General features: G+C 73.1%; 55 protein-coding genes, 1 pseudogene and 1 riboswitch (1 of these 57 only partly in view). Of the genes and pseudogenes, 27 read left to right on the top strand and 29 right to left on the bottom strand.

Features of this window, described 5'->3' with window-relative positions; genetic code table 11:
• The 5 genes from ACYVKX_RS03625 to ACYVKX_RS03605 form a co-directional block, all read right to left on the bottom strand.
• A protein-coding gene (locus tag ACYVKX_RS03625; protein ID WP_460829211.1) for a cell division FtsX domain-containing protein crosses the window boundary here: on the bottom strand, window positions 1-1,476 show its 5' portion. 711 nt of this gene lie to the left of the window's left edge; 1,476 of the gene's 2,187 nt are visible here — the first part of the coding sequence; its start codon is at window positions 1,474-1,476; the stop codon falls past the left edge of the window.
• Window positions 1,463-2,176 carry an ABC transporter ATP-binding protein gene (locus ACYVKX_RS03620; protein ID WP_460829210.1) on the bottom strand — a complete coding sequence of 238 codons (714 nt, stop codon included), beginning with the start codon at window positions 2,174-2,176 and terminating at the stop codon, window positions 1,463-1,465. The genes ACYVKX_RS03625 and ACYVKX_RS03620 overlap by 14 nt, the downstream gene beginning before the upstream one ends.
• Complete coding sequence (locus ACYVKX_RS03615; RefSeq protein WP_460829209.1) at window positions 2,176-2,595, bottom strand: hypothetical protein; 420 nt, start codon at window positions 2,593-2,595, stop codon at window positions 2,176-2,178. The genes ACYVKX_RS03620 and ACYVKX_RS03615 overlap by 1 nt, the downstream gene beginning before the upstream one ends.
• 308 nt (window positions 2,596-2,903) lie before the next feature.
• Window positions 2,904-3,182: an Lrp/AsnC family transcriptional regulator gene (locus ACYVKX_RS03610; protein WP_460829207.1), complete on the bottom strand. Its 279-nt coding sequence runs from the start codon at window positions 3,180-3,182 to the stop codon at window positions 2,904-2,906.
• Window positions 3,179-4,957 carry a DEDD exonuclease domain-containing protein gene (locus ACYVKX_RS03605; protein WP_460829206.1) on the bottom strand — a complete coding sequence of 593 codons (1,779 nt, stop codon included), beginning with the start codon at window positions 4,955-4,957 and terminating at the stop codon, window positions 3,179-3,181. Before ACYVKX_RS03605 ends, ACYVKX_RS03610 begins: the two co-directional genes overlap by 4 nt.
• A 187-nt stretch (window positions 4,958-5,144) precedes the next feature.
• Between ACYVKX_RS03605 and ACYVKX_RS03600 the strand changes: the two genes are divergently transcribed.
• The 9 genes from ACYVKX_RS03600 to ACYVKX_RS03560 all read left to right on the top strand — a co-directional run bounded on the left by ACYVKX_RS03600 (window position 5,145) and on the right by ACYVKX_RS03560 (window position 14,541).
• Entirely contained in the window at window positions 5,145-6,380 is a 1,236-nt protein-coding gene (locus ACYVKX_RS03600) for an NYN domain-containing protein (RefSeq protein WP_460829205.1), read from the top strand.
• 57 nt (window positions 6,381-6,437) lie between these two features.
• Entirely contained in the window at window positions 6,438-7,358 is a 921-nt protein-coding gene (locus ACYVKX_RS03595; protein ID WP_460829203.1) for a glycosyltransferase family 2 protein, read from the top strand.
• Window positions 7,355-8,929, top strand: coding sequence for a hypothetical protein (locus ACYVKX_RS03590; RefSeq protein WP_460829202.1), 1,575 nt, complete (start codon window positions 7,355-7,357; stop codon window positions 8,927-8,929). Before ACYVKX_RS03595 ends, ACYVKX_RS03590 begins: the two co-directional genes overlap by 4 nt.
• Entirely contained in the window at window positions 8,926-9,648 is a 723-nt protein-coding gene (locus ACYVKX_RS03585; RefSeq protein WP_460829201.1) for a class I SAM-dependent methyltransferase, read from the top strand. The genes ACYVKX_RS03590 and ACYVKX_RS03585 overlap by 4 nt, the downstream gene beginning before the upstream one ends.
• The gene (locus ACYVKX_RS03580) at window positions 9,645-10,550 is read left to right on the top strand and encodes a hypothetical protein (RefSeq protein ID WP_460829200.1); all 906 of its coding nucleotides are present in this window, start codon (window positions 9,645-9,647) and stop codon (window positions 10,548-10,550) included. The genes ACYVKX_RS03585 and ACYVKX_RS03580 overlap by 4 nt, the downstream gene beginning before the upstream one ends.
• 1 nt (window position 10,551) lies before the next feature.
• Window positions 10,552-10,758, top strand: coding sequence for a hypothetical protein (locus ACYVKX_RS03575; protein WP_460829199.1), 207 nt, complete (start codon window positions 10,552-10,554; stop codon window positions 10,756-10,758).
• A 112-nt stretch (window positions 10,759-10,870) separates the two neighbouring features.
• Window positions 10,871-11,042, top strand: a riboswitch (cyclic di-AMP (ydaO/yuaA leader).
• A complete protein-coding gene (locus ACYVKX_RS03570; protein ID WP_460829198.1) occupies window positions 11,034-12,035 on the top strand; it encodes a C40 family peptidase in 1,002 nt (333 codons plus the stop codon). Its footprint overlaps the riboswitch before it by 9 nt.
• A complete protein-coding gene (locus ACYVKX_RS03565) occupies window positions 12,032-13,276 on the top strand; it encodes a gluzincin family metallopeptidase (protein WP_460829197.1) in 1,245 nt (414 codons plus the stop codon). The genes ACYVKX_RS03570 and ACYVKX_RS03565 overlap by 4 nt, the downstream gene beginning before the upstream one ends.
• Window positions 13,273-14,541, top strand: a complete 1,269-nt coding sequence (locus ACYVKX_RS03560; protein ID WP_460829196.1) for a M48 family metallopeptidase — start codon at window positions 13,273-13,275, stop codon at window positions 14,539-14,541. The genes ACYVKX_RS03565 and ACYVKX_RS03560 overlap by 4 nt, the downstream gene beginning before the upstream one ends.
• 99 nt (window positions 14,542-14,640) lie before the next feature.
• Here the strand turns inward: ACYVKX_RS03560 and ACYVKX_RS03555 are convergent, their stop codons facing one another.
• The 7 genes from ACYVKX_RS03555 to ACYVKX_RS03525 all read right to left on the bottom strand — a co-directional run bounded on the left by ACYVKX_RS03555 (window position 14,641) and on the right by ACYVKX_RS03525 (window position 21,991).
• Entirely contained in the window at window positions 14,641-14,847 is a 207-nt protein-coding gene (locus tag ACYVKX_RS03555; RefSeq protein ID WP_460829195.1) for a Flp family type IVb pilin, read from the bottom strand.
• A 122-nt stretch (window positions 14,848-14,969) separates the two neighbouring features.
• Complete coding sequence (locus ACYVKX_RS03550; RefSeq protein ID WP_460829193.1) at window positions 14,970-15,884, bottom strand: type II secretion system F family protein; 915 nt, start codon at window positions 15,882-15,884, stop codon at window positions 14,970-14,972.
• 1 nt (window position 15,885) lies between these two features.
• Window positions 15,886-16,836 carry a type II secretion system F family protein gene (locus tag ACYVKX_RS03545; protein WP_460829192.1) on the bottom strand — a complete coding sequence of 317 codons (951 nt, stop codon included), beginning with the start codon at window positions 16,834-16,836 and terminating at the stop codon, window positions 15,886-15,888.
• Window positions 16,833-18,128 (bottom strand): CpaF family protein, encoded by a 1,296-nt coding sequence (locus ACYVKX_RS03540; protein ID WP_460829191.1) that lies wholly within the window; start codon window positions 18,126-18,128, stop codon window positions 16,833-16,835. The genes ACYVKX_RS03545 and ACYVKX_RS03540 overlap by 4 nt, the downstream gene beginning before the upstream one ends.
• A 4-nt stretch (window positions 18,129-18,132) precedes the next feature.
• Complete coding sequence (locus tag ACYVKX_RS03535) at window positions 18,133-19,296, bottom strand: AAA family ATPase (protein ID WP_460829190.1); 1,164 nt, start codon at window positions 19,294-19,296, stop codon at window positions 18,133-18,135.
• 6 nt (window positions 19,297-19,302) lie between these two features.
• Window positions 19,303-20,052 (bottom strand): Flp pilus assembly protein CpaB, encoded by a 750-nt coding sequence (cpaB, locus tag ACYVKX_RS03530; RefSeq protein ID WP_460829189.1) that lies wholly within the window; start codon window positions 20,050-20,052, stop codon window positions 19,303-19,305.
• Window positions 20,053-20,203: 151 nt separating this feature from the next.
• A complete protein-coding gene (locus tag ACYVKX_RS03525) occupies window positions 20,204-21,991 on the bottom strand; it encodes an AMP-dependent synthetase/ligase (RefSeq protein WP_460829188.1) in 1,788 nt (595 codons plus the stop codon).
• 96 nt (window positions 21,992-22,087) lie between these two features.
• Between ACYVKX_RS03525 and ACYVKX_RS03520 the strand changes: the two genes are divergently transcribed.
• From ACYVKX_RS03520 to ACYVKX_RS03505, 4 genes are read left to right on the top strand one after another with little or no spacing between them, the layout of a single operon-like run.
• Window positions 22,088-22,525, top strand: a complete 438-nt coding sequence (locus ACYVKX_RS03520) for an SRPBCC family protein (RefSeq protein ID WP_460829187.1) — start codon at window positions 22,088-22,090, stop codon at window positions 22,523-22,525.
• Window positions 22,522-23,715 carry an ArsA family ATPase gene (locus tag ACYVKX_RS03515; RefSeq protein WP_460829242.1) on the top strand — a complete coding sequence of 398 codons (1,194 nt, stop codon included), beginning with the start codon at window positions 22,522-22,524 and terminating at the stop codon, window positions 23,713-23,715. The genes ACYVKX_RS03520 and ACYVKX_RS03515 overlap by 4 nt, the downstream gene beginning before the upstream one ends.
• A gap of 1 nt (window position 23,716) precedes the next feature.
• Window positions 23,717-24,058: a hypothetical protein gene (locus ACYVKX_RS03510; protein WP_460829185.1), complete on the top strand. Its 342-nt coding sequence runs from the start codon at window positions 23,717-23,719 to the stop codon at window positions 24,056-24,058.
• A complete protein-coding gene (locus ACYVKX_RS03505; protein ID WP_460829183.1) occupies window positions 24,055-24,996 on the top strand; it encodes an ROK family glucokinase in 942 nt (313 codons plus the stop codon). The genes ACYVKX_RS03510 and ACYVKX_RS03505 overlap by 4 nt, the downstream gene beginning before the upstream one ends.
• A gap of 59 nt (window positions 24,997-25,055) precedes the next feature.
• Here the strand turns inward: ACYVKX_RS03505 and ACYVKX_RS03500 are convergent, their stop codons facing one another.
• The gene (locus ACYVKX_RS03500; RefSeq protein ID WP_460829182.1) at window positions 25,056-25,349 is read right to left on the bottom strand and encodes a type II toxin-antitoxin system TacA family antitoxin; all 294 of its coding nucleotides are present in this window, start codon (window positions 25,347-25,349) and stop codon (window positions 25,056-25,058) included.
• Between the two features lie 110 nt (window positions 25,350-25,459).
• Here ACYVKX_RS03500 and ACYVKX_RS03495 point away from each other — a divergent pair, with 110 nt between their 5' ends.
• On the top strand, window positions 25,460-26,095 hold the full coding sequence (locus tag ACYVKX_RS03495) for a GNAT family N-acetyltransferase (RefSeq protein ID WP_460829181.1): 636 nt from the start codon (window positions 25,460-25,462) through the stop codon (window positions 26,093-26,095).
• Window positions 26,096-26,103: 8 nt separating this feature from the next.
• On the opposite strand, the gene ACYVKX_RS03490 is transcribed toward ACYVKX_RS03495, so the two are convergent.
• Complete coding sequence (locus ACYVKX_RS03490) at window positions 26,104-27,348, bottom strand: HNH endonuclease (protein WP_460829180.1); 1,245 nt, start codon at window positions 27,346-27,348, stop codon at window positions 26,104-26,106.
• A 421-nt stretch (window positions 27,349-27,769) separates the two neighbouring features.
• Between ACYVKX_RS03490 and ACYVKX_RS03485 the strand changes: the two genes are divergently transcribed.
• Window positions 27,770-28,735: an ROK family protein gene (locus ACYVKX_RS03485; RefSeq protein WP_460829179.1), complete on the top strand. Its 966-nt coding sequence runs from the start codon at window positions 27,770-27,772 to the stop codon at window positions 28,733-28,735.
• On the opposite strand, the gene ACYVKX_RS03480 is transcribed toward ACYVKX_RS03485, so the two are convergent.
• The 3 genes from ACYVKX_RS03480 to ACYVKX_RS03470 form a co-directional block, all read right to left on the bottom strand.
• The gene (locus ACYVKX_RS03480; RefSeq protein ID WP_460829178.1) at window positions 28,668-29,912 is read right to left on the bottom strand and encodes an ornithine cyclodeaminase, nickel-pincer nucleotide-dependent; all 1,245 of its coding nucleotides are present in this window, start codon (window positions 29,910-29,912) and stop codon (window positions 28,668-28,670) included. The genes ACYVKX_RS03485 and ACYVKX_RS03480 overlap by 68 nt on opposite strands.
• 177 nt (window positions 29,913-30,089) lie before the next feature.
• Window positions 30,090-30,518, bottom strand: coding sequence for a hypothetical protein (locus ACYVKX_RS03475; RefSeq protein ID WP_460829177.1), 429 nt, complete (start codon window positions 30,516-30,518; stop codon window positions 30,090-30,092).
• A gap of 35 nt (window positions 30,519-30,553) precedes the next feature.
• A complete protein-coding gene (locus tag ACYVKX_RS03470) occupies window positions 30,554-31,327 on the bottom strand; it encodes an alpha/beta hydrolase (protein WP_460829176.1) in 774 nt (257 codons plus the stop codon).
• A 36-nt stretch (window positions 31,328-31,363) separates the two neighbouring features.
• On the opposite strand from ACYVKX_RS03470, the gene ACYVKX_RS03465 reads away from it, so the two are divergent.
• From ACYVKX_RS03465 to ACYVKX_RS03455, 3 genes are all read left to right on the top strand, one after another.
• Window positions 31,364-32,071 (top strand): lysophospholipid acyltransferase family protein, encoded by a 708-nt coding sequence (locus tag ACYVKX_RS03465; RefSeq protein ID WP_460829174.1) that lies wholly within the window; start codon window positions 31,364-31,366, stop codon window positions 32,069-32,071.
• An 85-nt stretch (window positions 32,072-32,156) separates the two neighbouring features.
• Window positions 32,157-32,648, top strand: coding sequence for a flavin reductase family protein (locus ACYVKX_RS03460; RefSeq protein WP_460829173.1), 492 nt, complete (start codon window positions 32,157-32,159; stop codon window positions 32,646-32,648).
• Window positions 32,645-33,535, top strand: a complete 891-nt coding sequence (locus tag ACYVKX_RS03455; RefSeq protein WP_460829172.1) for a hypothetical protein — start codon at window positions 32,645-32,647, stop codon at window positions 33,533-33,535. Before ACYVKX_RS03460 ends, ACYVKX_RS03455 begins: the two co-directional genes overlap by 4 nt.
• On the opposite strand, the gene glpK is transcribed toward ACYVKX_RS03455, so the two are convergent.
• The gene (glpK, locus tag ACYVKX_RS03450; protein ID WP_460829171.1) at window positions 33,532-35,001 is read right to left on the bottom strand and encodes a glycerol kinase GlpK; all 1,470 of its coding nucleotides are present in this window, start codon (window positions 34,999-35,001) and stop codon (window positions 33,532-33,534) included. The genes ACYVKX_RS03455 and glpK overlap by 4 nt on opposite strands.
• Window positions 34,998-35,819: a DUF1028 domain-containing protein gene (locus ACYVKX_RS03445; protein ID WP_460829170.1), complete on the bottom strand. Its 822-nt coding sequence runs from the start codon at window positions 35,817-35,819 to the stop codon at window positions 34,998-35,000. Before ACYVKX_RS03445 ends, glpK begins: the two co-directional genes overlap by 4 nt.
• 61 nt (window positions 35,820-35,880) lie before the next feature.
• Between ACYVKX_RS03445 and ACYVKX_RS03440 the strand changes: the two genes are divergently transcribed.
• The 4 genes from ACYVKX_RS03440 (at window position 35,881) to ACYVKX_RS03425 (ending at window position 41,110) form a co-directional block, all read left to right on the top strand.
• Window positions 35,881-37,203, top strand: a complete 1,323-nt coding sequence (locus tag ACYVKX_RS03440; protein WP_460829169.1) for an MFS transporter — start codon at window positions 35,881-35,883, stop codon at window positions 37,201-37,203.
• Window positions 37,158-38,186: a 6-phosphofructokinase gene (locus tag ACYVKX_RS03435; RefSeq protein ID WP_460829168.1), complete on the top strand. Its 1,029-nt coding sequence runs from the start codon at window positions 37,158-37,160 to the stop codon at window positions 38,184-38,186. Before ACYVKX_RS03440 ends, ACYVKX_RS03435 begins: the two co-directional genes overlap by 46 nt.
• A 72-nt stretch (window positions 38,187-38,258) precedes the next feature.
• Window positions 38,259-39,707, top strand: a complete 1,449-nt coding sequence (locus ACYVKX_RS03430; RefSeq protein ID WP_460829167.1) for an APC family permease — start codon at window positions 38,259-38,261, stop codon at window positions 39,705-39,707.
• A gap of 59 nt (window positions 39,708-39,766) precedes the next feature.
• Window positions 39,767-41,110: a class II 3-deoxy-7-phosphoheptulonate synthase gene (locus tag ACYVKX_RS03425; protein WP_460829166.1), complete on the top strand. Its 1,344-nt coding sequence runs from the start codon at window positions 39,767-39,769 to the stop codon at window positions 41,108-41,110.
• Between the two features lie 40 nt (window positions 41,111-41,150).
• On the opposite strand, the gene ACYVKX_RS03420 is transcribed toward ACYVKX_RS03425, so the two are convergent.
• Together ACYVKX_RS03420 and ACYVKX_RS03415 are read right to left on the bottom strand one after the other, a co-directional pair.
• The gene (locus ACYVKX_RS03420; RefSeq protein WP_460829164.1) at window positions 41,151-41,582 is read right to left on the bottom strand and encodes a type II toxin-antitoxin system VapC family toxin; all 432 of its coding nucleotides are present in this window, start codon (window positions 41,580-41,582) and stop codon (window positions 41,151-41,153) included.
• A complete protein-coding gene (locus ACYVKX_RS03415) occupies window positions 41,579-41,800 on the bottom strand; it encodes a hypothetical protein (RefSeq protein WP_460829163.1) in 222 nt (73 codons plus the stop codon). Before ACYVKX_RS03415 ends, ACYVKX_RS03420 begins: the two co-directional genes overlap by 4 nt.
• A 110-nt stretch (window positions 41,801-41,910) precedes the next feature.
• On the opposite strand from ACYVKX_RS03415, the gene ACYVKX_RS03410 reads away from it, so the two are divergent.
• A complete protein-coding gene (locus ACYVKX_RS03410; RefSeq protein ID WP_460829162.1) occupies window positions 41,911-42,906 on the top strand; it encodes a threonine aldolase family protein in 996 nt (331 codons plus the stop codon).
• Here ACYVKX_RS03410 and ACYVKX_RS03405 read toward each other — a convergent pair whose 3' ends face one another.
• From ACYVKX_RS03405 to ACYVKX_RS03395, 3 genes are all read right to left on the bottom strand, one after another.
• Window positions 42,907-45,003: an acyltransferase family protein gene (locus ACYVKX_RS03405; protein ID WP_460829161.1), complete on the bottom strand. Its 2,097-nt coding sequence runs from the start codon at window positions 45,001-45,003 to the stop codon at window positions 42,907-42,909. It lies immediately after the preceding gene.
• A gap of 48 nt (window positions 45,004-45,051) precedes the next feature.
• The gene (gene aroF / locus ACYVKX_RS03400; RefSeq protein WP_460829160.1) at window positions 45,052-46,176 is read right to left on the bottom strand and encodes a 3-deoxy-7-phosphoheptulonate synthase; all 1,125 of its coding nucleotides are present in this window, start codon (window positions 46,174-46,176) and stop codon (window positions 45,052-45,054) included.
• Between the two features lie 207 nt (window positions 46,177-46,383).
• Window positions 46,384-47,139, bottom strand: coding sequence for an IclR family transcriptional regulator (locus ACYVKX_RS03395; RefSeq protein ID WP_460829159.1), 756 nt, complete (start codon window positions 47,137-47,139; stop codon window positions 46,384-46,386).
• A gap of 69 nt (window positions 47,140-47,208) precedes the next feature.
• Between ACYVKX_RS03395 and ACYVKX_RS03390 the strand changes: the two genes are divergently transcribed.
• Genes ACYVKX_RS03390 through dmpG form a run of 3 tightly spaced genes read left to right on the top strand, consistent with a single transcriptional unit; the run spans window position 47,209 to window position 50,035 of the window.
• Window positions 47,209-48,072, top strand: a complete 864-nt coding sequence (locus ACYVKX_RS03390; protein WP_460829158.1) for a 2-keto-4-pentenoate hydratase — start codon at window positions 47,209-47,211, stop codon at window positions 48,070-48,072.
• Window positions 48,069-49,013, top strand: a complete 945-nt coding sequence (locus ACYVKX_RS03385; RefSeq protein ID WP_460829157.1) for an acetaldehyde dehydrogenase (acetylating) — start codon at window positions 48,069-48,071, stop codon at window positions 49,011-49,013. Before ACYVKX_RS03390 ends, ACYVKX_RS03385 begins: the two co-directional genes overlap by 4 nt.
• The gene (gene dmpG, locus ACYVKX_RS03380; RefSeq protein WP_460829156.1) at window positions 49,010-50,035 is read left to right on the top strand and encodes a 4-hydroxy-2-oxovalerate aldolase; all 1,026 of its coding nucleotides are present in this window, start codon (window positions 49,010-49,012) and stop codon (window positions 50,033-50,035) included. Before ACYVKX_RS03385 ends, dmpG begins: the two co-directional genes overlap by 4 nt.
• Before the next feature lie 9 nt (window positions 50,036-50,044).
• Here dmpG and ACYVKX_RS03375 read toward each other — a convergent pair whose 3' ends face one another.
• The 4 genes and pseudogenes from ACYVKX_RS03375 to pknB form a co-directional block, all read right to left on the bottom strand.
• Window positions 50,045-50,923 (bottom strand): DMT family transporter, encoded by an 879-nt coding sequence (locus tag ACYVKX_RS03375; RefSeq protein ID WP_460829155.1) that lies wholly within the window; start codon window positions 50,921-50,923, stop codon window positions 50,045-50,047.
• Window positions 50,920-51,783 carry a deoxyribonuclease IV gene (locus tag ACYVKX_RS03370; RefSeq protein WP_460829154.1) on the bottom strand — a complete coding sequence of 288 codons (864 nt, stop codon included), beginning with the start codon at window positions 51,781-51,783 and terminating at the stop codon, window positions 50,920-50,922. Before ACYVKX_RS03370 ends, ACYVKX_RS03375 begins: the two co-directional genes overlap by 4 nt.
• A 34-nt stretch (window positions 51,784-51,817) precedes the next feature.
• Window positions 51,818-52,201: a PASTA domain-containing protein gene (locus ACYVKX_RS03365; RefSeq protein WP_460829241.1), complete on the bottom strand. Its 384-nt coding sequence runs from the start codon at window positions 52,199-52,201 to the stop codon at window positions 51,818-51,820.
• Window positions 52,193-53,701 (bottom strand): annotated as a pseudogene (pknB, locus tag ACYVKX_RS03360) (Stk1 family PASTA domain-containing Ser/Thr kinase); the annotation flags it as partial. The pseudogene pknB and the gene ACYVKX_RS03365, both read right to left, overlap by 9 nt.
• A gap of 199 nt (window positions 53,702-53,900) precedes the next feature.
• Between pknB and ACYVKX_RS03355 the strand changes: the two are divergent.
• Entirely contained in the window at window positions 53,901-54,272 is a 372-nt protein-coding gene (locus ACYVKX_RS03355; protein ID WP_460829153.1) for an Rv2175c family DNA-binding protein, read from the top strand.
• 117 nt (window positions 54,273-54,389) lie between these two features.
• Here ACYVKX_RS03355 and ACYVKX_RS03350 read toward each other — a convergent pair whose 3' ends face one another.
• On the bottom strand, window positions 54,390-55,460 hold the full coding sequence (locus ACYVKX_RS03350; RefSeq protein ID WP_460829152.1) for a polyprenyl synthetase family protein: 1,071 nt from the start codon (window positions 55,458-55,460) through the stop codon (window positions 54,390-54,392).
• Between the last annotated feature and the right edge of the window lie 118 nt (window positions 55,461-55,578).

Raw genomic sequence — 55,578 nt, 5'->3', positions numbered from 1 at the left:
GAGGACTCGCGCAAGTTGGTCGCATTCAGCCACGATCAAGGTCTTGCGGTCCTGGGTGACCTGCAGGACCCGAGTGGCGCCATCGACCTCGAGCGCTGATCGCAGTTGTCGGCCGGCGAGGCCTTGCAGACTGTAGCGGTCACCCTGCGGGTAGTTGGGAGAGATCGCCGCGAGGTCGGCGAGTGCACCGGCTCCGACCAGGCCGGAGATGCCGATGATCACGACGCCGAGGACGGAGGCGGCGATCGAGTCGCGGCGCCATGCCAGGCGCCGGGCCGCCACGAAGCCGGCGGCGGTCTGCCGACTGTCTCGGCGCCGCAGTCGCCGGCTGGTCATCTCGAGTATGAGCGGCAGTCCGGCAATCGCTCCGGCGACCGCGAGCAGCCCGCCGCCGAAGAAGTAGGCGATCGACCACGCGGGTGGCACTTGCGCACCGAGGAAGACGTCACTGATGACGATGCCCGCGAGGCCGGCGACCCCGGTAACAAGCGGTACGGCGGTCCATCGCCGAACAGGCCGAGGTCCGCCCGCGCGCGCGACCCATGGAGTACGGAGGTCCTGCCGAGTCATGCGCCAGGCGTCGCCGCCGACCGCAGTCGAAAGCGCGAGCCAGGCGACGGTGACCACGGGAAGGCTGACCAGCGTCTGAGGTGCGAACCAGGCCAGGCCCAGCGCTGTGGACTCGTGCATGATCGCCACTGTGACCGCGGACGCGATCGTGCCGAAGGCCGTGCCGATGCTTGCGGAGAGCGCTGCGTCGACGGTGGATGCCAGGGCGAGCGAGGATGCGGGCGCGCCCACGAGATGCAGGGCAGCGAGTGAGCGCTGACGCGAAAGCGCCGACATCCTGCCGGTAGCGCGGGCGAGAATCAGTGCTGGCAGTCCCATGAGGACGACGACCAGCGCGAGCAGTGGCCAGCGCGGGACCCCAGCGCGGCTGACCGCCACGACATCGGACCCCCACCCGGAGGCACCTCGCCAGTGCGGGCCCGAGTTGGCACCGGTGTAGACGAAGTACTGGTCGGGAGATTGAAGACCGTCGTCGGTGATCGTGCCGACGACGGTGCCGGGGACGCGAGCAGCAATCGTAGGATCGCGCTCCATCGCGTCCTGTACGGCGGGCGACACATACGTCTCGCCGTACGCGACGAAAGTCGGAACGCCGGGCGGGGACGGCAGACGATTACCGCCTGCGCCATCCATGAAGACGGTCGTCCACACGTCTCCGCGGTACGGGGTGTCAGTCTGCAGAACTCTGAAGAGGCTTGCGCCCGCGGCCGGTGCGGGCTGTTGCGCGCGTCCTCTCTCGATCCGGTCGTCATTGGCCTGCCAGAGAGTGGCGCCGAGAACCGCCACCCAGATCGCGACGGCGGCAGCCAGGATCCGGCGAGACCTCAGCGGACGGTTCTCGCGCTCCGGCTTGCTGAACCATCGCCAGCCCAGCGCGACGCCTACCCGGCGGTCATGTGAGTTCATGCCGCATTCCGTCACGCAACTGCACCGTCTCGTCGAGTCGGCTCGCAACATCGACATCATGCGTGACGACGATCAACGTCGAACCGGACTGACGGCTGACGTCGAGGAGTAGCGAGAGCACGACTTCACCGTTGTCGCGGTCCAGCGCGCCGGTCGGCTCGTCCGCGAAGATCACCGCCGGCCGGTGAACGACGGCACGGGCGATCGCCGCGCGCTGACGCTCCCCACCCGATACCTGCGAGGGAAGTTGGTCGGCCACATGCGCGATCTGCAGCCGACCCAGGATGGCCTCGATCGCGTCGTCCGGCTCGGGCTGACCAAGAAGGCGGGTGGGCAGGCCGATGTTCTCTGCAATGGTCAACTCGGGTAGGAGTTCAGCGAACTGGAAGACCATGCCGAAGTGCTGCAGACGAACACGGGCGCGGGCATCCTGGTCGAGTTCGCTCAGCGCGGTATCGCCGATCCGAACAAGCCCCTTGGCGGGTGTCAGGATGCCCGCGAGCAGTTGCAGCAGTGTGCTCTTGCCAGAGCCGCTCGGTCCCGCGATCGCGGTGTGTGATCCGGACACGAAGGTGAGATCGAGCGGCCCCAGCGCGGAGCGTGCGGCACCGAATGCGAACTCGACGCCGCACGCTTCGAGGTCGCCGCGGATCTGGCTCGAGGCAGTGATCGTTGAGCTAGAAGGGCGGCGGGCAAACATCAGGCGGGGTACTTCCAATCCGATTCGACGCAGATATTCGGGATGACGCCCGAACGGTGCCGACAGACCTGGATCTTGCCTTGACCCGGCGGGTCGGCACCCCACACCTTCTGCGCGATCGGCTTCGCCGGCGCATCGGCGCCGTCATGGTTCTCAGCCGATGCCCCGCCGCCCCAGTCATAGCCGTCAACCTTGCCCCGGGTGTACACCCAGTCACCGTCAGCCTTGAGGTCCTTCAGGTTGCCGTAGTAGTTGAAGCCGGGGAACTGAGGTCCGTTGGGCCACCTGTCGAACTGCCAGCTGCCGGCGCGTAGCTCTGCTGAGCTGTCGCTGTTGGTGAGTGGTCGAGCGAAGTTCCCGGAGTTTCCTCCTGACGCCACGGCCGGGGCGGCGAACGCAAGCACCGCGAGGACCAGCATCGCTATTTTTTAGCCGTCTTCATTGAGCTCTCCGTTCTGAGCTCCTGCGACACCCGATATGTCACAGGTGACTAAACGCTGAATCGGGCGATCGAACCTGTCAAGGCCAGGGGCCACGGATTCTCCACGCACCGCGGTTGTCGGGGGGACGCACGGACGCGGACTGCTGGTGTCGCGGCCCGGGCGACGCTGGACCGCTGGGTCGCGGCGTCCGCCTAACGACGCGACCAGCAATCGGGCCCGACTCGACGGGCAACGAGGCCCAACTCGACGGGCAACGAGGCCCAACTCGACGGGGAACGAGGCCCTCAGTCGAGCCCGAGGGAGAACGCCGACTCGAGGTCGTGGCGGGAGTAGGCGCGGAACGCGATGTGGGTCTCGGTCGCGGTCACGCCCGGGACCTTGTTGAGCCGGTCGGCCACCACGGCGGCGACGTCGTCGTGGTCGCGGACCCGGACCAGCGCGATCAGGTCGATCTGGCCGGTCACGGAGTAGACCTCGCTGACGCCCTCGAGGGCGGCGATGCCCTCGGCGACCTCGGGGATCCGGGCGACGTCGGCCTTGACGAACACGATGGCGGTGATCACGGGCCGACCCTATCGCTGAACGGGACCAGGGACTTCCGCGACTGGTCGACCGCGTCGTGGACGGCGAGGTGGCGGGTGGCGCCGGCGACCGGGCAGGTCCACTCGCCGTCGACGTCGACCAGGCGGACGCCGGGGGACTCCAGCCAGCGCAGCACCTTCTCGGTCTCCTCGGCGGTGGCCGCCGGCGTCGGGCCGGGCGCGGGGGCGACGGTCTCGGCGGAGAGCCGCAGCGTGGCGACGTAGTCGCGGGCGTCGGCGCCGGGCGGGATCACGCCGGCCGCGGCGAGCCGGCCGAAGCGGACGACGTGCACCGCCCAGCGGTGGTCGTCCTCGCGCCGCGCGGCGACCACCTCGGGGCAGCGGGTGAGCGCGGACAGGCGCTGGGTGCGGGCCGCGGCGCGCACGAACGCGGCCAGCCGGTCGCGGTGGACGCCGGCCTCCTCGAACCGCTCGTCGGCGGCGAGCGAGGCCATCCGGTCGTTGATCGCGTCGACCACCTCGTCGGGGCGGCGCAGCAGCGAGTCGCGCAGCCGGCGCACCACGGCGGCGTACGTCGGGTCGTCGACGCTGCCGTCGCACGGCGACAGGCACCGGCCCATCTCGGCGAGGACGCAGGCGGACCGCGAGGGCGCCCGGGGCAGCCGCCCCGAGCACTGCCGGACGGGGAAGGTGTCGTGGAGGGCGGCCAGGCACTTCTCGGCCGTCCTCCTCGAGGAGAACGGGCCGAGGTAGTCGGCGTCGTCGTCGAGCACCCGGCGCACCAGCGACAGCCGCGGCCACGGCTCCCGGGTGAGCTTGACGAAGTGGACCCGCTCGGGGAACCGGGAGCGGCGGTTGTAGCGCGGCTCGTGCTCGGCGATCAGCCGCAGCTCGCGGACCTCGGCCTCCAGCGCGGTCGCGCACTCGATGCCGTCGACGCAGGCGGCGATGCCGACCATCTCGCCCATCCGGGAGCGGGTCTCGGAGGCGGTGAAGTAGGAGCGCACCCGGGTGCGCAGGTCGCGGGAGGTGCCGACGTAGAGGACGCGGGCGCGGTCGTCGCGGAAGAGGTAGACGCCCGGCGCGTGGGGGAGCCCCTCGGCGAGGTGGCGCTTCCGGCGCTGCGCGGTGGTGACCCGCGAGGAGAACGTCTGCAGCTCCTCGAGCGTGTGCACGCCGAGCCCGCCGAGGCGCTCCAGCATCGCGTGCAGGACGTGGACCGTGGCGCGGGCGTCCTCGAGCGCACGGTGGTTGGGCGTGACGGGGGAGCCGAACGCCCTGGCCAGCGAGGAGAGCTTGCAGTTGGGCGCGTCGTCGCGGGTGACCACCCGGCGGGCGAGCCTCGCGGTGTCGAGCACCTCGAACCGCGGCCACGGCCGGCCCTGCCGCTCGGCGAAGTGCCTGAGGAAGCCGACGTCGAACGGCGCGTTGTGGGCGACCAGCACGCTGCCGGTCGCGAACTCGAGGAACGACGGGAGCGCCGACTCGATCGGGGGCGCGGTCGCGACCATCGAGTTGGTGATGCCGGTGAGCACGGCGATGAACGCGGGGATCTCGGTGTGCGGGTTGACCAGCGTCTGGAACTCCCCGAGCACCTCGCCGCCGCGCACCTTCACCGCGCCGATCTCGGTGATCATCGCGCCGCCCTCGGCCGAGCCGCCGGTGGTCTCCAGGTCGACGACGCAGAAGGTGAGGTCGCGCAGCGGGCGGCCCAACTCGTCGAAGCTGCGCTGTGACTCCCACCGGGACTCCCACCGGGACTCCCACCGGGAGGTCGCACCCTGGACGCTGCTCATGCGCGTACTCGCTTCGCTCCGTGCGCGCATGAGGCACAAGACGCGCTGCACCGAATGATTCGCTCGCTGCGCTCGCTCATGCGACCGACGCTAGATCGCCCCACCGACATCGCCCGGGACGACGCGCGGACTACGCTCGGCTCACCGGAGAGGCCCGTGGGAGAGGGCCCGCGGGAGAGGAGGCCGGATGGCGAGCACGCCCACCCTGGCCGAGCTCCCCGAGCCGGTCCGCACGCGCATCGTCGCGCTCACGGCCGACGTGCTGCCCGACGTACCCAAGCTCCCTCCGGCGGTACGGCGAGTGGCGGACTTCGCCCCCGCACGCCGGGCGCGGCTCGGGGCGAGCGCCATCGTCGAGGCGCTGTCCGACGAGGAGCTGCGCGAGCGCGTCGGCACCCAGGTCGCGGCCCGGGCGGCGCCCGACCCGCCCGACCCGAGCGACCCGGCCGCCGACGCCGCGCTGCGCTGGCTGACCCGGCCCGAGGGCTGGGAGGCGGGGTTCGCCGACGCCGTCCGCCGGGTCGAGGAGCGGCCGACGGCCGGCGGCCGCGCCGAGCGCGAGACCGAGCGGCTGCGGTCGCGGCTGACCGACGCCGAGCGGGCGGTCCGCGAGCTGCGCGCCGCCCACAAGGCCCAGCTCGACGAGGTCAAGGCCGACAACGCCGCGCTGCGGCGCAGGCTCGGGGACACCCGGACCGCGGAGAAGCAGGCCAAGGCGGCCGCCGAGGCATCATCCGCCGCCGAGCGCGCGGCCGGCGAGCGCGCCACGGGGCTGGAGCGGGAGAACAAGCGGCTGCGCGGCCGGGTCGAGCGGCTCGAGGAGGAGGCCCGCGAGGGTCGCCGCGGCGCCCGGACCGAGCGCGACGAGGCCACGCTGCGGGCGCGGATCCTGCTGGAGACCGTGATCGACGCGGCCGGCGGCCTGCGCCGCGAGCTCGCGCTGCCGCAGGTGAGCGGGGCGCCCGGCGACCGGGTCGAGGCCGACGTCGCCGGCGCCGGTCAGCGGGTGCCGAGCCAGGCGGCGCTGGAGCAGTACCTCGCGATGCCGCGCGCCCGGCTCATCGTCGACGGCTACAACGTCAGCAAGGCCGCCTGGCCGGCCTCCCCGCTGGAGGCGCAGCGGACCCGGCTGACGGGCTCGCTGGCCCCGCTGGTCGCCCGCACCGGCGCGGAGACGACGGTCGTCTTCGACGCCGCCGACACCGACCACCGGCCGCCGGTGAACGCCCCACGCGGCGTGCGGGTGCTCTTCAGCCCCCGCGGCGTGATCGCCGACGACGTGATCCGCGACCTGGTCGCGGCCGAGCCCGAGGGACGCGTGGTCGTGGTGGTCACCGGCGACCGGGCGGTCGCCGGCGACGTGACCCGCGACGGCGCCCGCGTCGTGGCCCCCGAGGCGCTCCTCGACCTCCTCTCGCGTTAGGCAACACGCCACGCGAGGCACCCGGGCCGTTCACCCGCCGTGGACACGCTGAGGGCCATGCTCTGGGTCGTCATCCCCGCCCTCGACGAGGCCGAGAACCTCCGGGTGCTGCTGCCCCGCGTCCTGTCCGAGGTGGCCGTCTTCGACCCGATGGGGCGGGTGCTCGTGGTGGACGACGGCTCCACGGACGGCACCGGCAAGGTCGTGGTCGAGCTGATGGCGGCGTACGAGGCGCTCGAGCTCGAGACGCTGCGCCACAACCTCGGCAAGGCGCCGGCGCTGCAGCGCGGGTTCGGCCGCGCGCTGGACGGCGGCGCGAGCACCATCGTGATGATGGACGCCGACGGGCAGGACGACCCCGCCGAGCTCGGCCGGCTGCTCGCGCGGATCGAGGACGGCGCCGACCTGGTGACCGGGGCGCGGCTGGTGCGCAACGACCGGTTCGTGAAGCGCTCGACCTCGCGGGTCTACAACCGCGCCACCGGCCTGCTCTCCGGCGCGCCGGGCCGGGACTTCAACTCCGGCTACAAGGCGATGCGCGCCGCCGTCGCCGAGGACGTCTCGCCGATGCTGTACGGCGAGATGCACCGCTATCTGACCGTGATCGCGCACGGCATGGGCCACCGCGTCGCCGAGGTGCCGGTGCAGCACCACGCCCGGATGAGCGGCTCCAGCAAGTACGGGCTGGCGCGGTTCTGGCGCGGCTTCTCCGACCTGCTGACCGTGCGGTTCCTGCTGTCCTACGAGAACCGGCCCTCGCACCTGTTCGGCGCGGTCGGCATGGCGTCGTTCGTGCTCGGCCTGCTCACGCTCGGCTACCTCACCGTCGCGAAGGCGGCCGGCCAGCCGATCGGCGACCGGCCGCTGCTGCTGGCCGGGGTGCTGATGGTGCTGGTCGGCCTGCAGCTCACGCTGTTCGGCCTGCTCGCCGAGATGGTCGTGCACGCCCGCAACCGCGGCCTGGGCCGGCGCACGTGACCCGAGCGCCCCGACCGCACCGCGCGCTGCTGGCGGTGGCGGCCCTCGTCCTCGCGGCCGCGCTGGTCATGCTGTTCGCCGGCGGCTGGCGCACCGGGGTGTCGTGGGACGAGCCGTACCACGTGCTGCGGATGCGCAACTACCTCGGCTCGTCGGGGTGGTACCTCCTCGACCAGGACCTCCTCGGCGACGCGCCCGCGCCGTCGGAGGCGCAGGCGTACGTCTACGCCCCGGTCACGATGGTGCTGCTGCAGGCGTGGTCCGGGCTGTGGGGGATCGACCCCTGGGGGGTGGTGTCGACCACCGCGCAGGCGTACGCCGTCCGGCACCTCGGCCTCGCGGTCATCTCGCTCGCCGCGCTGGCGGGCGTGGCCGCGCTGGCCCGGCTGGCGCTGCGCCGCTGGTCCTGGGGCCTGGTCGCCGCGGCCGCCCTGGCCGCGATGCCGGCGTGGACGGGGCACGCGATGTTCAACCTCAAGGACGTCCCGGTCGCGGTCGGCTACACCCTGGTGACGCTCGGCCTCGCGGTGCTGGCGACCACCGAGCGCCGGCGGCTGCTGGCGGCGGGCTCGGCGACCGCGGCGGCCGGGGTGCTGCTCGCGGCCGGCACCCGCCCGGGCATCTGGCCCGGCCTCGCGCTGGCGCTCGCCGCGGCCGTCGTCCTGATGACGCGCACCGACGTCGTGGCCCGCCTGCTCGCGATGGTCGCGGCGGTGGTCGTCGGGGTCGGGGCGCTGGCGCTGGTCTACCCGGCGCTGTTCGGGTCGCCGTTCGACGCGCTCACCGGCTCCGTGCTCGAGTCGTCGAGGTTCGGCGGGGGCAGCGTCGGCCGGGGCTACGTGCCCGCCTACCTGGTGGCCGAGGTCCCCACCCTCCTGCTGCTGCTCGGCGGCCTGGGTGCGGTCGTCGCCGTACGCCGCCTGCGCGAGCAGCCGGTGCTCGCGCTGGTGCTGCTCCAGGCGTTCGCCCTGCCGCTGCTGGCGATCGCGCGCGGGTCGAACCTCTACAACGGCCTGCGGCAACTACTGTTCGCCTACCCGGCGCTCGCGGTGCTCGCCACGATCGGCATCGCCGCGCTCGCGACCCGGCGGTGGCTCTGGCCGGCCGGCGCGGTCGCGCTGGTGGCGCCGATGGTCGTGCAGGTGCAGCTCTTCCCCTACAACTACGCCTACGCCAGCCTCCCGGCGGCGATCCTCGCGCCGAGCGTGGGGGAGCGGCGGCCGGAGTACCAGCTGCCCACCGACTACTGGCGCACCAGCGTCCGCGAGCTCGCGCCCGAGGTGCCCGAGGGCGGGTTCGTGCTCTGCCAGCCGTACCTCGTCGACGGCGCGTTCGTGCGCCGGGGCAACGACGGCGGCAACGACTGCAGCACCGACGTGATCGGGCCGCTCGCGCCGTACGACTCCCGGCGCAGCGGCACCTGGGACGCCGCGCCGACGCAGTGGCTCGCGATCGTCAGCGGCGGGGACCGGATCGGCGACAACTGCACACGGCTGGCCGACGTCACCCGGCCGATGTACTGGCGCACGATGACGATGTCCTACGTCGCGCGGTGCGAGGGTGCGTCGTGAGGCGCCTCTACGTCGCGGCCCTGCGGGCGGTCCGGTCGCTGCTCGGGGCGACCGGGCTGCTCGGTCTCCTCGACCGCGCGGCCGCCCGCCGGCGCGGGGCGCTGTGGGTGCGGTCCTGGCTCGCCATCCACGACCTCGACGACATGCTGCGGCTGGACGTGCCGTGGTGGACCTTCGCGGCCGCCGACGAGGTCGACGCGTTCCTCCGCGACCGGCCGGACGCGCGCGTGCTCGAGTGGGGCTCGGGCGCCTCGACCGTCTGGCTCTCGCGGCGCGCCGGCGCCGTCGTGAGCGTCGAGCACGACCCGCGCTGGGCCGCCCGCACGGCCCGCGCGCTCGCCGCCCGCGCCGCCGACAACGTCGAGCTGCGAGTGGTCGAGCCGACCCGGCTGATGTCGCCGGGCGGCGTACCGTCGGCGAAGCCGGGGTTCGCGGGCCTCGACTTCGAGCGGTACGCCGACGCGGTCGACGCCGTCCCCGGCGACCTCGACCTCGTGGTGATCGACGGCCGCGCGCGCGAGGCCTGTCTGGTGCGCGCGATCGACCGGCTGGCCGACGGCGGGCTGATCGTCTTCGACAACGTCGACCGGGAGCGCTACCGCGACGCGATCGGGGCGCTCGGGAACCGCCTCACGGTGGAGTGGACCCGCGGGATCACGCCGGCGCTGCCCTACCCGACCCGCACGGCACTGATCAGGCTGCACCGGGCGGCGTCGTGAGGCGGCGGCTCGACGTCCTGCGCTGGGCGTTCCTGGCGCTGGTGCTGGGCTTCGCCTGGTGGGGGCTGCGCGACCAGGGCGACGAGCTGCTCGCCGTCGTGCGTGACACCTCGCCGCTCGGCCTGGCGGTGGCCGCGGCGCTGGTGATCGCCGGGCTGCTCGTGACCAGCGTGGCCTGGCTGCGGCTGCTCGCCGGCTACGGCCACCGGATGCCGCCGGGGGAGGGCCGCGCGGTCTTCTTCGTCGGCCAGCTCGGCAAGTACATCCCCGGGTCGGTCTGGTCGATGGGCGCCCACGCAGAGCTCGCGCGCGGCTTCGACGTGCCGATGCGGGCGACCGTCGGCACCTCGCTGATGTTCCTGTGGCTCAACCTCGCGACGTCCGGGCTGGTCGCCGGGTCGTTCGCGCTCAGCGGCGCCTGGGATCCGCCCGTGCCGACCTGGCTGGTCGTGGCCGGGCTCGCCGGCTGCGCGGCGGGGCTGACGCCCGCGGCGGTGAACCGGGTCGGGCGGCTCCGGCTGTCGTGGGCCGGCGTCGGCGTCCTCGTCGTGCTCATGGCGGTCACCTGGGCCTGCTACGCCGGCGCGGTGCTCGCGATCGCCCCCGAGCCGTCCGTGGCGCTCTTCCCGGTCGCGGCCGGAGCCTTCACGACGGCGTACGCCGTGGGCGTGCTCGTCGTCCTCGCGCCGGCCGGCGTCGGCGCCCGCGAGGTCACCCTGATCGCGCTGCTCGCGCCGGTGACCGGCGTGACGACCGCGACCGCGCTGGCGCTGCTGACCCGGGCGCTGCACACCGGCGGCGACCTGCTGCTGGCGCTCGGCGCCTGGGTGGTCGCCCGGGCGACACGCCGCGGGAGCGCGCTGCCGCAGCCGACTGTCGGTGGTCGCTGGGAGCGTTCCTGACATGACGACGAGAATCGACTGCGACACCTGCACGGTGCGGGGTCTCCACTGCCACGACTGCGTGGTGACGGTGCTGCTGGGCCCGCCTCCCGAGCTCAGCCTCGACGACGAGGGCGCCCGCGCGCTCGGCGTCCTCGCCGCGGGCGGCCTGGTGCCGCCGCTGCGGCTGGTCCGGCCCGTCGACGGGCCGCACGTCGAGTCGGCCTGACCCGTCCAACGTAAATTCCGGCCGGGCTCCGGGGGAGGGGTTGGCGGCCGTGGACGCGCCCCGTTAACGTGTCCAACTCAGGTGGCCGTGACCGTGGATCACTCGGGTCCGCGCGGCCATCGCGCTGAGTCCCGGGTCGGTCCGCCGGCCCGGGAGCCGGGGAACCAACCGGTGGCCGCCATGACGGGGCCACCACCGGGGTGAATCCTCCGCACCCGCGGAGGTAGGGCAAATGTCGTGCCCGAACCCGTCAGCTCACCCGGTAGGCGTACGACGTGCAAGGAGAGCGCCACCCCGTGCTGAAGGGCCGCCAGCGACTCATCACCCTGCTGTGCCTGGGCGCCCTGGTCGCCACCGTGGGCCTCCTGCCCTCGACGGCGAGCGCCAAGCCGGACATCGACGACGTCCAGGCCCGGGTGGACCGGCTCTACCGCCAGGCCGAGCAGGCCCAGGAGCGCTACAACGACGCCCAGCTCGAGCTGACCTCGCTCCGGCGCGACCTCGACCTCCTCGAGGCCGACCAGGGCCGCCAGGACCGGCGCCTGGCCGCCGTCCGCCGGCAGGTCCAGGACGCGGTCGTGCGCCAGTACCAGGGCCAGACCATGGCCGCCGTCGGCCGGGTCGTCGTCTCCGAGGACCCCCAGGGGTTCTTGTCGTCGCTGTCGACCATGTCGGCGTTCAACGACATGCAGGACCAGCTCTTCGAGGACTACGCCACCGAGCTGAAGTCGCTCGACATCCGCAGCGACGCCACCGCGCGGCGCGCCGCCCAGGTGGCCGCGATCGAGAAGCGGCTCGCCGCCGAGAAGAAGGTCGTCGACGACAAGCTCGCCGAGGCGCAGGCGCTGCTCGGCCAGCTCGAGGCCGAGGAGCGCGAGGCACTGCTCTCCCGCGACACGGTCCGGACGCCGTCCGACGTGCCGGCCTCCGGCCGCGCCGCGGCCGCCATCCGGTACGCCATGGCGCAGATCGGCGACGCCTACGTGTACGGCGCCGCCGGCCCGGACGCCTTCGACTGCTCGGGCCTGACGATGATGGCCTGGGCGCAGGCGGGCGTGTCGCTGCCGCACTCCTCGGCCGCGCAGTACGACACCGGCACCCGGATCGCCTTCGGCGACCTCCAGCCCGGCGACCTGGTCTTCTACTACAGCCCGATCAGCCACGTCGCGCTCTACATCGGCAACGGCATGATCGCCAACGCCGCCAACCCCAGCGACGGCGTGCTCGTCCAGAGCGTCAACTCGATGCCCTACACCGGAGCCGTCCGGCCCGGGTGACCGTGTCGGACCCCAGCAGCCGCGCGCAGGCCGGTCGCCCCCGCTGGTGGGCGACCGGCCTTTCGCTGTGCCTGCTGGTCGCGGCCGGGCTGGTCGCGTGGTCGCTGGTCGACGACGACCCGTACGTCGCGCCGGCCCCGACCGCCCCGACCAGCACGGAGATCCCGCCGGCGCTCGCGGCCGCGGCGCTCCAGGACCTGGAGGACGCGGTCGGCGCCGGCGACCAGGACGCGGCCCGGGCGCTCGCGCCGACCGGCGACCGGGCCGCCGCCGACCGGCTCGCCGGCATCGTCGCGAACGCCGAGGCCGCCGGCGTCGCGGACTTCACGCTGCGCTTCGTCGACGCCGAGGGAGGCAGCGGCGCCGCCGACGCGACCTGGCGGTTCGCCGGCTTCGACCGCGCTCCGGCGTACGCCGAGGTGAGCGTCGGACTCGCGGACGAGGGCGACCGGGTCGCGATCACCGGCTTCGGCGGCGGCGACCGGGTCTCGCCGCTGTGGCTGTCCGGGCCGCTGGAGGTGCGCCGCACCGCGGACGCGCTGGTGCTGGTCGACGGCACCGCCGAGGAGGCGGACGCGTACGCCTCTCGGGCGGCCGCCGCCGTACCGGTGGTGCGGGCGGTGCTCCCGGGCTGGCGGCGGGGCCTGGTCGTCGAGGTGCCGGCCTCGGTCCGGGCGCTCGACCGGGCGCTCGACTCGGACGCGGGCACCTACGACCAGATCGCGGCCGTGACGACGACCGCGGACGGGCAGCTCGGCCCCGACGCGCCGGTGCACGTCTTCGTGAACCCCGACGTCTACGGCGGCCTGAAGGACACCGGGGCCCAGGTGGTGATGGGCCACGAGGCCACCCACGTCGCGACCGGCGCCTTCACCAGCGAGGTGCCGCTGTGGCTGCTCGAGGGCTTCGCCGACTACGTGGCGCTGCGCGACGTGGACCTGCCGGTGGCACGCTCCGCCTCGCAGATCATCGCCGAGGTGCGCCGCGACGGCCCGCCGGAGGCGCTGCCGCGCGGGCCCGAGTTCGGCACCCGGACCGCCGACCTGGGCGCGACCTACGAGAGCGCCTGGCTCGCTGCCCGGCTGCTCGCCGAGGTCGGCGGGCAGGACGGGCTGGTGCGGCTCTACCGCGCCGTCGACGGCGGCGCGCCGCTCGGCCGGGCGCTGGAGTCGACGCTCGGGCTGTCGATGGCGGCCTTCACCGCGCGGTGGCGGGGCCTCCTGCAAGACTTGGCCGGGTGAGCGCGCCTTCCGACCGTCGTACGGCGCTGGTGACCCTGGCGGTCGGCGGGATCGCGTTCGCGGCGCTCGCGCTGTGGCTGGTGCCGTGGAGCCCGGTCCCGGGCGGTACGCCGGACCCGGTCGCCGCGTCGTCGGTCTTCACCCCCGAGGAGATCGCGCGCGGCGAGGACTACGCCCGGCTCGCGCGGGTGTGGAGCTGGAGCGGGCTCGCCGTGTCGCTGCTCGTCGGTTGCGTGCTCGGGTTCAGCCGGTGGGGGCGCCGGCTGGTCGGCCGGCTGCCCGGCTGGTGGTGGCTGCGCGTGGTGCTCGCGGTCGCCGCCGTGGAGCTGATCGGCCGGGTCGCGACGCTGCCGTTCGGCGTACTGCTGCGGCGGCACGCGCTCGCGAACGGCCTCACCACGCAGGCCTGGTCGGGGTTCGCGGTCGACGTGGCGAAGAGCCTGCTGCTGACGGTCGTCGCGACCTCCCTGCTGCTGGTGGTCCTCGTCGGCTGCGCCCGGCGCTGGCCGCGGGCCTGGCCGGCGGTGGCGGGCGGCCTGCTCGGCGCGCTGGTGCTGGCCGGCTCGTTCGTCTACCCGGTCGTGGTCGAGCCGATCTTCAACGACTTCCGCTCGCTGCCCGACGGCGAGCTGCGGACCGCGGTCCTCGCGCTCGCCGACCGGGAGGGCGTGCCGATCGACGACGTGCTGGTGGCCGACGCCTCGCGGCGGACCACGACCCTCAACGCCTACGTGTCCGGCTTCGGCGGCACCCGGCGGGTGGTGCTCTACGACAACCTGGTCGACGGCGTGCCGCGCGAGGAGACGCTCTCGGTGGTCGCCCACGAACTCGGCCACGCTCGGCACGACGACGTGCTGGCCGGCTCGCTGCTCGGCGCGGCCGGCGCGGTGCTCGGGGTCGGCCTGCTGGCGCTGCTCGTGGGCCAGTCCCGGTCCGGCCAGTCCCGGTCCGGCCTGTCCCGGTCCGGCCAGTCCCGGTCCGGCCGGATGCGCGAGCCCGAGGTGGTGCCGCTCGTCCTCGCCCTGGTCGCGATCGGCTCGCTGCTCGCGGCGCCGGTCCAGAACGGCGTCAGCCGCCGGATCGAGACCCGCGCCGACGTCGACGCGCTGGAGGCCACCGCCGACCCGGCGGCGTTCGTCGCCGTGCAGCGCCAGCTCGCGCTGCGCTCGCTGGCCGACCCCGACCCGCCCGCGCTCTCCCAGCTCTGGTTCGGCTCGCACCCTCCCGCGCTCACCCGGATCGCGATCGCGCGGCAGGTGGGGTAGGGGCCGCCCGCCGCGGGGATTGCCCGAGAAGTACCGGGAAGGCCGAGGGCCGCTGACCCTGTGGTCCGCGGCCCTCGGCGTGCTGTCGGTTCCAGCCGGCTAGGGTGTCGGTGTCGTCGGAGGAACGTTGATGTTCGTGCTCGTGGTCTCGAACAGATTGAAGATGCCTTGACCGACGAGCACCACGGCAGCGATCACGGCGACTGCGATGCCGGCGACCAAGAGGCCGTACTCGACGGCGCTCGCACCGCGTTCGTCCATCTTCGATCGACGAGCGTCGATGAGGATCATCAGGTACTGCAGCATGGGGCGATCTCCCTCCACCTTGTTCGCGAGGTCCCACCCGAGGCCCTCGTCCCTCGCCAAGCACGGTTCCCCGCTGTGACCGGCCTCACTCGCTGGTCCGGACCACTTCGCGGCCCCGCATGTCAGAACGTGTCCATGATCGTGAGCGCGGCCGGCCCGAGGACGACCACGAACAGGCACGGCAGGATGCAGAAGACCAGCGGCACCGTGATCTTGACCGGGACCTTCTGGGCGCGCTCCTCCGCGTGCTGGCGCCGCTTCACCCGGATCTCGTGGGACTGCACCCGCAGCACCTGCGCGATCGGGATGCCGAGGCCGTCGGCCTGCACCATCGCGCCGACGAAGGAGCGCAGCTCCGTGACGTTGGACCGCTCCGCGAGCCCGCGCAGCGCCTCGGCGCGGCTCCGGCCGAGCTGCATCTCCCGCAGCATCCGGGCCAGCTCGTCGGCGAGCGGCCCCTCGGTGCGGTGGGCGACCTGCTGGACGGCGGCGTCGAAGCCGAGCCCCGCCTCCACGCTGAGCGTCAGCACGTCGAGGGCGTCGGGGAGCGCGCGGCGTACCTGCTCGGACCGGTCGTAGGCGCGCTGGTAGAGACACAGCCCGGGCGCGTGGTAGCCGCCGACGCCGCCGGCGACCACGAGCACCACGAGCACCGGCAGGGAGGCGCCGAAGGCCAGTGCGAGCAGCGCGGCCAGGCCGATCCCGGCGAGCGCGCCGAGCACGGTCGCGGTGAGCACGCGGTCGACGGTCCATCCGGTGGGGTTGCCGGCCAGGTCGAGCCGGTGCCGGATCCGCTCGGGCGCGTCCGAGCCGGCCAGCAGGCGGCCGAGCCGGCCGACATGCTGCCGCAGCGGCACCAGCACCCGGGTGCGGAACGGCGGGGCGGCGTCCTCGACCAGCAGCCGCGGCGATGCGGACGCGGCCTCGACGAGGGCCAGCGACCGGGCGACGCCGCGGCGGTCCGGCTCCTCGGCCAGCGCGAGCGAGAGCAGCACGATCGCCACCGCGACCAGGAGGACGCCGAGGACGAGGACCATCTCAGACCTCCACCTTGACCAGGCGGCTCATCCAGAACACGCCGACGCCCAGCCACAGCGTGCCCGCGGCCAGCAGGACGAGGCCGCGCGGGTCGGTGAACAGCGGCATCACGTAGTCGGGGTTGGCGACCAGGAGGTAGACCAGGAACAGCACCGGCAGACAGCCCAGCACCCACGCGGAGAGCCGGCCCTCGGCGGTCAGGGCGGAGACCTGGCGGCGGAGGTACTCCCGCTCGCGCACGGTCGCCGCCACGGTGTCGAGCAGCTCGGCGAGGTTGCCGCCGACCTCGCGCTGGATCCGGATCGCCATCACCGTCCAGCGCAGGTCGTCGCTGTCGAACCGCTCGGCGACGCCCTCCAGCGCGTCCTCCAGGGGTACGCCGAGCCGCGTCTCGACCAGCGCCCTCCGGAACTCGCCCGCCACCGGCTCGGCGCCCTCGCGCGTCACCGCCTCGGCCGCCTGCGCCAGCGACAGCCCGGCCGCCAGCGAGCCCGACATCAGCTGGAGGGTGTCCGGGATCGCGGCCGCGAACGCCCTCGCCCGGCGGCCCCGCCGGAGGCCGAGGTAGAGCCACGGGCCGAGCCCGCCGAGCAACAGGAACAGCACGAACGGCGCCACCGAGCCGCCGCCGAGCAGCAGCCCGGCCAGGCCCGCCGCCGTGAGCGCGCCGGCGTGGACGAGCACCCACTCGGCCGGGCGCAGCCGGCTCCCGGCGCCCTCCAGCCGGAGCCGGATCGTCTCCTCCAGACCGCGGTTGCGGACGAGCATCCGGTCGGCGGCGCCGGTCGCGCGCTCGACGGTGCCCTGGTGCTCCCGGGCGGGGGCGGCGACCGGTCCGGCGTACGCCGCGATCCGGTCCTCGGGCGCGCGGGCGGCCGGCACGAGCAGCACGAGCACGGCCAGCAGGCCGAGGCCGATGGCCGCGGCGCCGAGCAGCAGCTGCCAGCTCACCGGGGCCCCGGGGCGAACAGGGCGGGGTCGACCTCGACGCCGGCGTACTCGAGCTTCTCGAGCAGCTTCGGCCGCAGCCCGGTGGCGACCAGCCGGTCGGTCGCGCGGTCGTGCAGGAACAGGTCCTGGAGGGTGACCACGTCGCCCTCCATCCGCTCGACCTCGGTGACGTGCGTGACCCGGCGCGAGCCGTCCTTGAAGCGGGTCTGGTGCACGACCAGGTCGAGCGCGGAGGCCACCTGCTCGCGGATCGCGCGGATCGGCAGGTCCATGCCGGCCATCAGCACCATCGTCTCGACGCGGGCCAGGGTGTCGCGGGGGCCGTTGGAGTGCACCGTGCAGATCGAGCCGTCGTGGCCGGTGTTCATCGCCTGGAGCATGTCCAGCGCCGAGGCGTCGCGGACCTCGCCGACGACGATCCGGTCGGGCCGCATCCGCAGCGCGTTGCGGACCAGGTCGCGGGTGCTGATCGCGCCGCGCCCCTCGATGTTGGGCGGGCGCGACTCGAGCCGGACCACGTGCTCCTGGGCGAGCTGGAGCTCGGCGGCGTCCTCGATCGTGACGATCCGCTCGTCCTCGGGGATGAAGGAGGACAGCACGTTGAGCGTGGTGGTCTTCCCGGCGCCGGTGCCGCCCGACACGATCACGTTGAGCCGGCCGCGCACGCTCGCGGAGAGGAACGCCGCCGCGTCGGCCGTGAGGGTGCCGTTGGCGAGCAGGTCGTCGACCGTCAGCGCCTCGGCGGTGAACTTGCGGATGGTGAGCGCCGACCCGTCGACCGCGAGCGGCGGGATGACGGCGTTGACCCGGCTGCCGTCGGGGAGGCGGGCGTCGACCATCGGGCTGGACTCGTCGACCCGGCGGCCGATCCGCGACACGATCTTGTCGATCACCCGCCGCAGGTGCGACTCGTCCACGAAGTGCGCCATGGTCGGCTCCAGCCGGCCGTCGCGTTCGATCCAGACCGACTGCGCGCCGTTGACCATCACCTCCGAGATCGTGGGGTCGCGCAGGAACGGCTCGATCGGGCCGTAGCCGAGGATGTCGTCGGTGATCTCCTGGGTGACCCGGGCGCGGTCGCTGTTGGAGAGCGGCCGGTCCTGCCCGGCGAGGACGTCGGTCAGCACGGCCCGGACCCGCCGCTCGAGCTCGGCGTGGTCCATGTCGGCGTCGTAGAGCTGCGGGCCGAGCTCGCCGAGCAGCTCGGCGTGCACGGTGCCCCTGATCTCCTCGATCCGGTCGGGCTCCGGCGCGGAGTCGCGGGCGGCGACGAGGCGCTCGGTGAGGCTCACTGGGTCACCTCCGGATCCGGAAGCGGCGCGGCGTCGCGGTCTCGGGTGCCGCCTCGGCGGGGTGGCCGGCCAGCTGAGCGGCGAGGCCGCGGATCGCGGCGCTCGAGGGGTGGTCCGGCCGGCCGGACACGATCGGGGTGCCGGCGTTCGTCGCCGCCGCGATGTCGACCGACGTCGCCACCTGGGCCGCGACCGACATGCCGAGGATCGACTCGACCTTGGCCGGCCCGATGCCGACCGCCTCGTCGGCGCGGTTGAGCAGCAGGTGCCGGTGGCCGCGGGCGATGCCGAGCACCTCGAGGGTCTCCAGCGCGACGCGGACGTTCTTCAGCGTGGGTACGTCGAGGGTCGCGACCACCACGCACTCGTCGGTCTCGTCCAGGGCGGCGAGCGTGGGCTCGTCGAAGGCCGGGGCGGTGTCGACCACGACGAACTCGAACGTCTCCCGCAGCATCGCGAGCAGCCTCGACACCAGCGCCGGGGTGATCCGCTCCCGGACGTCGGGCTGGGGCGGCGCCGGCAGCACCATCAGCCCGTCCTCGTGCCGGGTGAGCAGCGAGTCGATGAGCGAGGAGTCCAGGGTGTCCTCGGAGCCGATCGCGTGCTCGATCGAGTGCGTGGGGAACAGCTGCAGCGTGATCGCGACGTCGCCGAACGCGAGGTCGAGGTCGACCAGGCAGACCCGCCGGGCGCCGCGCCCGGCGAGCGCCAGCGCGAGGTTGACCGCCATCGTGGTCTTGCCGACCCCGCCCTTGGGGGAGAAGACCGTCACCACCCGGCCGCCCGGGGGAGTCGACGGCGCGGCCGAGCCGCGCAGGGCGACGTACAGCTGGTGCGCCCGAGCGGAGGCGGCCGCCACCGCGTCCAGGTCGGTGTGCGGGACGACGTCGCGGGCGCCGGCCTTGATCGCGCGGGTGAGCAGCGCGGCGTCGATGGCGTCGCGGGCGAGGACCACGCTGACCGTCGGCCGCCCGACACGGAGCTCCTCGCACACCGCGAGGGCCTCGTCGAGGGGCAGTCCCGGGCCGAGCAGCACGAGGAACTCCTCGGTGTGCTCGCCCAGCCAGGAGCGCAGCCGGGCGGTGCCGTCGACGCCGTGGGCGCCGTCGGGGACGGCGGTGAGCAGCTCGGCGAGGTCGGCGGCGTCCGGTTCGACGACGACAGGCATGTCAGCTCACCGGAAGAGGTTCTCGGACGTGACGCCCGGGCCGGGCGCGACGTCGCTGTCGCCGTTGAGGAGTGCGAAGGCCAGCTCGCCCGTCGAGGCGGCGTAGAGCACCTTCTGGGCGTCGCGCTGGCCGACCGCGATCGTGAGCAGGGTGGGCGCGAGCCGCTCGGGCGTCGCCTCGTCGCCGCCCTCCTTCGCCGCGCTCGCCACCGGCGCGGTCGAGCCGACGCCCAGGACCGTCACGCGCGGGAGCAGCAGCCGGGTGAACGGCTGCTCGCTCCCCGCCGCGGTGCTGTTGAGCGCGGTGCCGTTGAGGAAGACCGCGACCTCGCTGCCCGGCTGGAGGAAGCCGGAGACCCGCGCGGCGTCGGTGAGGTTGACCGACACGGCCATCTTCCCGGGCGGGATCGGCAGCGTCGCCTGGGCGTCGCCCACCGCCCCGAACTTCGGGGCGATCAGCTGCTCGCCCGGATAGATCGGCACCAGCGCGACCTGGCCCCCGATCTCGTCGAGGCTGCGGACGGCGCCGGCCAGCAGGTCGCCGCGCGCCACCGTCGAGGAGGCGATCTTGCCGGCCGCCTGCGCGGCCGCGACGGTCTCGCCCGGCGCCAGCCGCTCGGATGCGACCAGCACCGGCACGCCGCCGAAGCGCGCCTCGGCGCGCTCGTCCGCGCCGCGCGCGTAGACCAGCACCAGCGCCACCCCGAGCACGGCCACCAGCGCCGCGCCCAGGATCAGCAGCCTGCGTCGCTCCATCCCGATACCCCTCCCCACCGGGCCACGTGCGTCCGAAAACCCCGGTCCGACGCACTGTAGGAGCGCGGCGCGGCGCGTGGAATGCCGGAGCAGACCGGTGGTTGGAACCGGTTCTAGATGGGTAGGCGGCCACCTTCGGAGCGGCGCGGGTTCAGAGGTAGAGCGCCTCGACCTCGTCGCGGAGCTCGCGCATCACCACGGTGCGCTTGAGCTTCAGGCTCGGGGTGAGCTGGCCGCCCTCTTCGGTCCACTCGCCCGACAGCACGGTGAACTTCCGGATCGACTCCGCCTTCGAGACCGCCTTGTTCGCCTCGTCGACGGCCTCCTGTACGGCGGCGAGCAGATCGGGGTCGTCGAGCAGGTCGGTGATCGCGCCGGTCTTGCCGTGCTGCTCGGCCCACAGTGGGAACGACTCGCGGTCGATGGTGATGAGCGCGCCGATGAACGGCCGCCCGTCGCCGACGACCAGGCACTGGTCCACGAGGAGCGAGGCGCGGACCCGGTCCTCGAGCACCGCCGGCGCGACGTTCTTGCCGCCGGCCGTCACGATGATCTCCTTCTTGCGGCCGGTGATCTTGACGAAGCCCTCGTCGTCGACCTCGCCGAGGTCGCCGGTGTGGAGCCAGCCGTCGCGCTCGAGCGCCTCGGCGGTCGCCTCGTCGTTGCGCCAGTAGCCCGCGAAGACCTGGCCGCCGCGGAAGAGCAGCTCGCCGTCGTCGGCGACCCGCACCGCGGTGCCCGGCAGGGGCTGGCCGACGGTGCCGACCTTGATCGCGTCCGGCCGGTTCGCGGTCAGCGCGGCCGTCGTCTCGGTGAGGCCGTAGCCCTCGAGCACGACCAGCCCGATGCCGCGGTAGAAGTGGCCGAGCCGCTCGCCGAGCGGGGCGCCGCCGGAGACGGCGTAGATGCAGCTCCCCCCGAGCGCGCCGCGCAGCCTGCCGTAGACGAGCCGGTCGAAGACCGCGTGCTTCGCACGGACCGGCAGCGGGATCCTCCCGCGCTCCATGCCGCGGGAGTAGGCGATCGCGGTCTCCGCGGCCGCGTCGAAGATCTTCCCGCGGCCGTCCGCGGTCGCGCGCTGGGAGGCGGTGTTGAACACCTTCTCGAAGACCCGCGGCACGGCCAGGATGAACGTCGGCTTGAACTCGGCGAGGTCCGGCAGCAGCTGCTTGACGTCGGCGGTGTGACCCATCCGGGTCCGCGACTTCACGCAGCCGACCTGGATGATCCGGGCGAAGACGTGCGCCAGCGGCAGGAACAGCAGCGTCGAGCCGTCGTCCTCGTGGAAGAGCCGCTCGAGCTCGTCGACGGCCACGCCCAGCTCGAACATGAAGTTGCCGTGGGTGAGCATGCAGCCCTTGGGCCGGCCGGTCGTGCCGGAGGTGTAGATCAGCGTGGCGAGGTCGAGCGGCGTGGCCGCCGTACGCCGCTTCTCGAGCTCCTCGTCGGAGATGTCGGCGCCCAGGCTGGTGAGCGTGCCGACGGCGTTGTCGCCGATCGACCAGACGTGGTTGAGATCCTCGAGTCCGGCCCGGACCTCGCGGATGCGGGCCAGGTGCTCGGGGCTCTCGGCGACGACGGCACGGGCGCCGGAGTCCTCGAGGATCCAGCCGACCTGCTCGGCCGAGGAGGTCTCGTAGATCGGGACCGTCACCGCGCCGGCGAACCAGATCGCGTAGTCGATCAGCGTCCACTCGTAGCGGGTCTTGGAGATCAGGCCGACCCGGTCGCCGACCTCGATGCCCGCGGCGATCAGGCCCTTGGCGACCGCGCCGACCTCGGCGAGGAAGTCGGCGTTGGTGACGTCCTCCCAGCCCTCGGCGCCGCGGCGGCTGAACGCGACCTCGTCGGCGGCCTCGCGGGCGTTGGTCACGACGTCGTCGGTGAGGTTCCCGGTGGCCGGGATGTCGGTCGTCAACGGGGTCGAGAACTCACGCACGGGCCGACGGTACCGCGTGGCTCACCGCGTGGCAGCGGACCCCGGGCGATCCGGTACGCTCGCAGCCCCGAGCCGACTCATCCACGAGGGGACCCGATGGCCGAGCAGACCGAGTCGTCGATCGTCATCGACGCAGCTCCCGCCGACATCATGGGCGTGATCGGCGACTTCCCGGCCTACCCCGAGTGGGCCAAGGGCGTGCAGGTGGCCGAGGTGGTCAAGGGCGAGCCGGACGGCTGGGCCGAGCAGGTCTTCTTCTCCCTCGACGTCAGCCCGATCAAGGACGAGTACACCCTCGCCTACGAGTGGGACGGCTACGACGAGGTCACCTGGACCCTCGTCGAGGGCAAGATGCTGCGCGCCCTGGACGGCGCCTACGTGCTGCGCGACCTCGGCGACGGCTCGACCGAGGTGACCTACCGGCTCTCGCTGGACGTCTCGATCCCGCTGATCGGGATGCTCAAGCGCAAGGGCGAGAAGATCCTCATCGACACCGCGCTCAAGGGCCTCAAGAAGCGCGTGGAGGCGCTCTGAGAATCCTCCTGTTCACCGGCAAGGGAGGGGTCGGGAAGTCCACCGTCGCGGCCGGCACCGCCGCACTGGCCGCGGCCGCGGGGCGCCGCACGCTGGTGCTGTCGACCGACGCCGCGCACTCGCTGGCCGACGCGTTCGGCTGCGCCCCCGGGGCGATCGGCGCCGAGCCGGCCGAGGTCGCCCCGCTGCTGTACGTGCAGCAGGTCGACGCGCAGCTGCGGTTCGAGCAGTCCTGGGCCGACATCCAGCGCTACCTGCTCTCCGTGCTCGATGTCGCCGGCGTCGACCCGGTCGCCGCCGAGGAGCTCACCGTCATCCCCGGCGCCGAGGAGGTCCTGGCGCTGCTGGAGCTGCGCCTGCACGCGCTCTCGGGCGAGTGGGAGGTGATCGTCGTCGACTGCGCGCCGACCGCGGAGACGCTGCGGCTGCTCGCGCTGCCCGAGGCGCTGGGCTGGTACATGCACCGCGTCCTCCCGGTCGAGCGGCGCGTGGTCAAGGCGCTGCGGCCGGTGCTCAGCCGGGCGGCGGGCGTGCCGATGCCGGGCGACACCGTCTTCGACGCCGTCGAGCGGCTGCACGCCGAGCTGATGGAGGTCCGCGAGCTGCTCAGCGGCGACGACGCCAGCGTCCGGCTGGTGCTGACGCCGGAGAACGTCGTGCTCGCCGAGGCCCGCCGCTCCTACACGACGCTGTCGCTGTTCGGCTACCGCGTCGACGGCGTCGTCGCGAACCGGGTGTTCCCGGCGCAGGGGGCCGACGACTGGCGCGCCGGCTGGGTGGTCGCCCAGGACGAGGTGCTGGAGCGGGTCGGGGAGTCCTTCGCCGGGCTGCCGATCTGGCGCTCGGAGTACCGCCCGCGCGAGCCGGTCGGCGTCGCGGCCGTCGCGGACCTGGCCCGCGCGGCGTACGCCGGCACCGACCCGCTCGCGACGACCGCTGGTCGGGGCCCGTTCGCCGTCCGGCGTACCTCCGGCGGGGCAGTGCTGCGGCTCGCGCTGCCGCTGGTCTCGCGCGCGGAGGTCGACCTGGCGCGCAATGGCGACGATCTGGTCGTGACCGTGGGATCGTATCGTCGGCTGCTCACGCTGCCGTCCGGGCTGACGCGCCTGCGCGTCGCCGGCGCCCGGATGGATCAGGGGGAACTGCAGGTGCGGTTCGTCGAGGACCCCGTGGACGAGACTGGAAGGTGACATGAGCGGGGACCGAGAAGAGCCGGACGTCGGGTCGGTCGCGGAGGAGGCGGTCAAGCTCCTCGGCGCGCTGTCGGGCTGGGCCAAGGACGCGACACACGACGTGGACGCCCACATCGCGACCGGAGCGGCCGAGTGCACGTACTGCCCGATCTGCCGCACCGTGCACGCCGTGCGCGAGCTGAGCCCGGAGGTGCGGACGCAGCTCGCGACCGCGGCGACGGCCCTCCTCGAGGCCGCGGCCGGGCTGATGGCCTCCGCCGGTGGCCGGGCCGAGCGGGCCGGCGGAGTCGAGCACATCGGGCTGGACGACGACGCGGACTGGCCGGAGGAGGACCGGTGAGCCTGGCCTGCGGGATCGACGTCGGCGGCACCAAGATCGCCGGCGGCGTGGTCGACGAGGACGGCCGGATCCTCGAGGAGCTGCGCGTGGAGTCGCCCGCGACCGACGCGGAGGCGATCGAGGAGGCCATCGCCGGCCTCGTCGGCGAGCTGCGCTCGCGGCACGAGATCGCGACGGTCGGCGTCGGCGCGGCGGGCTACGTCGACAGGGCCCGCGCGGTCGTGCTGTTCGCCCCCAACGTCGCCTGGCGCAACGAGGATCTCAGGGGCGAGCTCGAGAAGCGCGTCGAGCTGCCGGTCGTGATCGAGAACGACGCCAACGCCGCGGCCTGGGGCGAGTTCCGGTACGGCGCCGCGCACGACGCCGACGACCTGCTGCTCGTCACGGTCGGCACCGGTGTCGGCGGCGGACTGGTGCTCGACGGCGAGGTCTACCGGGGCGCGAACGGCGTCGGGGCCGAGATCGGCCACATGCGCGTCGTACCGAACGGGATCCTGTGCGGCTGCGGCAAGCACGGCTGCTTCGAGCAGTACGCGTCCGGCTCCGCACTGGTCCGCGAGGCCCGCGCGCTGGCGCTCAGCAGCGCGCAGATCGCCCAGGGCATGCTCCAGCGCGCCGGCGGCGACCTGACCGGGATCACCGGCCCGCTCATCACCGAGGCCGCCCGCGCCGGCGACGCGGGCGCGACCCAGCAGCTCGCTGAGCTCGGCCGCTGGCTGGGCGAGGGCATCGCGTCGCTGACCGAGATCCTCGACCCCGAGGTGGTCGTGGTCGGCGGCGGCGTCAGCGAGGCCGGCGACCTCCTGCTCGAGCCGACCCGGGTGGCGTTCGCCGGCCAGCTCGTCGGCCGCGGCTTCCGCCCGATCCCGGAGATCCGCAGGGCCACCCTCGGCAACCGCGCCGGCCTGATCGGCGCCGCCGACCTGTCGCGGCGCTGAGCACTCATCGCCCGGCCACATCAGGAGCCGAGCGAGGCGCGGGCGTCGCTCAGGAGCACTCAACCCTCGTCCCAGCGTGCTCCCTCGTCGAGTAGCGTCGCGAACTCGGGGATCCGCTGGGCCGGCCGGTCCAGGATGGCCGAGAACTCTGCCCACGCGGCGTCGTCGATCCGGAAGACGCGGCGGTCGGCGAGCGTGTCCTCGGCGCGGGTCACCGCGGCGGCGGTGACGAAGTCGGTGAGCGACTGACCGGTCACCGCCGCCGCATCCCTGATCAGGGCATCCTGGTCAGGGGTCAGCCGCACGGCGAGACGTGCCTGCTTACGCCGGTTGGCTTCGGGTGCGGTGGTCATGACCCAAATGTACGCCTGTTGGGCATACGTCGATGGGCACCACAGCGCTGGCCTGATCGGGGCCGCGCACACGGACGTGCCGAAGTCCTCGCGACGGCTCGCCGCCACGCGTGCGCAGCTCGGTCCGACGTCAGTTCGGTACGTCCGGATGCGCGCATGACCGGCGCCACCACGAGCATCGGGCCGAGAATGTGGGGGTGCATTGGCCGCTACAGCTCGCCGCCGAGATGAGCGACGGCGCCCTCTCAGTGTGTCCCTACGTCCCCGCCGACGCCCCCGCCTTGTTTGCGGCGCTCGCCGACGAACGGGCCTGGGAGCACATTCCCCGGGCCATCCCCCCGGATCCCGCCGCGCTCGACGCCATGATCCAGGTCAAGCTCGCAGACGGCCATCGCACGACACTCGCGATCCGTCTGGATCACCGGATCGTCGGCATGACCTCGGTGCTCTTCGACCCGACCGATCCCGACGGCGTCGAGGTCGGTGGAACGCAGCTCGACCCGGCGGTGTGGGGTACCGGTGTCAACGCGCGCGCCAAACGGCTCCTGTTCGCAGCGGTCTTCGCCCAGGGCGCTCAGTGGGTCCAACTGCGCACCGACGAGCGCAACGGGCGTTCAGCGGCGGCCATCCGCAAGCTCGGCGCTCGAGACCTCGGCGTCCACCAGGATCACCGCGTCCGGCGCGACGGCACTCAGCGGCGCAGCCTCGTCTTCCGGGTCGATCGAGACTCGAGCTGGCGTGGTTGACGGCATCGTCACGTGCGCCGGTGGAAGGTGACGTTGCCGTTGGGGTGGTGGGTGACGTCGTAGTTGGTGTCGTGGGCGCGGTTGTGGTGCCAGTGGCACAGGGTGATGCCGTTGGCGAGGTCGGTGTGGCCGTCGTCGGCCCAGCGGGTGGTGTGGTGGGCATGGAGGCCGGTGGTGCGGTCGCAGCCCTCGGCGCGGCAGCCGTGGTCGCGGACCTGCAGGGCGAGGCGCTGGGCCTCGGTGAACAGGCGTCTCTTGCGGCCGAGGTCGAGGGGCTGGGAGTCGCCGTCGAGGACGACGGGGATGACGCCGGCTTCGCAGGCCAGCCGGCGGGCCATGGCGGGTGAGATGTGGTCGCCGGTGTCGAGGATCCCGGCCTTCTCCAGCCGGCCGATGAGCACGTCGAGGTCGATGGTGACCACGATGGTGGCGTTGACGCCGCCGGTGCGCGGGAGGCGGTCGACCGGGTAGCGGGTGATGAGCTCGCACAGTGCGTGCCCCATCGCCTCGGGCGTCGGGCGGCGCTCGACCCCCGCACCGTGGGTGGCCCGCTGGTGCTTGGGTGCGGCGATGGCGCCCAGCATCTTGCGCAGTGCGGCGCCGTGGTAGGTGGGGATCGCGAACGTGCCGTGGGTGACGCCCTGGTCGTCGTCGCACAGCGACAGCCGACACTTCTTCGCTGCGGCCTGCTCCTGCTGCTCGAGGATCTTCGCCTCGTGGGCGTCGGCCTCGTCGGGTGCGACGACCTCGAAGAGGTGCTTGCCGAGCCGGTTGAGGGCCTGGGCGTCGTGGTGCCGGGCCTGCTCCAGCAGGTGCGCCTCGGCGTTCTCGCGCGTCGGCGCGTCGACGGTCTCGGGGAGTCGGTCGACCCACCGGATGATCACCCGGGCCTGCTCGACCAGCACCTCGCCCGCAGCGAGCGCTTCGCGCGTCAGCGGGTGCTGTTCGAGATCGTGGCCCAATCGCACGTTCTGGAACGCCGAGGATCGCGTCGCCTTCGTCTCGTGGGCGAGCCAGTTCGCAGCCGAGGAGGCGCCGACGTCCTGGCCGACACCGACGTCGTCGGCGTGCGCGGCGACCCGGGCCTCGAGCTCGACCAGCCGGGCCATGGCACGCTCCAACGCGACCAGAGTGGCGGCGGTCTCGGTGGCGTCCATCGACCACACCGACGCGTCCGCGACAGTGTCGAGCTCAGCGTGGACATGCGCGGCCGCGACACTGACCCGGTGCCGGGGTGTCGCGATCGCTGTCATGTGGTCCAGCCAAGCACTGACCACCGACACTCAGACGCCCAGAACCCTTGTTTTGACCGGCATATGGACACCTTTGAGAAGTTTCTTGAAGGGATTTCGGGGTGGTGGGTTCGAGGCTCGGCGCTAGCGCGCCTCACTCCTCAACCATCGCGAAGTCACACCGTCCCGACCAGAACTCGGCGTCCTTCCGATAGGCGCCAACTGTGCGCGAGGGAGGAGCCGTCAAGGGCGCGGAGCGGCGAAGCGGACCCTTGACGGCGGGGGACTCGCGCGCATCCTTGCGCCGTACGGCAGGACGACGCGACCAGCCACAACGGTGGTTTCGAGACGGGCGTCAGGGCGCCTTCCTCAACCACCGCGAACGACAGGCGCCAGGGCGCCTTCCTCCACCACCGGCACCAGGTCTGGTCGAATACTCTTCATGGCGCTCTTCATCGGGGTCGACATCGGCGGGACCAAGGTGCTGGCCGCGGCCGTGTCGTCGACCGGCCGGGTGCTGCGCACGGCGCGGCGGGAGACGCCCGGGAGCCGGGTCGAGGCGCGGCTGGTCGAGGACGCGCTGACCGAGGCGGTCGAGGAGATCGCCGGCCCGCGCCGGCCGTCCGCGATCGGCATCGCGGCGGCGGGCTTCGTGGACGCGCAGGGCGAGCGGGTGCGGTTCGCGCCGCACCTGCCCTGGCGCGACGAGGGCGTGCGGGCCCGGCTCGCGGAGCGCTGGAGCGCGCCGGTCGTGCTCGACAACGACGCGAACTGCGCGGCCCGCGCCGAGGTCGTGTACGGCGCCGTGGGCGACGCCGGGGACGCGGTGGTCGTCACGCTGGGGACCGGCATCGGCGGCGCGGTCGTGCTCGACGGCGCGGTGCACCGGGGCTACAACGGGATGGCGGGGGAGTTCGGGCACATGCAGGTCGTGCCCGGCGGCCGGGAGTGCGAGTGCGGCGGCACCGGCTGCTGGGAGCAGTACTGCAGCGGCAACGCGCTGACCCGGTTCGTCCGCGAGCACGGCGGCCCCGAGCTGGCCGGGCCGGAGGTCACCGCGGCGGCCGAGGCGGGCGACCCGGTGGCGCTCGAAGCCTTCGCGGACGTCGGCGCCTGGCTCGGCGTCGGCGCGGCCAACCTGGTCGCGGCGTTCGACCCCGAGATCGTGGTCGTCGGCGGCGGTCCGTCGATCGCGGGCGACCTGCTGCTCGAGCCCGCCCGGGCGGCGCTGCGCGAGTCGCTCGTGGGCGCCGAGCACCGGACGGTGCCGCCACTGGTCCGGGCGGCGCTCGGGCCCGAGGCCGGAGCCATCGGGGCGGCGTACCTCGCCCGGCAGACCTTCAGGAACGCCGGTACTCGGGCACGAGCTCGACTGCAAGCTGCTCGAGGAACAGCCCCACGTCGGTGACGATGCCGCGGGCCTGCGAGGAGCCGCGGTCGGCGAGCTTGGTGACCGTCGCCGGGTTGATGTCGACGCACACGAGCGGGATCGACGCGGGCAGGATGTTGCCGGTCGCCACCGAGTGCAGCATGGTCGCGACCATCAGGCAGAAGCCGACGTCCTCGAGCTGCGCGCGCATCGCACGCTGGCCCTCGATCACGTCGGTGTAGACGTCCGGGAGCGGGCCGTCGTCGCGCACCGAGCCGACCAGCACGAAGTCCTTGCCCTCGGTGACCAGCGCGTGCATGATCCCGCCGGTGAGTACGCCGCTCTCGACGGCCGCCTTGATCGAGCCCTCCTTGCGGATCGTGTTGAGGGCGCGGATGTGGTGCTCGTGGCCGTGCTCGACGCCGCGGCCCATGGCCAGGTCGACGCCGAGGCTGGTGCCGTAGAGCGAGGCCTCGATGTCGTGGGTGGCGAGCGCGTTGCCGGCGAAGAGGACGTCGACGAAGCCGGCGTTCACCATCGCGACCAGCGCGGGCGCGGCGCCGGTGTGGACGACGCCCGGCCCGCCGACCCAGAGCACCTTCTTGCCCGCGGCCCTGGCCTCGCGCATGCCGTCGGCGACCTGGCGCACCAGCACCGCCTGCGGCTTCTCCGAGGACACCTCGGACTCCATGAAGCCGAACGCCTCCGCGCTCCGGTCGGGCGCCGGCACGGTGACCTTGACGCCGGAGGCGCCGGTGACGACCAGCATCCCGGCGCGTACGTCGGACATCGGCAGCGTGTAGACCCGGCTCGGCCGGCCGTCGTCGGCCCGCTCCAGGATCAGGCCGCAGTCCATCTCCGGGTTCTCCACCGTGAGCCAGGTGCCGTCGATGCGGACCCGGGTGTCGAGGTTGGTGGTGGAGTAGAAGCTGTCGGGGAACACGCCGTCCCGGTCCGCCTCTGCCACGGTGGCCTCGCCCGGGTCGACCTGGTTCACGCCGCGGGTCTGCAGCCGCATCAGCAGCCGCTGCAGCGACTCGCCGTCCTCGGCGATGACGGTGATGACCGCGTGCGACGGATCGTCGGTCTCCCGGCCCACGTCGAACCGGTCGATCGAGTAGTCGCTGCCGTACTCCCGGATGTCGTCGAGGACCCGCGACAGGATCCCGTGGTCCATCAGGTGCCCGGTGATCTCGACGGTCTCGTTGGCGCTCACGAGCGCACCCTAGCCAAGCCGTCGCCGGTCCGCTCGACGGCGTGCGGGTGCGGCGTGCTGTGGATGGGTGGTGGGCCGTTTCGCTCCGCGGTTGGTGACCAAACCGCAACCGGGAGCCCTCCCAGCATGCGGTTGGTGACCAAACCGCAACCGTCCGGCTGTGGAAGGCCGACGAGGCTACACCTGCGCGCCGTCGTCCCAGGGGTCGCGCGGCTCGCGGGGCATGTTGACCACGAGATAGAGGAAGCCGCCGACGAAGCCCAGGATGAGCGCATAGCCCAGCCAGGTGGGGATCGCGATGCCGAGGAGCAGGGCGCCGAGCAGCACCAGAGGGGAGCCGAAGACGCCGGCCCAGGCCAGGCCGCGGTCGGGCGCGACGACCGGCAGCGGCGGAGGCGGCGGCGGGACGTAGCCGTCCTCGGGGTCCGGATCGGACTCCGGATCGGGGCCTGGACCGAACTCCGGATCGAGCCCGACGTCGAACCCGCTCGGGTCGCCGAACGGCGCGTCCAGGACCGGCGGCGGCTCCTCGACCTCGGCCCGATCGCCGTAGTTCTCCACGATCGAGCGCCAGGCGCGGTCGTCGGCGTCGTCGTCCGGCTTCACGCCACCACCGTAGCCCCGCCCGCGTGACACCCGTGCTACGGCGCGGCCGTCACCCGGGCGACGAACGCCGCCGACTCCTCGACGATCCTCTCGGCGTCGTTGTCGAGCGTCGCGACGTGGTAGCTGTCCTCGAGCGGTACGACGGTGACGTCGGTCGACGACACGCCGCCGGTGATGATCGGCTGGGACGCCTCGTCGACGACGTGGTCCTCGGTCGAGCGCAGGTAGAGGATCGGCGCGGTGATCTTGGTCAGGTCCGCGATCAGCAGCGGCCAGGCCCGCATCATCGAGTGGATCGCCTTGAGCGGGGTGCGGGTGTAGCCGTGCTCCTCGACGCCCTCCTTCTTGATGTCGTCGGCGATGCCGGGGAAGGACTTCACCAGGTGCTTGAGCACCGGCAGCAGCTTCACGTCGAGCCGCTTGGTCGCGACCGCCGGGTTCACCACGATCACGCCGGCGACGTCGCCGGGCCGGTCGGCCGCGAGCCGCAGCACGAGCGCGCCGCCCATGGACAGGCCGCCGACCACGACGGCGTCGTTCTCGGCGACCAGCTTGTCGAGGACGCGGTCGAGCTCGCCGTACCAGTCCGCCCAGGTGAGCGTGTTCAGCTCCTGCCAGGTGGTGCCGTGGCCCGGCAGCCGGGGCACCTCGACGGCGTACCCCCGCTCGGCGAGCGCCTCGCCCCAGGGCCGCATCGACGCAGGCTGGCCGGTGAAGCCGTGGCTGAGCAGCACGCCGACCCTCCGGCCGCCGGTGAGCTCCGGGCGGGCGGGTGCGGAGTACGGGGACGCGAGCGGGTGGATCGTCATGCGCCGGATTCTGCACCACGGGTCTAGGCTGCGTGCGTGTTCTATTGGTTCCTGAAGTGGATCGCTCTCGGGCCGTGGCTGAAGCTGGTCTTCCGCCCGCGGGTCTCCGGCGCCGAGCACGTCCCCCTCGAGGGGCCGGCGATCCTCGCCAGCAACCACCTCTCGTACGCCGACTGGCTGTTCATGCCGCTCACGCTGCCGCGCCGGGTCACCTTCGTCGCCAAGGCCGAGTACTTCACCGGCACGGGCCTCAAGGGCTGGCTGCAGAGGACGTTCTTCGCCGGCTCCGGCCAGGTGCCGATCGACCGCTCCGGCGGCAACGCGTCCGAGGGCGCGATCATCTCCGCGAAGCGGCTGCTCGCCGACGGCGAGCTGTTCGGCATCTACCCCGAGGGCACCCGCTCGCACGACGGCAGGCTCTACCGCGGCAAGGTCGGCGTCGCCCGCCTCGCGCTCGAGTCGAAGGTGCCGGTGATCCCGGTCGCGGTCGTCGGCACCGACGTCGTGGCCCCCCCGGGCAAGACCTTCGGCCGCTTCACCCGCCCGGTGGTGCGCTTCGGCAGGCCGCTGGACTTCAGCCGCTACGAGGGCCTGGAGAACGACCGCTACATCCTGCGGTCGATCACCGACGAGATCATGTACGAGATCATGCGGCTCTCCGGCCAGGAGTACGTCGACATGTACGCCACCCGGGCCAAGGAGCTCTCCAAGTCGGAGAAGGACGCCGGGCCCGAGGCGGCCTAGGCTGGCGGCGTCCCGGGACGTCATACGGACAGCGCGTCCCCTTCCACCGCCCGCATGACGTCCGCGGACGTCATACGCTCACGCCGTGACGATCCACTCGGACCACCCGTTCGCCGACCCCGAGCCCGACCCGGTACGCCGCCTCCGCGGCCGGCTCACGGGAACGGTCGCGCTCCTCACGGCCGAGGGCGCGGGCCTCACGGTGAGCTCGCTGATGGTCGCCAACGGCGAGCCGGCGCGGGTGCTCGCGCTGGTCGACCCGGACAGCGACCTGGCCGACGCGGTCGACCGCACCGGCCGCGCGGTCGTGCAGCTGCTGTCGTGGTCGCACCGCGACCTGGCCGAGGCGTTCGCGGGCACCGCGCCCGCGCCCGGCGGACCGTTCCGGGCGGCCGAGTTCACCGACACCCCGTGGGGGCCGCGACTGGCCGACGCCACGACCTGGGCCGGGACGTCGCTGGAGAGCGTGGCCGAGGTCGGCTGGTCGACGCTGCTCACGCTGAGGGTGGACGAGGTCACGGTCGGCGAGGACGACGAGCCGCTCGTGCACCGGCGCGGTCGCTGGGTGCGGCCGTGAGCGACCTGCTCGGGATCGCCGACGAGCTCTACGGCCTGCCCCTGACCGAGTTCACCCCCGCACGCGACGCGAAGGCCAAGCAGCTGAAAGGCACCGACCTGGCCGCGCCGGTCAAGGCGCTGCGGAAGCCGTCGCTCGCGGCCTGGGTGGTGAACCTGCTGGTCCGCCGCGAGACCGAGCAGGTCGACCAGGTGCTCGCGGTCGGCGAGGCGCTGCGGACCGCCCAGGACGCCATGTCCGGCCAGGAGCTCCGGGAGTTGACGAAGCAGCGGCGACAGCTGACCGCCGCGGTCACCACGCAGGCCCGCCGGACCGCCCGCGAGGAGGGCGCGCGGGTCACCGACGCCGTCGCCGACCAGGTGGAGGCGACGCTGACCGCCGCGATGGTCGACGCCGAGTGCGCGCGGGCGGTGCGCAGCGGACTCCTGGTCGCCGCGCTCACCACGACCGGTCTCGAGCCCGCCGATGTCGCGGCCTCGGTGGCGCTGTCGGAGGCGCTGAGCTTCGAAGGACGGGGCTTCGAAGCCACGACGCCCCCAGCCGAGCCGCCGGGCCGACCCGACCTGCACGTGGTGCCCGACCCCGAGGCCGAGGCGCGGGCGGCGCGGGCCGCGCTGGAGGCCGCCGAGTCCACACTCGCGGGGGCCGCGGAGGAACACGACCGGGCGAGGGCGGCGTACGACGACCTCGAGGCGCGCAGCCTGCAGCTCCAGGCCGAGATCGACGAACTGCGCGGCAGGATCGCCGAGCTCGAGTCGGCGGCCGAGGAGGTCGACGACGATCTCTCCGAGGCCGAGGACGCCCGCGACGAGGCCGCCGACGCGCTCACTGAGGCCACGAGGGCCCGCGACGCCGCCGCGGCCGCGCTCGACAAATTGAACAGCTAGTCGGCCCAGCCTCTCGACCGCTCGACCGCGTCCCGCCAGCGGGCGTGCGCGGCGTCGGCGGCAGTGCGGTCGGCGCGCGGCTCGAACCGGTGGTCGAGGTTCCAGGTGCTCCGCAGGTCGTCGGTCGAGGACCACACGCCCGCGCCGAGGCCGGCGAGGAACGCGGCACCCAGCGCAGTCGTCTCCACGGCCTTCGGCCGCTCGACGGGTACGCCGAGCTGGTCGGCCTGGAGCTGACACAGCAGGTCGTTGGCCGAGGCGCCGCCGTCGACGCGCAGGGACGACAGCGACGGCATCGTCTCCAGCACGTCGCGCACCTCGAACGCGATCGCCTCCAGCGTCGCCCGCACGAGGTGCGCGCGGGTCGTGCCGCGGGTGATGCCGATGATCAGGCCGCGCGCGTGCGGGTCCCAGTGGGGTGCGCCGAGGCCGGTGAGCGCGGGGACGAACACCACGCCCTCGGTGTCCGGCACGGTGCTCGCGACGGCCTGCGTCTCCGCGGCGGAGCCGACGATCTGGAGCCCGTCGCGCAGCCACTGCACGGCCGCCCCGGTCACGAAGATCGCGCCCTCGCTGGCGTAGGTGAGCTCGCCGGACGGCGAGCGCCAGGCCGCGGTCGCGAGCAGGCCGGCGTCCGAGCGCTGGATCTCCGAGCCGGTGTTGGTGAGCACGAACGACCCGGTGCCGTAGGTGCACTTCGAGTCGCCCGCGTCGAAGCAGGTCTGCCCGAACAGCGCGGACTGCTGGTCGCCGGCCAGGCCCGCGATGGGCAGCGACAGGTCGAGGAACGTCCTCGGGTCGGTCGTGGCGAGCTCGCCCCAGTTCGGCACCAGCTCCGGCAGCGCGTCGCGCGGCACGCCGAACAACGAGCACAGCTCGTCGGACCACTCGCCCGTGGCGAGGTCCATCAGCAGCGTGCGCGAGGCGTTCGAGACGTCGGTGACGTGGTAGGTGCCGCGGGTCATCCGGGCGATCAGGTAGGAGTCGACGGTGCCGATCGCGTAGCGGCCCGACTCGACCAGCGCCCACGTGTGCGGCTCCTGCTCGCGCAGCCACATCAGCTTGGTGCCGGAGAAGTACGGGTCGAGCCGCAGCCCGGTCAGCTCGCCGACCCGCTCCTCGTGGCCCTCCTCGCGCAGCCGCGTGCACAGGTCGGCGGTACGCCGGTCCTGCCAGACGATCGCGCGCCGCGGGGCGCCGAGCGTCTCGCGGTCCCAGAGCAGCACGGTCTCGCGCTGGTTGGTGATGCCGACCGCCTCGAGCGCGCCGGCGTCGTACCTCGTGAGGACCTCGCGGGACGCCTCCAGCGTCGCCTGCCAGATCTCCTCCGGCGCGTGCTCGACCCAGCCCGGCCTGGGGAAGTGCTGGGCGAACTCCTGGTAGCCCTTCGCCGCGATCGTGCCGTCCCGCTCGACGACCACCGCGGTGACGCCGGTCGTGCCCGCGTCGATCGCGAGCACGCTCATGCGCCGGTGCTCCGGAGGATCTCGAGCACGCGTACGTCGATCCACGACCCGTCCCGGGCCACGCGCATCTCGTAGTTCTCGGTGCCGACCCAGGCGAGGAGGTCGCGGGCGCCGGCCGCCCACGCCAGCTCCTCGAGCTCGGCCGCGAGCTCGGGCGTCACCGGCACCTTCTCCTCCTCGGTCGAGGCGGTGAGGTAGAGCTCGCTCAGCTCCAACAGCCGGGTCAGCTCGCCCAGGGGCTCTGCGGCGTCGTCGACGCGCAGGTCGACCGCGATGTCGTCGAGCCCGCCGTAGCCGGCGCCGTCCTCGACCACGAGCAGCGCGGCGGACTGGCGGCCGCGGGAGTCGCCGCCCGCCGTGTCGCCGGCGGCGAGGGCCTCCAGCAGCCGGCGGGCGAGCGGGGCGTCCTCGGGGGAGGCCAGCCAGGCCGCCTCCATCGCCTCGACCACCTCGGGGCCGGTGAGGATGTTGCCCTGGATCGCATAGCCGTCGCCGGTCACGCCGCCCGCCCACGCCAGGCACGCGTGCCCGGTGTGGCTGGCCGCGCCGCCCTCGACGTCGACGATGCCGACCTGGCGGTGGTCGCGGCCCTCGTCGTCCTCGAGCAGCCGCTGCAGCGCGACCGAGGCGGTCGCGCCGTCGTCCAGGTGCGCGAGGGCCTGGCCCTTGTAGGCCACGTTGGCGTCGGCCTGCGTGGCGATCGCGCCGACCCCGGCGACCGCGGCCGGGACCGCCGACCCCACCGCGAGGAACTTGGAGGCGACCGCCACGCCCCAGGACTGCCCGTCCGCGGAGCGGGCCACGATCGAGAACGTCATACCCCGGACCATAGCGATAACGATTTGACCTGAACCGGGGTTGAAGTCGCACGATCGTCGGGTGCTCGACCGCCTCGCCGCCAAGCTCGGCTTCCCCTCGCTGGGCCACCACCGCCGGTTCGTCACGGCGATCGCGATCGACGCGATCGGCAGCGGCGTGTTCATGCCGGTCTCGATGCTCTACTTCCTGGTCACCACCGACCTCTCCCTGGTGCAGATCGGCGCCGCGATCTCGATCGCCTCGGCCGCCTCGATCCCGGCCGGCCCGCTGCTCGGCGGCCTCGTCGACCGCCTCGGCGCCAAGCAGGTGCTGCTCGCCGGCAACCTGATGCAGGGCGTCGGGTTCCTCGCCTACCTGGTCACCGAGTCCTTCTCCGGGCTGATCCTCTGGACCGTCGTCGTGTCCGTGGGCCGCACCGCGTTCTGGGGCTCCTACGGCAACATCGTCGCCGCCATCTCGCGGCCGGGGGAGCGGGAGAGGTGGTTCGGCTTCCTCGGCGCGCTGCGCAACGTCGGCTTCGCCGTCGGCGGCCTGCTCTCCGGTGCCGCGATCACGATCGGCACCGAGGCGGCGTACCTCTCGGTGGTGCTGGTCAACGCGCTGTCGTACGGCGTGGCGCTCCTGCTGCTGCTCGCGGTGCCGTCGACCCGGCCCACCGGGCACCGGGCGTCGGAGGGCGCGTGGCGGACCGTGCTGGGCGACCGGCCCTACCGCCAGCTGTGGCTGGTCCAGCTCGCCTACTCGACGGCGATGATGGTCCTGAACTTCGCGATGCCGGTCTACGCCGTCACCGTGCTCGGCCTGCCCGGCTGGGTCACCGGCGCGGTGTTCACGATCAACACCGTGATGGTCGGCTTCGGCCAGGGCCTGGTCGTGAACGGCATGACCGGCCACCTGCGCTGGCGGGTGCTGGTGCTGACGAACGTCGTGTTCGCGCTGTCGTTCGTGGCGCTGCTCGGCGCGAGCGGGCTCTCGGTCGCGCTCGCGACCGCGGTGGTGCTGCTCGGCACGGTCGTCTACACCGGTGGCGAGCTGCTCGGCGGGCCGGTGCTCGGCGCGCTCGGCGCCGAGGCCGCGCCGGAGCACCTGCGCGGGCGCTACCTCTCGCTGATGCAGCTGGCCTGGACGATCTCCGGCGCGATCGCCCCGGTCGCCTTCGCCTGGCTGCTCGACCGCGGCGAGTCGCCGATCTGGCTGGCGCTGATCGCGGTCGCCGTGGCGGGCGCGCTGCTCGCCGTACGGCTCGGGCGGGCGATGCCGGAAGCCGCCCTGCGCGTGACGAACCGATCCACTACGCTCGTTTCGAACGATCCAACAACCCCGGACCAGGAGTCGCCATGCGCGTCGGAGTGCTCACCGGAGGCGGGGACTGCCCCGGCCTGAACGCCGTCATCCGGGCGGTGGTCCGCAAGGGGGTGAAGGAGCACGGCTTCGAGTTCGTCGGCTACCGCGACGGCTGGCGTGGCCCGCTCGAGGGCGTGACCATGGAGCTGGGCATCGAGCAGTGCCGCGGCATCCTGCCGCGCGGCGGCACGATCCTCGGCTCCTCGCGCACCAACCCGTTCAGGCTCGACAACGGCGTGGAGCGGATCACGGAGAACCTCGCGAACGACGGCGTCGACGCCCTCGTCGCGATCGGCGGCGAGGACACCCTCGGCGTCGCGACCAGGCTCGCCGACCTCGGCGTGCACGTCGTCGGCGTGCCGAAGACCATCGACAACGACCTCTCGGGCACCGACTTCACCTTCGGCTTCGACACCGCGGTCAACATCGCGACCGAGGCGATCGACCGGCTGCACACGACCGCCGAGTCCCACCACCGGGTGCTGGTCGTCGAGGTGATGGGCCGGCACGCCGGCTGGATCGCGTTGCACGCAGGGCTGGCCGGTGGCGCCAACATCGTGCTGATCCCCGAGCAGCCCTTCGACATCGAGGAGGTCTGCGCGCTGATCGAGAGCCGCTTCGAGTCTCGCTACGCGCCGATCCTCGTCGTCTCCGAGGGCGCGGTGCCGCGTGAAGGAGGCGACATGACCCTCGTGTCCGGCGAGCTCGACGCCTTCGGGCACGTCCGCCTCGGCGGGATCGGCGACCGGATCGCCCGCGAGATCGAGACGCGCACCGGCAAGGAGGCCCGCGCGGTCGTCCTCGGCCACATCCAGCGCGGCGGCACCCCGACCGCGTTCGACCGCTGGCTGGCCACCCGCTTCGGCCTGCAGGCGATCGACGCGGTCGCCGACGGCGACTTCGGCACGATGATGGCGCTGCGCGGCACCGACATCGTGCGGGTGCCGCTCATCGAGGGCACCGGCGAGCTGAAGCTGGTCAGCGAGGCGGAGTACGCCGAGGCGCAGGTCTTCTTCGGGTGAGCGGGCCTGGTTAGAGCCGTCCCCAACGGGGGAGGCTGGCCTCAGCGGACCATCCGGGACAGGGAGGCCACCATGACCACGCAGCACGTCGAGCCGGTCGACGTCAACGGCCCGACTCCGAACCTGAAGCGGGTGATGGGGCCCAAGCTCCTCCTGCTGTTCATCGTCGGCGACATCCTCGGCGCCGGCGTCTACGCCGTCACCGGGCAGATGGCCGGCGTCGTCGGGGGCATCGTCTGGCTGCCGTTCCTCGTGGCGTTCGTGGTCGCGACGCTGACCGCGCTGTCCTACCTGGAGCTGGTCACCAAGTACCCCCAGGCGGCCGGCGCCGCGCTCTACACGCACAAGGCGTTCGGCATCCACTTCGTCACGTTCATCGTGGCGTTCGCCGTGATCTGCTCCGGCATCACCAGCGCCTCGACGTCGGCGAACGTGCTCGCCCAGAACCTCACCGGCGGCCTGCTCGCCAACGGCTGGCTCGACAGCGAGCCCAGCACCGGGACGATCACGCTCATCGCCCTGGCCTTCATGGTGCTGCTCGCGCTGATCAACCTGCGCGGCGTCGGCGAGTCGGTGAAGTTCAACGTCGTCCTCACGCTCGTGGAGATCGCCGCGCTGGCGATCGTGATCGGCGTCGGCTTCTGGGCGATGGCGCAGGGCGACGCCGACTTCGGACGGGTCACGACCTTCGAGAACCCCGAGGACAAGGGCCTCTTCCTCGCGGTCACCGCGGCCACCTCGATCGCCTTCTTCGCGATGGTCGGCTTCGAGGACTCGGTGAACATGGTCGAGGAGACCAGGGACCCCGAGCGGATCTTCCCGCGCACGATGATCACCGGCCTCGGCATCGCGGTGATCATCTACATGCTGGTGGCGGTCTCGGTGGTCGCCGTGCTGACCTCGGACCAGATCGCGAACGCCCAGGACGGCCGGGCGCTGCTCGAGGTGGTGCGCGTCGGCGCGCCGGACTTCCCGATCGACAAGGTGTTCCCGTTCCTGGCCGTGTTCGCGGTCGCCAACACCTCGCTGATCAACATGCTGATGGCCAGCCGGCTGCTCTACGGCCTCGCCCACCAGGACGTGCTGCCCCGCACGCTCGGCAAGGTGTCGCCGAACCGTCGCTCGCCGTACGTCGGCGTGATCTTCTCGACCGTCCTGGCGCTGGCCCTGATCCTGTACGTCGCCAACCGGGCCGAGGACGACATCGTGGTCAACCTCGCCAGCGTGACCTCGCTGCTGCTGCTCGGCGTGTTCCTGATCGTGAACGTCGCCTGCCTGATCCTGCGCCGCCCGGGCGCCCCGGAGGGCCGGTTCCGCTCACCGGGCGCCACGCCGGCGGTCGCAGCCGTGCTGTGCGCGTTCCTGCTCGGGCCGTGGGTCGACCGCGACGGCATCGTCTACGAGATCGCCGCCGGACTGCTCGCGGTCGGCGTGGTGCTGTGGGCGTTCACCTGGATCACCAACCGGGCCGTGCGCGCGCAGCGGACCGGGTTCCGCGACATCGAGCACATGGACGAGTAGCCGTCTCGTCCCCGTCCGTCGAATCGGAGGTGGACGGTCGTTCGCCGTACCCTGGACCGGTGAGTGCCGTCCCGTCCCTGACCGATCTGCACGCCCTGAGCCCGGCGCAGCAGCCGTCGTACCCCGACCGTGCCGCCGTCGACTCGGCCGTCGCGCGCCTGCGCACGGCCCCGCCGCTGGTGTTCGCGGGCGAGTGCGACGAGCTGAAGGCGAAGGTCGCGGCGGTCGCGCGGGGCGAGGCGTTCCTGCTCCAGGGCGGCGACTGCGCCGAGACGTTCGCCGGCGTCACCGCCGACAACGTGCGCAACAAGCTGCGCGTGCTGCTGCAGATGGCGGTGGTGCTGACCTACGCCGCGTCGGTGCCGGTCGTGAAGGTCGGCCGGATCGCCGGCCAGTACGCCAAGCCGCGCTCGTCGGACTTCGAGACCCGCGACGGGGTCACGCTGCCGGCGTACCGCGGCGACGCGGTCAACGGCTTCGACTTCACGCCCGAGGCGCGGATCCCGGACCCGCAGCGGCTCGTCGACGTCTACAACTCCTCGGCCGCGACGCTGAACCTGGTCCGCGCGTTCGTCACCGGCGGGTACGCCGACCTGCGCCAGGTGCACGCCTGGAACACCGACTTCGTGCGCGAGTCCGCGGTCGGCCAGCAGTACGAGGCGATGGCCAACGAGATCGAGCGCGCGCTGACCTTCATGAAGGCGATCGGCGCCGACCCCGACGAGTTCCACCGGGTCGACTTCCACTCCAGCCACGAGGCGCTGGTGCTGGAGTACGAGCACGCGATGACGCGCATCGACTCGCGCACCGACCTGCCCTACGACGTCTCCGGCCACTTCGTGTGGATCGGCGAGCGCACCCGCCAGCTCGACGGCGCCCACGTCGAGCTGATGAGCCGCATCCAGAACCCGATCGGCGTGAAGCTCGGCCCCACGACCACCCCGGACGACGCGCTCGCGCTGGCCGCGAGGCTGAACCCGGAGAACGAGGCCGGCAGGCTCACCTTCATCACCCGCTTCGGCGCCGGCCGGATCCGCGACGGGCTGCCGCACCTGGTCGAGAAGGTCACCGCCGCCGGCCTCGAGGTCGCCTGGGTGTGCGACCCGATGCACGGCAACACCTTCGAGGCGTCCTCGGGCTACAAGACCCGGCGCTTCGGCGACGTGATCGACGAGGTGCAGGGCTTCTTCGACGTGCACCGCTCGCTCGGCACCTGGCCCGGCGGCCTCCACGTCGAGCTCACCGGCGACGACGTCACCGAGTGCGTCGGCGGCGGCGAGGACCTCACCGACCTCGACCTGGCCCACCGCTACGAGTCGGTCTGCGACCCGCGCCTCAACCGGGTCCAGTCCCTCGAGCTGGCGTTCCTCGTCGCGGAGATGCTCCGAGCCCGCTCGGACTGAGCCTGCGAAGGCCGAGCGCCGGCGAGGAGGGTCGGCGCTTTCAGAGAGTGGGTCCTGGCAGCAGTGTGAACGCCTCTGCATGGGCGGGGCGCACCACTCGGAAGTGGCGGTGGTCCAGCGTCGCGACCTCGTCCACTCCCAAGCGCTCAGCAAGAGCGATCACCGAGGCATCGGTGGTCCCGAGTGGGAGATCGTCGTACCGAGCTACCAGTTCGGCGATGCGACCGGCATCTGGCTGAGTGAGGTCGACCAGTTCGAAGCTCCCGTTGGCCACTGACTCGAGGAAGGCGATCTCGGCGAAGGTTCCCACTTTGGCCTCCAGCATGTAGCCAACTTCGGCCATGACTGTCGGCGGCAACAGCAGGCGTCGGCCTGCCAGCCGAAGCCCGGTGAACAGATCGACGCAGACGTGGTGGTCGGCATCATTGCGGTCGGCCGCGGCGAAGATCGGTCCCGTGTCGCAGATGATCACGACCGGCGGGCGCCGAATCCCTCGGCGAGGATCTCGTCGACGCGTCGCGCGTTGTCGGTGCGACCGTCAAGGGACGCACCGATCCCGAAGAACCTCGGAGGCCACTCGCCCGCCAGCCCCTTCGTCGTCAGCCGCCGCACGTCCGCGAGCACGACCTCGACCTGATCGTCGGGCAGACCCTCGATCAGGTGGATCAACTCGTCGCGGTTCGCGGTCATACCGGCATTGTAGGCGGACAGGCCGACAGCGGATCGGACCTTGCCGTCCCGCCGCAAGCCTCACGACACCGAGCGGTAGACCACCAGCCGCACCCTGACAGGATGGCGCCGTGATCGACCTGCGCAGCGACACCCTGACCACGCCGACCGAGGCGATGCGGGCCGCGATGGCCTCCGCGGAGGTCGGGGACGACGTGTACGGCGAAGACCCGACCGTCGCGCGGCTGGAGGAGCGGGTGGCGGCGACGTTCGGGCACGAGGCGGCGCTGTTCATGCCGACCGGGTCGATGGCCAACGTGCTCGCCGTACGCTCGCTCGTCCGGCCGGGGCAGGAGGTGCTCTGCGAGGCCAGCGCGCACATCGCCCGGGCCGAGCTCGGGGCGCACGGCGCCTACACCGGCCTGACCATGCGGACCTGGATCCACCCGCGCGGCCAGGTCGATCTGCGCACGATCGAGCAGATCTTCGCGCCCGACATGGGGCCGTTCTTCGTGCCGACCGCGGCGATCTCGGTCGAGAACACCCACAACTTCGCCGGGGGAGCGGTGCTGCCGCTCCAGGACCTGCGCGACCTGCGCGAGTACGCCACCGGCGCGGGGGTCGGGGTGCATCTCGACGGCGCGCGGATCTGGAACGCGCACGTCGCGACCGGCACGCCGCTGCGCGAGTACGGCGCAATCGCCGACGTGCTGAGCGTCTGCCTGTCCAAGGGGCTCGGTGCGCCGGTCGGCTCCCTCATGGTCGGCGGCGCCGACGCGATCGCGGAGGCACGGGTGTGGCGCAAGCGGATGGGCGGCGGCATGCGCCAGGTCGGCATCCTGGCCGCGGCCGGCCTGCACGCGCTCGACCACCACGTCGAGCGGCTCGCCGAGGACCACGCGCACGCGCGGCTGCTGGCGGAGGCCTGCGACGTGGACCCCGCGACGGTCGACACCAACATCGTGGTGGTGCACCGCACCGACGCGGCCGAGTTCGTCGCCCGCGCCCGGGAGGAGGGGGTCGTGATCGGCACGGTCGGCCCGACCGCCGTACGCCTGGTCACGCACCTCGACGTCACGACCGCCGACGCCGAGCAGGCCGCGGCGGTCCTGAGCGGCCTGGCCTGATCAGCGCTTCGGCAGCAGCCCGAGTGCCCGGCCCAGCGGCCCGGCCAGCGAGCGGGCGTACGCCGTGGTGACGTGTCCCTCGTCGCGCATCGGGACGTAGTCCCCGATCACGGCGGGGCACTGCCCGTCGACACAGAACCACTGCCGGGTCGGCACCACCTCCACCCCGGCGTCGCGGGCGGCCTGCGCCCCCTCGGCGTTGATCGCGGTGGCGCGGGCGCGGATGCCGCTCAGGCACGTGCCGAGGTCGGCGCCCGGCCGGCTCAGGCACTGGTGCGGCACGTTGTCGCGTCGCGGCACGTCGGCCAGCAGCAGCAGGCGCCGGGTCAGCGGCGCGAGGTCGGCGAAGAGCCGGCGGAAGCCGGCGCCCATCTCCGCCGCGACGCCGTCGGCGCTCCGGTCGACCTCGCCGTCCACGAGCACGCCCGGGGCACCGGTCGTCGACACGACGACGAGGTCGGGCTTCAGCTGCTCGACCTGCTGTTGCGCCCACGCGTTGAACTCCCGGCACTCCTCCCACGGCTTCTCGTCGCCGGGGAGCACCAGGTCCACCCGGGCGGCGCTGCACTGCGACTTCACCAGGTAGTACGCGCGCCAGCCGGCCTGCTCGGCGATCTTGTCCAACGCCGGGATCCAGTGCCGCCCGTGCGAGTTGCCGATCAGCACGAGCGTCTTCGTACCCTCCGGGTCGCCGCGCAGGCAGAGCCGCTTCGGGGTGTCGTCGTACTCGCACTTGCCGAGGTCGGCGCGATCGTCCCTGACCTCGGTGAGCGCCGGCCGCAGCTCGCGGGGCACGCCGCGCCCCTCGAGCGCGGCCCGCACCGAGGCCTCCACCAGCGCGACCGCGGGGTCCTTCGAGAGCTTCGAGCCGTCGGGGCGCTGGGCGTAGTCGGACACCGAGATGCCCGGGTCGTCGCCGACCAGCTGCCGGTCGATCACGGCGACGACGGCCAGGCAGCTCGCCACGGCGACCGACACCGCGGCGGGGTAGAACAGCATCCCGCGCGGCCTCTTGACAGACCGGCGCCGCCGGAACGGCGTCTCCACGAAGCGGTACGACGCCCACGTCATCAGCGCCGTCACCGCGAGCACCACGGCCAGCTCGGCGGGCCGCAGGTCGCGGCCGACGCGCTGCTGGGCGATCACGAGGACCGGCCAGTGCCAGAGGTAGAGGGAGTAGGACGCGTCGCCGATCACCCGCAGCGGCGTGACGCCGAGCACCCGCTGCATGAACGTCGCCGGCCCGTCGGTGCCGCCGAGGAGCACCGCGCAGGTCCCGAGCACGGGAGCGAGCGCGCGCCAGCCGGGGTAGGGGTCGGACGAGCTGACCGTGAACAGGGCGACCGCGATCAGGCCGAGGCCGCCGAGCACGACCAGGTTGCGCGCCAGGGGGGTCAGCGGTCGCGCGAGCCGTGGCGCGACGACCGCGAACAGCGCGCCGGCCCCGAACTCCCACGTCCGCGTGAACGTCGAGAAGTAGGCACTCTCCGGCGACGCGGTGGAGGCGTGCACGGACCACGCGAAGCTCGCGACGGTCACGATGCCGAGCGCGACCACGATCCCGGCGGTGGGGCCGCCGCGGCGGCGGAGCAGTCGGCGGGCGAGCACGACCGCGACGAGCAGCAGCGCCGGCATCACGAGGTAGAACTGCTCCTCGACCGAGAGCGACCAGAAGTGCTGCAGGGGCGAGGCCGGATCGGTCTGGGTGAAGTAGTCGGTCTGGTCGAGGGCGAACCGGACGTTCGCGCCGAACAGCGCCGCCCAGACGCCGTCGACGGCGGTGTCCCGGGCGTCGATCAGCGGCAGCCACAGCCAGGCGGCGAGCACGGTGCCGGCGATCGCGACGGTCGCCGCGGGCAGGATCCGGCGCGCGCGGCGTACGTAGAAGGCGACCAGGTCGATCGTCCCGCTCTGCGCCACCTCGCGCAGCAGCAGCGTCGTGATGAGGAAGCCCGAGAGCACGAAGAAGACGTCGAGGGTGACGAAGCCGCCGGAGTACGGCGCCAGGCCGGCGTGGAAGAGGAGGATCCCGAGAACGGCCAGGGCGCGCATGCCCTGGATGTCGTCGCGGAAGCCTCGACGGTGGTCGGGGGGCACACGGATCCTCACGGGCGACTACACGGTCCCCACCACCCTAGCGACCGGCTAGAACGAGGCGGCCGGGCGGCGCCCCACCAACGCCGGCAGCCGGCGCACGGCCTGGGCCAGGTCGCGCAGCTCGGCGCCGAGCAGCGCCTGCGGACCGTCGCAGAGCGCGGTCTCCGGGTTGGGGTGGACGTCGACGATCACGCCGTCGGCGCCGACCGCGATCGCGGCGCGCGAGAGCGGCACGACCAGGTCCTTGCGCCCGGAGGCGTGCGACGGGTCCACGATCACCGGCAGGTGGCTGGCCGCCTGCGCCACCGGGACCGCCGAGATGTCGAGGGTGTTGCGGGTGGCCGGCTCGAAGGTGCGGATGCCGCGCTCGCACAGCACGATGTCGAGATTGCCGCGCTGGGCGACGTACTCCGCCGCCATCAGCCACTCCTCGACGGTCGCGGTCATGCCGCGCTTGAGCAGCACCGGCCGGCCGGAGTCGCCGACCGCCTGGAGCAGGCCGGAGTTGGCCATGTTGCGGGTGCCGACCTGGAGCATGTCGGCGTACTCGGCGACCACCGGCACGTCGCGCGCGTCGACCACCTCGGTGACGATCGGCAGCCCGGTCGCGGCGCGGACGTCGGCGAGGATCTCGAGGCCGGCGACGCCGAGGCCCTGGAAGGCGTACGGCGAGGTGCGCGGCTTGAACGCCCCGCCGCGCAGCAGGGTGGCCCCGGCGGAGCGCGCCATGTGCGCGGCCTCCAGCGTCTGCTCCGCGGACTCGACCGCGCACGGGCCGGCGATGAACGTGAACGTCCCCGGGCCGATCGGCACGCGCTTGTCGCCGGAGCCGACCCAGACCGTCGAGCGGTCGGGGTGGTGCTGGCGGCTGACCAGCTTGTACGGATCGGAGATGCGGTGCACGTCCGCGACGCCGCGCAGCGTGCGCAGGTTGAGGTGGTGGAAGGAGTCGATGTCGCCGACCAGCCCGATGATCGTGCGGACCACGCCCTTGGAGACGAACGCCTCGCCGCCGACGCTCTCGACCCGGGCGACGACGTGGGCGATGTCCTCGTCCGTCGCATCGGGGGACATGACCACGACCATGCCGAGACCGTAGGTGACGACCGCCACCTCCGGCGTACGCCGCCAGCATGCGGACGCCCCGAGACGCCACGGAGGGTGCCGCGGCATCGTCCGCCGCTGCGCTGCGGACGAGGACGACGAGCACCCTCCGGGAGTTGCGTGCTGCGCGCCGGTGGGACGTGGGGACGAGTCGCCGGTGCGACAGCGAGGCAACGGTAGGGCGTCCGATCCGCTCCGCACCGGCGTTTGGCGGGTACTAGGACCAAAGGGCAGCGGGGTGCCTGATCCCACGTCCGGCCCTGCGGGCCGGGCCGGTCAGGCCCGGTCCAGGCGCGCCATCAGGGTGGACACCGCGGTGGCCGCGGCCCGGACCGCGTGCGCGTGGGACTCGGGGCGCAGGCGGCCGACCGGCCCGGTGACGCTGATGGCCGCGGTCGCCGACTCTCCGGTCGCGTCGAGCACGGGCGCGGCGACGCAGACCAGGCCGACCGTGGACTCCTCGCGCTCGAACGCGACGCCGGTCTCCAGAGCGGTCTCGAGCTGGCGCGCCAGCAGGCCGGGCGCGACCAGGGTGTGCGGCGTACGCCGCGGCAGCGGGCCCGCGAGCACCTCGGCTCGCAGGCCGGGGTCGGCGTGGGCGAGCAGCACCTTGCCGATCGCGGTGCAGTGCAGCGGCATCCGGCCGCCCGTGCGCGACGGCGACCTGGCCTGGCGGTGCCCGCCGATCTTGGCGACGTAGACGACGTCGTGCCCGTCGAGCACCCCGAGGTGCACGGTCTCGTGGGTGCGCTCGTAGAGGTCCTGGAGGAACGGCATCGCGAGCTCGACGAGGCTCCGCTCGGCCGAGGCCCGCAGGCCCAGCTCGAAGAGCCCGCCGCTGAGCCGGTAGCCGCCCTCGACGCGATCCAGGAGCTGGTTGGCGACCAGCTCGCCGGCGAGCCGGTGCACGGTGGCCTTGTGCAGCCCGGTGCGGCGCACCAGCTCGGCGAGGGCGAGCGTCTGCTCGTCGGCACGGAACGAGCGCAGGATCGTCACCGCCTTGCCCAGCACGGTGTCGAGATCCGCCCCCATGCGGGAAGCGTATCGCTGAGCGAGACCGGTCGCTGGTCCGGCGGCGCACGGCAGCGGCAGAGTTGCCGCGTGCCCGAAGCCTCCGCACCCGCCCGAGCGAGCCAGTCCGACATCGCCGCCGCCGCCGAGCGGCTCGTCACGGCGTACGAGACCGGCGTGCCGTGCCCTCCCGTGCGCGACCTGATCGGCCGCGAGGACGTCGTCGCCGCCTACGCCGTGCAGCGCCGGCTCACCGCGCGCCGGCTCGCGGCCGGCGCGCACGTGGTGGGCCGCAAGATCGGCCTCACCTCCCCGGCCGTGCAGCAGCAGCTCGGGGTCGCCCAGCCCGACTTCGGTGTGCTCTTCGACGACATGGAGTACGCCGGCGGCGACACCATCGCGGTCGACGCGGTGCTCCAGCCGCGGGCCGAGGCCGAGATCGCCTTCGTCCTGAAGGAGGATCTGGCCGAGGGTCCGCTCGACGCCGCCCAGGTGCGCGCCGCGATCGACTACGCCGTCGCGGCGCTGGAGATCTGCGGCAGCCGGATCGAGGGCTGGGACATCAGCTTCGGCGACACCGTGGCCGACAACGCCTCGGCCGGCGTGTTCGTGCTCGGGCCGCTGCGCAGGCGGCTCGACGAGGTCGAGCCGGTCGAGGTCGCCATGACCATGCGCATCGACGGCGAGGAGGTCTCGACCGGCTCCGGCGCGGCCTGCCTCGGCGATCCGATCGAGGCGGTCGTCTGGCTCGCGCGGGCCGCCCGCGAGCTCGGCGACCCGCTGCGGGCGGGCCAGGTCGTCCTCTCCGGTGCGCTGGGACCCATGTGCCCGGTCCGGGCCGGCGACACCGTCACCGCCAGCCTGACCGGGCTCGGCGCGGTGACCGTCAACTTCAGCGCAGAGACCAGCGCAGGGACGCCGACACAGACGCAGACAGAAGGGACGCAGTCATGAGGACCAAGGTCGCGATCATCGGGTCGGGCAACATCGGCACGGACCTGATGGTCAAGGTGCTGCGCACCAGCAAGCACCTCGAGATGGGTGCCATGGTCGGCATCGACGCCGGCTCCGACGGCCTCGCGCGGGCCGGGCGTCTCGGGGTGCCGACCACGCACGAGGGCGTCGAGGGGCTGATCGCGCTGCCCGGCTTCGCCGACATCGAGATCGTCTTCGACGCGACCTCGGCGAAGGCCCACGAGGCGAACGCCGCGAAGCTCGCCCCGCTCGGCAAGCGGCTGATCGACCTGACGCCCGCCGCCATCGGGCCCTACGTCGTACCGGCGGTCAACCTCGACGAGCACCTCGACGCGCCGAACCTCAACATGGTCACCTGCGGCGGCCAGGCCACCATCCCGATCGTCGCGGCGGTGAGCCGCGTGGTGCCGGTGGAGTACGCCGAGATCGTGGCCTCGATCGCCTCGAAGTCGGCCGGCCCCGGCACGCGCGCCAACATCGACGAGTTCACCGAGACCACCTCGGCCGCGATCTCGACGGTCGGCGGGGCGAGGGCGGGCAAGGCGATCATCATCCTCAACCCGGCCGAGCCGCCGCTGATCATGCGGGACACGGTGTTCTGCCTGGTCTCCGCCCCGGACCCGGCGACGCACGAGGAGATCCGGGCGTCGGTGGAGAAGATGGTGGCCGACGTGGCGGCGTACGTCCCCGGGTACCGGCTCAAGCAGCAGGTCCAGGTCGCCGAGATCCCGGCCGACCAGCCGGTGGAGACGCTGCTGGCCGACGGCGGCGCGCGTCCCACGCACCAGGTGTCGGTGTTCCTCGAGGTCGAGGGCGCCGCGCACTACCTCCCGGCGTACGCCGGCAACCTCGACATCATGACCTCGGCCGGCCTGCAGGTCGCCGAGCGCATCGCCGCAGCAAAGGCAGGCAACCAGTGAGCACTCCGATCTTCGTCCAGGACGTCACGCTGCGCGACGGCATGCACGCCGTGCGGCACCGGATCACCCCCGCGGACGTGCGGCGCATCGTCACCGCGCTCGACGACGCCGGCGTGGACGCGATCGAGGTCGCGCACGGCGACGGTCTCGCCGGCGGCTCGGTCAACTACGGCCCGGGCTCGCACACCGACTGGGAGTGGATCGAGGCCGCCGCCTCGGTGCTGAAGCGGGCGCGGCTGACCACCCTGCTGCTGCCCGGCGTCGGCACGATCCACGAGCTCGAGCACGCCTACGACCTCGGCGTCCGCTCGGTCCGGATCGCGACGCACTGCACCGAGGCCGACATCTCCGCCCAGCACATCGCCGCCGCCCGCGAGCTCGGCATGGACGTCTCCGGCTTCCTGATGCTCTCCCACATGGCGCCCCCCGAGGAACTCGCGCAGCAGGCGAGGCTGATGGAGTCCTACGGCGCGCACTGCGTCTACGTCACCGACTCCGGCGGCCGGCTCACGATGAACGACGTGGCCGCCCGGGTCCGGGCCTACCGCGACGTCCTGGACCCCGGCACCGAGATCGGCATCCATGCCCACGAGAACCTCTCGCTCTCGGTCGCCAACTCCGTCGTCGCCGTCGAGAACGGCGTCTACCGGGTCGATGCCTCGCTGGCCGGCCACGGCGCCGGCGCCGGCAACTGCCCCATCGAGGCGTTCGTCGCCGTCGCGAACCTGTCCGACTTCGAGCACCGCTGCGACCTCTTCGCCCTCCAGGACGCCGCCGACGACCTCGTCCGCCCCCTCCAGGACCGCCCCGTCCGCGTCGACCGCGAGACCCTCACCCTCGGCTACGCCGGCGTCTACTCCAGCTTCCTCCGCCACGCCGAGTCCGCCGCCGCGCGGTACGACGTCGACGTCCGCGACATCCTCACCGAGTGCGGCCGGCGCCGCCTCGTCGGCGGCCAGGAGGACATGATCATCGACATCGCCCTCACCCTGGTCGAGGAGCGCGCCTCCGTCAGCGCCTGAGCCTGCGGCTCAGACCGCGATGTGCGGGACCTCGCCCTCGACCTTGCGGCGCGGCCCGATCTCGACGACGAGCATCGCGATCAGCACCAGCAGCCCGCCGAGGAGCATGCGGGTCGTCAGTGATTCGCCGCCGAGGAGGACCGCGAAGAACGCGGCGAAGACCGGCTCCATGCTCATCACGATCGCGGTGCGGGTCGCGGAGAGGTGGGCCTGCGCCCAGGTCTGGCCGAGCAGGGCGAGCGCCGCCGGGAAGACCGCCATGTAGAGGACCGAGAGCCAGTCGGCGCGGTTGTCGGGCAGCACGATGCCGCCGGGCGCGCTGGCGACCAGGCAGATCACCGCGACCATGACGACCTGGAGGATGGACATGCCGAGCGCGTCCTGGGCGTTCGACCAGGCGCCGAGCCCGACGATGTGCAGCGCGTAGAGCATCGCGGCCACGAAGGTCAGCGCCTCGCCGTACCCGATCGAGAGGCCGTCGAGGGTCAGCACCGCGAGGCCGGCGAAGGCGAGCAGCACGGCGCCCCAGGTCAGCCTGGTGATCCGGTTGCGCAGGAGTACGGCGGCGAAGAGCGGCGTCGCGACGACGTACATGCCGGTGATGAAGCCGGAGACGCTCGCGGGCGTGTGCGCGAGGCCCATCGTCTGGAGGATCTGCGCGACGCCGTACAGCCCGCCGAGGACGGCCGCCTGGCGGCGGGCGGTGGGGGAGAGCCGCAGCACCGCTCTGGGGGCGACGACCAGCAGCAGCACGCCGGCGATCGAGAACCGTACGGCGAGGAAGTCCACCGCGGGCACCCGGTCGAGCAGGTCGCGGATCAGGAAGAACGTCGAGCCCCAGCACGCGGTGATGCCGAGGAGCGTGAGGGTGGCGAGCTTGGCCTTCATGTGCCGCGGAGCCTCTTGAGCAGCGGGATGTCGCGGGTGTCGGCGCTGCGCGAGCCGGGGGTCTCGAGGATGAACGGCACCCTCTCGGTGGCCGGGTGGCCGAGCAACTCCGCGAACGCCGCCTCGCCGATGTGTCCCTCGCCGATGCGCTGGTGCCGGTCCTTGAACGCGCCGCGCACGTCCATCGAGTCGTTCGCGTGGACCAGCCGCAGCCGGCCCGGCCCACCGATCTCGACGACCCGGTCGACGGTCGCGGTCGTGCCGCCCGGCTCGTCGAGCGGGGCGCCCGCGGCGAAGACGTGGCAGGTGTCGAGGCAGATGCCGGCCTTGGGGTGGAAGTCCAGCGCCGCGAGGTACGGCGCGAGGTCCTCGACGCCCGCGCACAGCGACCGGCCCTGGCCGGCCGTCGGCTCCAGCAGCAGCCACGGCGCGTCGTCGTCCTCGATCGCCTCCAGGAGGGGGAGCAGCCCCTCGCGGACCTGTCTCATCGCGCGCGAGTCGTCGACGTCGCCGACGTACGAACCCGTGTGCACGACCACGCCCTCGGCCCCGATCTCCGCCGCCCGCCTGAGGTTGTGCGCGACCGACGCCACCGACCGCTCGTAGGTCGCCGGGGTCGGCGAGCCGAGGTTCACCAGGTACGGCGCGTGGATGAACGTCCGGGTGCCCCGCTCGGCCATCAGCTCCCGGAACGCCGCGTCCTCGGCCGGCTTGCCCTCGCTCAGCGCCCAGCCGCGCGGGTTGCCGACGAAGACCTGGAACGCCTCGCAGCCGAGCAGGTCCGCCTGCGCGACCGCGCCGGCGACGAGGCCCTTGCCGACCAGGACATGGGTGCCGATCGGGTTGCGCTGCTCAGACACCGCCCCAACCTATCGGCGCGGCTCAGATCAAGGCTCAAATCAAGGTCAGCGTGATCGTGGCGCCCTTCGGCGCCAGCTCGCCGCCTCCGGGGCTCTGCGACCACACGAACCCGAGGCCGAGCGAGCCGGACGCGTCCTCGGTCCTGACCTTGAAGCCCAGCCCCTCGAGCGTCGCCGTGGCGGCGTCGACGCCCTGGCCGCGCACCGACGGGACCTCGATCAGCTCCGGGCCCTTCGAGACCACGAACGAGATCTCGTCACCGCCGTAGACGGTGGTGCCTCCCGGTGGGTCCATCGAGATCACGTCACCTTCGTCGACGCTGTCGGAGAACTCCCTGCCGACGACCGTGCCGGTCAGCTCGCGGGCGTCGAGCCAGGCCATCGCGTCGTCGACCGGCCTGCCGACCCAGTCCTTCAGGTCGATCGGCCTCGGTCCCTTGCTGACGACCAGGTCGACCGGGGTGTCCGGGCGCAGCGTCGTACCCGCCTTCGGGGAGCTGGCGATGACCTGCCCCTCGGGCACGGTGTCGGACCACTGCTCGGTCGTGGTGCCGTAGCCGAGGTTGGTCTTCGCGAGCGCGTCCTGGGCCTCGTCCTCGGTCATCCCCCTGAGCTTGGGTACGTCGTAGCGCTCCTTGCCGAGGGAGAGCGTGACCGTGACCGTGCCGCCGTCGAGCACCTGGCCGCCGGGCTCGGGGTCGGTCGAGACGACGCGGCCGGCCGGGACGGTCTCGGAGTAGGCCCTCTCGCCCCACTCGACCTCGAGCCCGGCGCCCTCGAGCTCGGCCTGGGCGTCGGCCCTGGTCATGCCGAGCACGCTGGGCGTGGAGGTGTAGCGGCCGTCGAGGTACCACCAGGCGCCGGCGCCGAGGCCGGCGACCAGCAGCACCGCGAGGATCGTCGCGATCAGCCCGCGGCGGCGGCGCCGCGGTGGAGCCGCCTGCTTGGGCCGGTCGGGCGGCGGGGCGGCGGTCTGCAGCAGCGCCGTGCGCTCGGCGGTCTCTTCGCGGTCCTGCCGCACCTGGATTGTCAATGGGGTCATCAGCGGGGTCAGGTCGGCGGTCAGGTCGGGGTCGTCGGCCACGCCCTCGGCGAGCGCGTTGCCGACCCGGTGCACCTGGTGGAGGAGGACGGCCGCGTCCGCGGGTCGGCTGCTGCGGTCGCGGGCCGTGGCCCGGGCGACCAGCGCGTCGACGTAGGCCGGGATGCCGGGCACGAGCGTCGACGGTGCCGGCACGTCCTCGTGGACGTGCTTGTAGGCGACCTGGATCGGGGACTCGCCCTCGTGCGGCTTCACGCCGGTCAGCAGCTCGAAGAGCACCACGCCGGCGGCGTACACGTCCGCGCGCGCGTCGGCGCGGCCGTCGACGACGAGCTCGGGCGCGAGATAGGAGACGGTGCCGATGAGGACGCCGCCGGTGGCGGTGTGCTGGGTGTCGGCGCTGACCGCGCGGGCCAGGCCGAAGTCGGCGACCTTGATCCTCCCGTCATCGGCGATCAGGACGTTCTCGGGCTTCACGTCGCGGTGGATCAGGCCGGCGCGGTGCGCGGCGGCGAGCGCGGAGAGCACCGGCTCGAGCAGCGCGAGCGCGCGGGCGGGAGGCATCGGCGCCTCCTTGCGGATCACGTCGCGCAGCGTGATGCCGTCGATCAGCTCCATCGAGAGGAACACGGTGCCGTGGTCGTCGCCCTGGTCGTAGACCGCGACCACGTGGGGGTGGGAGAGCCGGGCCGCGGCCCGCGCCTCGCGCACGAAGCGCGCCGCGAACTCGTCGTCGTCGCCCAGCCCCGGATGCATCACCTTGACCGCGACGGTGCGGTCGAGGCGGAGGTCGGTGGCCTCGTACACACTGGCCATGCCGCCGCGCGCGATGCGGGGTCCGATGCGGTAACGGCTGTCCAGCACCCGCCCGGTCATGGGGTCGCTCACGGGCACGTTGACAGGCCCGGCGGCGCCCTGCTGGGCGTGCCGGTCCGAGCGCCGGTCAGGCGTCACAGCGACCCTCCTGTGGCCGGATGGGGAAGGATCCGGAGCCTCAATCGTACGGACGCCGGGCCGCCCGGGCGTGCTGGCCGCCCCCGGCGTGGCGCGAGGGGCGGGTGGGAGACTGGTGGGCATGAGTCACCAGCCCCTCGCCGACCACGACCTCAGCACCCTCGTCCCCGTGTGGCTGGACTGGGCGGCCGCCGCGGAGCAGCTCGGCGTCACCGTCGCCAAGGTGAAGACCATGATCCGCGACCACGAGCTGGCCGCCGCCGTACCCGCGCCCGGTGCGGGGCAGCAGGTCCCGGCCGAGCTCATCCAGGACGGGCTGCCGGTCAAGGGCCTCGCGGGCCTGCTGACGGTGCTGCACGACGCGGGGTACGACGACCGCGAGTGCATCGCCTGGCTCTTCCTCGACGACGACTACCCGGGCCGCGCCATCGATGCCCTGCGCGAGAACCGCGGCTCCGAGGTCAAGCGCCGCGCCCAGGCGATGGGGTTCTAGCCCGAGTCGGCGCGTCTTGCCCGCGTAGGAGGCTCGAGTCGGCGCGTCTTGCCCGCACCGCCGGGCAACTTGCGCCGACTCGGCGGTTCTCAGCGGGCAACTTGCGCCGACTCGGCGTCAGACGACCCGCTGGGTGGCCGACGACGCCAGACCGCGCAGTACGCCGCGAGCGTGCTCGTCGATCGCCGCCTCGTCGAGCGCGGCGACGGCGTGGGTGGCCAGCTGCTCGATGACGGCCTCCACCTGCGCGTGGGCGCCGGAGGCGTCGATGATCGCGCGGAGGTCCTCGACCTGGTCGGGCGAGAGGGGAGTGCCGAGGGCGGCGTCGAGCCGGGCGGCGTCGGCGGGGGAGGCGGCGTCGAGCGCGAGCGCGACCAGCACGGTGCGCTTGCCCTCGATCAGGTCGTCGCCGGCGGGCTTGCCGGTGGCGTCCGGATCGCCGAAGACGCCGAGCAGGTCGTCGCGGAGCTGGAAGGCCTCGCCGAGCGGCAGCCCGAAGCGGGACAGCTCGTCCATCGTCGCGGGGGAGGCGCCGGCCAGGGCGGCGCCGATGTGGAGCGGCCGCTCGATGGAGTACTTGGCCGACTTGTAGCGCAGCACGGTCATCGCGGCGTCGACGTCGGCGCGGCCGCGCGCCTGCACGGACACATCGAGGAACTGCCCGGCGATCACCTCGGACCGGCACCGGTCGAACACCTCCAGCGCCGGCGCGACCCGGGCGATCGGCAGCCCGCAGCGGCGCAGCAGCTCGTCGGACCAGCCCAGCAGCAGATCACCGAGGAGGACGGCCGCCGCGGCGCCGTACTGCTCCGGGTCGCCGCGCCAGCCCGCCTCACGGTGCTCCGCGGCAAACTGCCGGTGCGTCGCCGGTCGGCCGCGGCGGGTGTCGGAGGCGTCCATGTAGTCGTCGTGCACGAGCGCACTGGCGTGCAGCAGCTCGAGCGAGGCGCAGGCCCGGACCACCGCGTCCTCGTCGGCCGGCTCCGCGACCGCGCGGTGGCCCCAGTAGCAGAACGCCGCGCGGAACCGCTTGCCCCCGGACACCGAGGCGTGCGCCTCGCGCACCAGCCGGCGGGCGTCGTCACCGAGCGCCGCGAGGCCCGCGGCCTGCTCGTCGACGAACGTGTCGAGCACGGTCTGGACGCGATCGCGGAAGGGCGCGCTGTCCCACTCCGTCTCGCTCGCCACGGCCACGAGACTAGCCAGTGGACGCCGTCGGTCCGCCTGCGGGCCCCGGACCTAGGGAAGCACTGATCTTTGGGACAGTGCGGCCCGGCGTGTGGCGTGGCTGGTGGGATCGCGAAAT

It is taken from the genome of Nocardioides hungaricus (genome assembly GCF_054782915.1).
The sequence above is the reverse complement of the archived record's forward strand: the minus strand, read 5'-3'. Positions and strand labels throughout refer to the sequence as shown.

Coding starts and splice junctions, on each gene's coding strand:
- ACYVKX_RS03500 (WP_460829182.1), bottom strand. CDS start 25,349: ATGACCACCGCACCCGAAGCCAACCGGCGTAAGCAGGCACGTCTCGCC.
- ACYVKX_RS03415 (WP_460829163.1), bottom strand. CDS start 41,800: ATGACCGCGAACCGCGACGAGTTGATCCACCTGATCGAGGGTCTGCCC.
- ACYVKX_RS03620 (WP_460829210.1), bottom strand. CDS start 2,176: ATGTTTGCCCGCCGCCCTTCTAGCTCAACGATCACTGCCTCGAGCCAG.
- ACYVKX_RS03535 (WP_460829190.1), bottom strand. CDS start 19,296: ATGCCTGTCGTCGTCGAACCGGACGCCGCCGACCTCGCCGAGCTGCTC.
- ACYVKX_RS03605 (WP_460829206.1), bottom strand. CDS start 4,957: ATGAGCAGCGTCCAGGGTGCGACCTCCCGGTGGGAGTCCCGGTGGGAG.
- ACYVKX_RS03485 (WP_460829179.1), top strand. CDS start 27,770: ATGGCGCTCTTCATCGGGGTCGACATCGGCGGGACCAAGGTGCTGGCC.
- ACYVKX_RS03430 (WP_460829167.1), top strand. CDS start 38,259: ATGACCACGCAGCACGTCGAGCCGGTCGACGTCAACGGCCCGACTCCG.
- ACYVKX_RS03445 (WP_460829170.1), bottom strand. CDS start 35,819: ATGACGTTCTCGATCGTGGCCCGCTCCGCGGACGGGCAGTCCTGGGGC.
- ACYVKX_RS03550 (WP_460829193.1), bottom strand. CDS start 15,884: ATGGTCCTCGTCCTCGGCGTCCTCCTGGTCGCGGTGGCGATCGTGCTG.
- ACYVKX_RS03490 (WP_460829180.1), bottom strand. CDS start 27,348: ATGACAGCGATCGCGACACCCCGGCACCGGGTCAGTGTCGCGGCCGCG.
- aroF (WP_460829160.1), bottom strand. CDS start 46,176: ATGCCGCGGCACCCTCCGTGGCGTCTCGGGGCGTCCGCATGCTGGCGG.
- ACYVKX_RS03555 (WP_460829195.1), bottom strand. CDS start 14,847: ATGCTGCAGTACCTGATGATCCTCATCGACGCTCGTCGATCGAAGATG.
- ACYVKX_RS03600 (WP_460829205.1), top strand. CDS start 5,145: ATGGCGAGCACGCCCACCCTGGCCGAGCTCCCCGAGCCGGTCCGCACG.
- ACYVKX_RS03385 (WP_460829157.1), top strand. CDS start 48,069: ATGAGGACCAAGGTCGCGATCATCGGGTCGGGCAACATCGGCACGGAC.
- ACYVKX_RS03435 (WP_460829168.1), top strand. CDS start 37,158: ATGCGCGTCGGAGTGCTCACCGGAGGCGGGGACTGCCCCGGCCTGAAC.
- ACYVKX_RS03575 (WP_460829199.1), top strand. CDS start 10,552: ATGACGACGAGAATCGACTGCGACACCTGCACGGTGCGGGGTCTCCAC.
- ACYVKX_RS03375 (WP_460829155.1), bottom strand. CDS start 50,923: ATGAAGGCCAAGCTCGCCACCCTCACGCTCCTCGGCATCACCGCGTGC.
- cpaB (WP_460829189.1), bottom strand. CDS start 20,052: ATGGAGCGACGCAGGCTGCTGATCCTGGGCGCGGCGCTGGTGGCCGTG.
- ACYVKX_RS03595 (WP_460829203.1), top strand. CDS start 6,438: ATGCTCTGGGTCGTCATCCCCGCCCTCGACGAGGCCGAGAACCTCCGG.
- ACYVKX_RS03615 (WP_460829209.1), bottom strand. CDS start 2,595: ATGCTGGTCCTCGCGGTGCTTGCGTTCGCCGCCCCGGCCGTGGCGTCA.
- ACYVKX_RS03520 (WP_460829187.1), top strand. CDS start 22,088: ATGGCCGAGCAGACCGAGTCGTCGATCGTCATCGACGCAGCTCCCGCC.
- ACYVKX_RS03355 (WP_460829153.1), top strand. CDS start 53,901: ATGAGTCACCAGCCCCTCGCCGACCACGACCTCAGCACCCTCGTCCCC.
- glpK (WP_460829171.1), bottom strand. CDS start 35,001: ATGAGCGTGCTCGCGATCGACGCGGGCACGACCGGCGTCACCGCGGTG.
- ACYVKX_RS03470 (WP_460829176.1), bottom strand. CDS start 31,327: ATGACGATCCACCCGCTCGCGTCCCCGTACTCCGCACCCGCCCGCCCG.
- ACYVKX_RS03510 (WP_460829185.1), top strand. CDS start 23,717: ATGAGCGGGGACCGAGAAGAGCCGGACGTCGGGTCGGTCGCGGAGGAG.
- ACYVKX_RS03395 (WP_460829159.1), bottom strand. CDS start 47,139: ATGGGGGCGGATCTCGACACCGTGCTGGGCAAGGCGGTGACGATCCTG.